Origin of the sequence: Nocardioides sp. YIM B13467, from assembly GCF_042788075.1 — a bacterium.
In the GTDB taxonomy this organism is placed as follows: domain Bacteria; phylum Actinomycetota; class Actinomycetes; order Propionibacteriales; family Nocardioidaceae; genus Nocardioides.
Genome location: NZ_JBHZPJ010000046.1, coordinates 1,639,991 through 1,697,269 on the forward strand (window position 1 = coordinate 1,639,991; position 57,279 = coordinate 1,697,269).

The following is a 57,279-nucleotide window of genomic DNA, read 5'->3' on the forward strand; positions in this document are numbered from 1 at the left end:
AGGTGTCGGTGCGGTAGTAGTCCTCCATCTCCGCAAGCGTACGCGGGTCGTTCTCGACCTGCTTGGCGATGACCGCACGCTTGGGGAGGTGGTCGGGGTCCCACGTCTCCGGGTCCCACAGGCCCGAGCGCAGGAACGCCTTCGCGCAGTGGAAGAAGATGTCGTCGATGTCGACGACCAGGGCGAGGATCGGCCGCTTCCCCTTCACGACCATCTCGTCGAAGAACGGTGCGTCCGAGACCAGCCGGGCACGGCCGTTGATCCGCAGCGTGTCGCCGCGGCCAGGGATCAGGAAGTTGAGCCCCACGTGCGGGTTGGCGAGTACGTTGCGGTAGCCGTCGACGCGCTTGTTGCCCGGCCGCTCCGCGATCGCGATCGTCCTGTCGTCGATGACGTGCACCAGCGACCCGGCCGGGTCTCCCTTGGGCGAGGCATCGCAGTTGCCGGCGGCGTCCGAGGTCGCGAGCACGCAGAACGGCGTCGCGGCGAGCCACTGCCTGTCGATGTCGAGGAGCGCCGGGCGCCCCTTGGTCGCCGCCCGCTCGTGCGGGACGCCGACCAGGTCGACGAGCTCCTCGATTGTGCTGATCTCAGTCCAGGTAGGGGTCACGGCCTCAGGGTACGAGGCGGGTGCGCGGGCGGCCGAATCATTTCGCCCGTCGCTCAGACCGTCGGTACCTCGCCCCGGCGGGCCCGCAGCCACTCGATCGGGTCGCCCCGGTCGACCTCGACACCGGCCATCCGGAGCATCATCCGGGCCAGCAGACGCCGATGGGCTGCGTACGTCAGGACGTGGGCGACCACCGACCCGATCTGGAAGCTCTCCGGCGGCTCGCAGAGAGCGTCGATGAGCCGGTCCTCCCAGGCCCCGCGCCGCTCGATGTCGCGTACGACCGCCAACCACCGTGCCGCCACGGCCTCGTGCCGCTCGACGAGAGCGACGACCGAGACCGTGCGGCTCCGGACCGGCATCGCGAGGCCCTCGATCGAGGCCACCCAGCACTCCTTGGCCCACACCGTCGCCTCGAGGACCTGCGCGAGCGACTCCTCCGGACCGTCCCACTCCAGCACCTCGTGGCCGGCCAGCCGCACCTGGGTGAGCACCTCCGCGGGCAGGCCTTTGGCGAGGTCGAGCAAGGCTCTGGTGTCGTCGAGGTCGTGCATGACGAGCTGCTCGGTCAACGGAGAGAGCACCCGCTCCTGGGAGTCGACCCACAGCGACTCCGGCGGATGGAAGTGGATCCCGTTCGGCGCCGGCAGCCAGTGGCTGACCGCGGCGGTGCTCGGCGGGTGCCCGAAGGCCTTCGCATAGGCCCGCGAGAACCCCTCCACCGACTCGTAGCCGGCGGCCCAGGCGGCATCGGTCACCGTGCCACCGTGCTGCAGCTGCCACGCGGCCCGCTCCAGCATCACCCGCCGCCGCATCGCCACCGGCGGCTCGCCCGCGCCCCGGGAGAGCAGCCGATTGAAGTGATAGGGCGAGGTGTAGGCGTCGCCGGCCATCTGCGCCAGCGTGCGCGGCTCTCCGGCGTCGGCCCCGTCGAGCACCGCATCCAACAGTTCCCTCAGCCGGTCCCGCTCGTTCATGCCGTCGCCTCCGTTGGACAAAGGCAAGGATACGGACGCGACGGCCTGAAGCCGATTGTCGCTCGCTGACGCTCGCTCATGCTCACGGTGCCACCGCCCGCACGGCCGCGACGGCCTTCTCCAGACGGGACGGATCGTCGTACGAGACCCACACGACCCGCGGATCCTTGCGGAACCAGGCGTCCTGCCGGCGTGCGAACTGCCTGGTCTTGATGGCCGTTCTCTCCATGGCCTCCTCCAGCGTCGTCTCCCCCGCGAGATAGGCAGCGGCCTCCTTGTAGCCGATGGCCTTCGACGCGGTCCGCGACCGCCCCAGACCCGCCTCCAGGAGCCGCGCGACCTCGTCGACGAAGCCGGACTCGAACATCTCCGAGACCCGCTGCCGGATGCGTACGTCCAGTGCTTCTCGGGAGATGTCGACGCCGATCTGGATGGAGGCCGGGTCGTGGTAGACCTGCTCGGGCAGTCGTGCGCTGAACGGCTCGCCGGTCAGCTCGATGACCTCGAGAGCGCGTACGACACGGCGACCGTTGTCGATCTCGATCCGCTCGGCCGCGACCGGGTCCAGAGCTCGCAGACGGTCGTGAAGTGCCTTCTCACCTGCGGTTTCGAGCTCCTTCTCCAGACGCTCGCGCACCTCGTTCGAGGTCCCGGGGAACTCGAACCGGTCCAGGATCGCTCGCGTGTAGAGGGCGCTGCCGCCGACCAGGACGGGTGTCTTCCCAGCCTTGCGAAGCGTCGCGATCTCCTCGCGCGCCAGCGCCTGGAAATCGGCGACGGAGGCAGGTTCGGCGATGTCGAGGAGGTCGAGCAGATGGTGCGGGATCCCGCGTCGCTCCGCGACCGGCAGCTTCGCCGTCCCGATGTCCATACCGCGGTAGACCTGCATCGCGTCGGTGTTGATGATCTCGCCGCCGAGGGTCTCGGCGAGGTCGAGGGAGAGCGACGTCTTCCCTGCCGCGGTGGCTCCGACGACGGCCACGATCGGGGTGGCAGACAGGGGAAAAGATCCCAAGTCGCGTAGTCCATGTGCACCATCCGGGTCGCGTGTCCCCCTGTTGCTGTCGTACTCCATGCAGTTAGTCTGGCCGCAAGTTGGCTCATACGGGGAGTCACCATCCAGAGGGGGAAGCATGAGCTTCTTGGACAAGGCAAAGGATCTCATCGGGCAGGGCGTCGACAAGGTCGGAGCCGACAAGGTCGGCGAGGGCCTGGACAAGGCCGGCGAGTTCGCCGACGAGAAGACCGGTGGCAAGTTCAGCGACCAGATCGACCAGGGCGTCGAGACTGCGAAGAACGAGGCAGAGAAGCTGGACGGCGGCAACTGAGCCCTCCATACGCCTCGAGGCGGGGAGCGACCCAGACCGGGTTGCTCCCCGCCTCGCGTTTACGTCGCAGTGAGGACTCGGATCAGGCGCGGTACGCGACCCATCCGTCGATCATGCGCTGCACCTGACCCGGCGTGAACTCGTCCATGCACGCGTCCTCGGTGTAGTCCATGAAGTTGTGGATCGGGTCGAGGCCCGGCGCCGTGCAGGTGTCGGAGCCCTCCGGGCAGCCGAAGGCCGGCGCGGCCTCGGCCGGGGTGTCGGCGACCTGGTCGCCCTTGCCGCGACAGCCGCCCTGGAAGGTGTGGTAGAGGTGCAGCCAGTGGCCGACCTCGTGGGTGGCCGTGTCGCCCTCGTCGTACGGCGCCGCCGAGCCACCCGGCAGCGATTCGCCGAGGATGACCACACCGTCCTGCGACCCGATGTTCTTGGTCGGGAAGGTCGCCCAGCCGAGCAGGCCGTCGTCGATCTCGCCGATGTAGACGTTGAGCGCGTTGTCGCCGCCCTGGCGCAGGGCCGCCTTCATGTCCCGCTCCCCGGTCGAGCCGGAGATGATCGGGTACCAGGCCGGGTTGATCGTGGTCTCCTGGCCGGCCACCTCGAAGGAGAACGGCGTGCCGGCGTACGCCGCGTTGAGCACGTCGATCTGGGCGTCGATGTTCGCCTGCGGAACGACGCCGGTGGTGGCGTCCTCCTGGATGACATGGATGTAGGTCGGGATGGTCGTCGCGGCGAGGTTGGCGGTGCCGCTCTTCTTCCCCTGCGCGGCCAGCGCGCTGGAGAGCGCCTGCTCCTTGGCCTCGGCCTGCTTCGCGGTCAGATGGTTCGTGTCGCGGACCTGCTTGGCCCCTTCGGCGACGCGGGCGGCGCCGACCTCGTGCGGGTCGAAGCAGGCATCTCCTCCTGCGGACGCCTGCATAGCGCCCGCGGGGGCCGCGGCCGCCAGGCCTGATGCCACGAGAACACCGAGTGCGCCCATCGCCGCTGCTCTGTTGACCAGCTTGGGAATCGACATGGGGGTATCCCTTCCTGAGACAAGTTGCCTCAGGCTAGAGCAGGAATACCCTCAGGGGGAACGGTGTTACGGAGAATTTGCTGTTCGCGTAACGGCAAACCGAACGATCAGCCGCTGGCCGGCGCGGCCGGCTCAGCCACACGCCGGCGCAGCCGGCAGCGGAGCGGGCACTCCGACCGACGGCATGCCGAGCCCGACCGAAGCGGCCTCGGGCTCGGGTCGGCCCTGGCGCGCCTCCCAGGCGTCACCGGAACGGGTGCGGCGTACCTCGAGCACGGGGTTGTCGGCGACCAGGTGGTGCGGAGCCGCGTAAGTGACCTCGACCTTCACCATGTCGCCGGGACGTACGCCCTCGGCCCCGGCCGCATTGAAGTGGACCAGACGGTTGTCGGGAGCGCGACCGGAGAGCCGGTGGGTCTCGGCATCCTTGCGACCCTCGCCCTCGGCGACCATCAGCTCGAGCGTACGTCCGACGTTCTTCTTGTTCTCCTCGTAGGCGATCTCGTTGACGAGGTCGACGAGCCGGCCGTAGCGGTCCTTGACGACCTCCGGAGAGATCTGGTCGGGGAGATCGGCGGCGGGGGTGCCGGGACGCTTGGAGTACTGGAACGTGAAGGCGGAGGCGAAGCGCGACTCGCGGACCACGTCGAGGGTGGCCTGGAAGTCCTCCTCGGTCTCGCCCGGGAAGCCGACGATGATGTCGGTGGTGATCGCCGCGTGCGGGATCGCCGCCCGGACGCGCTCGATGATGCCGAGGAACTTGGTCGACCGGTAGGAGCGGCGCATCGCCTTGAGGACGCGGTCGGAGCCGGACTGCAGCGGCATGTGCAGCGACGGCATCACGTTGGGCGTCTCGGCCATCGCCTCGATCACGTCGTCGGTGAACTCGGCCGGGTGCGGGCTGGTGAACCGGACCCGCTCCAGCCCCTCGATCTCGCCGCAGGCGCGCAACAGCTTCGAGAAGGCCTGCCGGTCGCCGAACTCCACGCCGTAGGCGTTGACGTTCTGACCCAGCAGGGTCACCTCGGTGACACCCTCGGCGACCAGCGCTTCGATCTCGGCGAGGATCTCGCCAGGTCGCCGGTCCTTCTCCTTGCCGCGCAGGCTCGGGACGATGCAGAAGGTGCAGGTGTTGTTGCAGCCCACGCTCACCGACACCCAGGCGGCATAGGCCGACTCGCGCTTGGTCGGCAGCGTGGACGGGAAGACCTCGAGGGATTCCAGGATCTCGACCTGGGCCTCCTCCTGCACCCGGGCCCGCTCGAGCAGCACCGGGAGCGAGCCGATGTTGTGCGTCCCGAACACCACGTCGACGTACGGCGCCTTCTTCGTGATCGTCGCGCGGTCCTTCTGCGCGAGGCAGCCGCCGACGGCGATCTGGAGGTCCGGGTTGGCCTCCTTGATCGGGGCCAGGTGGGAGAGGTTGCCGTAGAGCTTGTTGTCGGCGTTCTCCCGGACCGCGCAGGTGTTGAAGACGACCACGTCGGCCTGCGTGCCCTCGGTCGCCTTCAGATAGCCAGCATCCTCCAGCAGCCCGGAGAGGCGCTCGGAGTCGTGGACGTTCATCTGGCACCCGTAGGTGCGGACTTCGTAGGTGCGCACCGCCGAAGCGGAGCCAGAGGCGATCGACGTAGTCATGGCGCCTTCAAGCGTACGACCGCAGGGGCCGCGTCGAGGAATCCAGCGCGGATGACCGGCGCAGCGGGCGTACCAGATCTTGTTGGTTATCTGGTTGTAACCGATCCCGGGGGCCAAGTCATAGATGTGCAATGCAGGATGTGGTTAGGTCTGCGGCATGACCGTGCTTGACACCGAACCCGCCAGCGCACCTTCGGGAGACGCCTTGGTGGTTCTTGACCATGTCGACAAGCACTACGGCGACCTGCACGTGCTCCGGGACATCAACTTGGAGATCAAGCGTGGTGAGGTCGTCGTGGTGATCGGGCCGTCGGGCTCGGGGAAGTCGACTCTCTGCCGCGCGATCAACCGCTTGGAGACGATCGACTCCGGCACGATCAAGCTCGACGGCAAGGAACTGCCCGCGGAGGGCAAGGGCCTGGCCAAGCTGCGCGCCGAGGTCGGGATGGTCTTCCAGAGCTTCAACCTCTTCGCGCACAAGACGATCCTGCAGAACGTCACGCTCGGCCCGATGAAGGTGCGCAAGCTGAAGAAGGCCGAGGCTGAGGCCGAGGCCACGAAGCTGCTCGACCGCGTCGGCGTGGGCGTCCAGGCGAGCAAGTACCCTGCTCAGCTCTCCGGTGGTCAGCAGCAGCGCGTCGCCATCGCCCGGGCGCTGGCGATGAAGCCCCAGGTGATGCTCTTCGACGAGCCCACCTCCGCGCTCGACCCGGAGATGGTCAAGGAGGTGCTCGACGTCATGGTCAGCCTCGCCAAGGAGGGCATGACCATGATCGTGGTCACCCACGAGATGGGCTTCGCCCGCGTCGCCGCCGACCGCGTCGTCTTCATGGCCGATGGCCAGATCGTCGAGTCGAACACCCCGAGCGAGTTCTTCGACAACCCGCAGTCCGAGCGCGCCAAGGACTTCCTCGGCAAGATCCTCAAGCACTGAACGTACGTCTCGGGTGAGCCCTGAGCTCGCGAACCCTGCAACGCACCAACCCTTAATTCCAGAAGGTGGAAACGATGAAGTTCACGAAGATCGCCGCGACCCTGGGCGCTCTCGCGCTCACGGGCTCGCTCGCTGCCTGTGGTGGTAGCGACGACACCGGCTCCGACGCCGGCGGCGACAAGATCAAGATCGGCATCAAGTTCGACCAGCCGGGCCTCGGTTTCAAGGAGGCCGACGGTGACTACTCCGGCTTCGACGTCGACATGGCGGAGTACATCGCCGAGGGCCTCGGCTACGACGAGGACCAGATCGAGTGGGTCGAGGCCGTCTCCGCCAACCGCGAGACCTTCCTCAAGGACGGCACCGTCGACATGATCCTGGCGACGTACTCGATCACCGATGAGCGCAAGGCCGAGGTCGACTTCGCCGGTCCTTACTACATCGCCGGCCAGGACCTTCTGGTCGCTGCCGACAACACCGACATCACCGGCCCCGACACGCTCGACGGCAAGAAGCTGTGCTCGGTGACCGGCTCGACCTCGGCCCAGAAGGTCAAGGACGAGTACGCCAAGGGCGTTCAGCTGCAGGAGTTCGACACCTACAGCAAGTGCGTCACCGCGATCGATGGCGGCCAGCTCGACGCGATGACCACCGACGACATCATCCTGGCGGGCTACGCCCAGCAGGACCCGGGCAAGTTCAAGATCGTCGGCGCGCCGTTCTCCGAGGAGAACTACGGCGTCGGTCTGCCCAAGGGCAGCGAGGACCGCGACAAGATCAACGACCTGATCGAGCAGGCCTTCGAGGACGGCGCTTGGGAAGAGGCGTTCAACGACAACCTCGGTGAGTCCGGCTACGAGCTGCCGGAGCCGCCGGCCGTCGACCGCTACTGAGCGACTTTGACGTCATGCCGAGTCGGCGCAACCCGTCCNACGGCCTGGGTGCCGGAGAAGGCGAGGCGGGAGACGGTGCCGTCCACGGGGGCGGTGATGGCGGCCTCCATCTTCATGGCCTCGATGGTGGCGACGGTGTCGCCGGCCTTGACCGACTCGCCGGCCGCGACCGAGATGGTGACGACGCCCTGGAACGGCGCTGCGACCTGGCCGGGGACGGCGGGGTCGGCCTTCTCGGCGGCGGCGACCTCGGCGGCGACGGAGCGGTCACGCACCCCGATCGGGCGCAGGTGGCCGTTGATCGTCCCCATGACGGTGCGGATGCCGCGCTCGTCGGGCTCGGAGACCGCGGTGAGTCCGAAGATGACCGTCTTGCCCTCGGAGAGCTCGACCGTGTGCTCCTCGCCCTCGCGCAGGCCGTAGAGGTAGTCGAGGGTCGAGATCACCGATACGTCGCCCCACTTCGAGCGGGCCTCGGTGAAGTCCTTCGTCGGGCCGGGGAAGAGCAGCCGGTTGAGCGTCTCGCGCCGGTCACCGGGCTGCTGGCCGGCGAGCACCGCGGCGTCGTCGGCCGTCAGGGCCGGTGCCGGCGGGTGCCACCCACGACTCGCGATCGCCTTGCTGCGGAACGGCTCGGGCCAGCCGCCCGGCGGGTCCCCGAGCTCCCCGTTGAGGAAGCCGATGACCGAGGCCGGGATGTCGTACGCGGCCGGGTCGGCCTCGAAGGCCGCCGGGTCGGCACCGGCGGCGACCAACGACAGAGCCAGGTCGCCGATGACCTTGGACGATGGTGTGACCTTGGGGACGCGGCCGAGAATCTGGTTGGCCGCGGCGTACATGTCCTCGATCTGCTCGAACTTCTCGCCCAGCCCGAGCGCGATGGCCTGCTGGCGCAGGTTGGAGAGCTGGCCGCCCGGGATCTCGTGGCGGTAGACCCGGCCGGTGGGCGCGGGCAGTCCGGACTCGAAGGGCGCGTAGACGCGGCGTACGGCCTCCCAGTAGGGCTCGAGCGAGTTGACCGCCGCCAACGACAGGCCAGTGGCACGCGAGGTGTGGTCGGTCGCCGCCACCAACGAGGAGAGCGGCGGCTGGGAGGTGGTCCCGGCCATCGACGCGGTCGCGGCGTCGACGGCGTCGACGCCGGCCTCGATCGCGGCCGTCAGCGTGGCCAGCTGGCCACCGGCGGTGTCATGGGTGTGCAGGTGGACCGGCAGGTCGAACCGCTCCCGGAGCGCCGTGACCAGGGTGCGCGCGGCGGGCGCCCGCAGCAGCCCGGCCATGTCCTTGATCGCCAGCACGTGCGCCCCGGCCGAGACGATCTCCTCGGCCAGCCGCAGGTAGTAGTCGAGCGTGTAGAGCTTCTCGTCGGGCGAGGAGAGGTCGCCTGTGTAGCAGAGCGCGACCTCGGCGACGGACGTCCCGGTCGCCCGCACCGCGTCGATCGCCGGCCGCATCTGGGACACGTCGTTGAGCGCGTCGAAGATCCGGAACACGTCGATCCCGGTCTCGGCGGCCTCCGAGACGAACGCGTCGGTGACCTCGGTCGGGTAAGGCGTGTAGCCCACGGTGTTGCGACCGCGCAGCAGCATCTGCAGGTTGATGTTCGGGATCGCCTCGCGCAGCTTCGCCAGCCGCTCCCACGGGTCCTCGGAGAGGAAGCGGAGAGCCACGTCGTAAGTCGCCCCACCCCATGCCTCCAGCGACCACAGCTGCGGCGTCAGCCGGGCGACATGGCCGGCGACGCCGAGCAGGTCGGTGGTGCGGACCCGGGTCGCCAGCAGCGACTGGTGGGCGTCGCGGAAGGTGGTGTCGGTGACCGCGACCGGCTCCTGGGTGCGCAGCGCGGCGGCGAAGCCCTCCGGTCCGAGCTCGCGAAGAAGGTCGCGCGAGCCTGCCGGCGGAGCGACCGAAAGGTCGAGCTTCGGTAGCTTCTCGGCGGGGTGGAGCGAGACCGGCGCGGCGCCGTACGGCTGGTTGACGGTCACGTCGGCCAGGTAGGTGAGCAGCTTGGTGCCGCGGTCACCGGAGGCCCGCGCGGTCAGCAGCTGCGGGTGGGTCTCGATGAACGAGGTCGTGATCGAGCCCGAGATGAAGTCAGGGTCGTCGAGCAGCGCCTGCAGGAACGGGATGTTCGTCGCCACCCCGCGGATACGGAACTCCGCCACGGCCCGCCGGGCCCTGGTGACGGCGTCCTCGAAGGTGCGCCCACGACAGGTGAGCTTGGCGAGCATCGAGTCGAAGTGGGGCGAGACCTCGGCCCCGGCGTACGTCGTGCCGCCGTCGACGCGGATCCCGGCACCGCCGGGGGAGCGGTAGGTGGTGATCATGCCCGTGTCTGGGCGGAAGTTGTTGGCCGGGTCCTCGGTGGTGATCCGGCACTGCATCGCCGCGCCGCGGAGCTGCACGGAGTCCTGGGTCAGCCCCAGGTCGGCCAGCGTCTCACCGGAGGCGATCCGCATCTGCGAGCGGACCAGGTCGACGTCGGTGACCTCCTCGGTCACGGTGTGCTCGACCTGGATGCGCGGGTTCATCTCGATGAAGACGTAGTTGCCCGCGGGGTCGAGCAGGAACTCGACGGTGCCGGCGCAGGAGTAGCCGATCTCCTTGGCGAACCGCACCGCGTCCGCGCAGATGCGTTCGCGCAGCTCAGGGTCGAGATTGGGGGCTGGAGCGATCTCCACGACCTTCTGGTGGCGGCGCTGCACCGAGCAGTCACGCTCGAAGAGGTGGATGACGTTGCCCTCGCCGTCGGCGAGGATCTGCACCTCGATGTGACGCGGCTCGACCACGGCCTGCTCGATGAAGACGGTCGGGTCGCCGAAGGCCGCCTCGCCCTCGCGCATGCAGGTCTCGACCGCCTCGCGCAGTTTGTCGGGGGAATCGACCCGCCGCATCCCGCGACCACCGCCACCCGCGACCGCCTTCACGAACAGCGGGTAGGGCAGGACGGAGGCAGCGGAGACGAGCGCGTCGACATCGGTGGACGGCTCGACCGACTGCAGGGTCGGTACGCCGGCAGCCTTCGCCGCCGCGATGGCGGTGGCCTTGTTGCCGGTGAGCGTGAGAACCTCCGCCGACGGCCCGATGAACGTGATCCCCGCCCGAGCGCAGGCCTCGGCCAGCGCCGGGTTCTCGGAGAGGAACCCGTAGCCGGGGTAGATCGCGTCCGCGCCGCTCTGCTTGGCGACCTCGACGATCGCGTCTGGATCGAGATAGGCCCGGATCGGGTGACCGAGCTCTCCGATCTGGTAGGCCTCATCGGCCTTCAGCCGGTGCTCTGAGCCCCGGTCCTCATAGGGGAAGACGGCGACCGTCTTGGCCCCGAGCTCGAAGCCCGCACGGAAAGCTCGGATCGCGATCTCGCCGCGGTTGGCAACCAACACCTTCTTGAACATGGCAGCCACGCTACCCATCCGAAGCGTGTCGTCCAGGTTATGGGACGATTTCGCCCAGTCAGTGGACGTTGAGAAGTCTCGAACTGTGCGGATTCGTTGGGACCGCTGAACGGGTCGCGGGACATACCCTCGGCGGCATGAAGATCAAGACTCGACAGCGCCGTTCAGCCCTGGTCGCCATCGCGGGCACGGCCCTGCTGGCTGGATCGCTCACCGCGCTCGGAGCGGCGAGCTCGCCGGCGGCCGCGGCCGGCACCGTGAACTGCTCCGGCTCGATCAACGGCAAGGCGGGCGGCTACATCCGCAAGCGCGGCATCAAGAACAGCACGGTGACCAGCAACTACCGCAGCGCCGGCACGGTCACCTGGTCGCCGCGGGCCTGGATCGAGATCGGCGGAGCCGGCGACGAGACCACCTGGAAGACCGGCTACATCGTGCCCGGCACCGACGGCACCGGCCGCACCGTGAACCTCGGCGGGACCAACGGTCAGTCCGTGCTGACCGAGACCAAGTCCACGCAGCTCTACCGCACCAACGGCACCGCGGTGACCGGCTGGAGCCCCAAGAAGGTCGTGAACGGTCCGACGACGGCGGTCTACAGCGTCACGAGCACAGGCGTCGTGCAGCAGACCGCGATCTCCTACTCCAGCGCGGGCGCTCGCCTCGGTACTGTCACGAACCTCCCGGTCACCCTGCCGAGCACCACGACCGTCGCAGGCGTGTGGACGAGCCACAACGGGGTGATGTACAACCTGCTCTACTCGATCAACCCGAGCACCAACAAGCTCGAGCAGATCGTCGTACGTCCCGACCGCCCGGCGGAGGCGAAGAAGTACGTCGTCCGCAGCCTCGGCACCGGCTGGCGCTACATGTCGGTGCACAACTGCTACGACGCCGACGGCGCGGTCGCGGCCAAGGACGTCGTGCTGATCAACCCGACGACCGGCAACGCGGTGCGCATCCGCCAGAGCAGCGGGATCGGGCACAGCACGACCTTCTCCGCCTCGACCCGGGTCGGCACCGACGGTTCGTGGAAGTGGAGCGGGATCAGCAGCTAGGGGTCACCCTGGCCAGAGGTCGAGCAGGTCCCCCGGGCGCAGCCCGAGGGCGTGCTCGATGTCGCCGGGCGAGGTCTCGCGCAGATACTCCGAGACCAGCTGGGCCAGCTCCATCCAGTAGCCGCGCAAGGTCGACTCGGACAGATACATCGANTGCTCCAGTGGTTGCCAGCGTGGAATGTAGTGCTCGAGAAATACCTGCCCGAGCAGCGCTCCACGCGACCGCACACCCGTCTTCTCGAAGATCGCCTTGAGGTGGTCCTGGACCGTGTACGCCGACAGGTGCAGCCGCGCGGCGATCTCCTTGGTGGCGAGACCGGCGATGCACATGCGGGTCACGTCCACCTCGCGCGGAGTCAGTCCGTAGGCGAGAGCAACGAGCGGCGCGACCTCCGAGGGCGAGGCCTGCTGGATGACCACCACCGTCCGACCCTCGCCGCCGCTGAGCCGACTGCCGTAGAGCAGGAGCCAGGTGCCGTCGGCGGCTCGCAGGCGGGCGCGTGCTGCCGTCTCCAAGGGGTCACCATCCGTCGCGTTGCGGGCTCGGGCGGCTACGGCCTGAAGGACCTTGGAGTCCCCGGGCGTGTCCGGTGGCGGGTTCTCGGGCATGAGCCCGATCCACTGCACGGCCGTGGGTGTCAGTGACTCGACCTTGCCGTCGGCGTCGAAGGTCACCACCCCAGGGCCAACCGAGTCCGCCATCGCCCCGGCCGCGATCGTGCTCACCAGCGCCCGACGTGCGCCGGCGGCGATGACGGCGGAGAGGCGGGCGAGCAGGGCGACATCCTCGTCGGCGAACCAGGCACGGCCATCATCGCGGAGCAGCCCGACGGCGGCCCAGTAGCCGTCGTGATCGACCATGCTTCCCCGGAGCTCGTCTCCGATGCCGAACTCATGGTGTGAGCGATGGCGCGCGCTGCGCGTCAACCTGCCGTGGGTGGCTTGGCTCGTGGAACCGGCCAGTCGGCCGGAGCGTGCGAGGAAGCTCCACTTGTTCACGTCCTCGACGACGTACTCGAACTCTGCGAGCCACGACCCGCTGCAGCTCACCTCGCGATTGACGCTGCTGGTCAGCAAGACCGTGCCCGGATCGACCGTGTGCCAGCAGGACCGGTCGAAGTCGATGGCTCGACTGAGCTTCTGGTCGGCCGCGGCCACGTAGTCGGTCCAGTCCAGACCGTCACGGGCCAGGCCGCGTAGCTGGTCGGCGAGCCGGTCGGCGTCCATGGTTCCACGATAGGCCCGCAGTGCCAGGTGAACAGCCCAGAAATCTGGGAGTTACCTCCGCGTCCAGGAGGCTGATGGTGGAGGCATGGACGACATCACTCCCGAACCGATCACTGGCCTGACATGCACCCCCGACAGGTCGTGATCATCGGCGCTGGGACCTCGGGCCTCTCGGCCGCGGTCGCGCTCGCCGACCGCGGCATCCGGCCGCTGGTGGTCGACATGGCCGACCAGGTCGGCTCCTCGTGGCGCAGTCGCTACGACCGACTCTGCCTGAACACCGGACGGCAGTTCTCGCACCTGCCGAAGCGCCCGTACCCCAAGGGAACACCGACGTACCCAACCCGCGACCAGGTGATCGCCCATCTCGAGCAGCACGCCACGGACGGCGGCATCGAGCTGCGGTTGGGCTGCTCGACCGAGCGGATCGAGCGGAGCAGGGACGGCTGGCGGGTCATCACCTCCGACGGTGCCTTCGAAGCTCCACAGGTCGTCATGGCGACGGGCTACGACCACGAACCCTTCGTGCCCGAATGGCCCGGTCGCGAGTCGTGGACCGGTGACCTGGTGCACTCCTCGAACTACGCCAACCCCACTGCCTTCGCCGGGCGCAAGGTCCTCGTCGTCGGATCCGGCAGCTCTGGCCTCGAGCTCGCCTTCGACCTGGCCACCGGCGGCGCAGGCAAGGTCTGGCTTTCGGTACGAACACCGCCGAACATCATGCTGCGCGAAGGCCCGCTTGGCCTGCCCGGTGACGTGATCGCCATCCCTCTCCACAACTCGCCGATCCGGATCGCGGATGCCATCGCCCGCTTCGGACGCCGAATCGTCATCGGCGACCTGAGCGAGTTCGGACTCCCCGTACCCGAAGAGGGGATCTTCGCCCGGAGTGAGCGGCTCGGGGTCGCTCCGGCGATCGTCGACCGCGAGGTCATCACCGCCATCCGTGACTGTGCCTTCGAGGTCGTCGGCGCAGTCGATTCGCTGACCAATGACACCGTGCACCTGGTCGACGGCAGCATCATCCGTCCTGACGTCCTCGTCTGCGCGACCGGCTTCAGGCGCGGGCTGGCGAAGCTGGTCGGCCACCTCGGCGTGCTCGACGATCAGGGCCGCCCCACAAGCACCGGCAAGGTGCCCGCCGCACCCGGGCTGCGCTTCATCGGCTTCGTCCCACGTGCCGCACAGATCGGGTACGCCGCCAAGCAAGCCAGACACGCCGCCAAGGCAATCGCCAAGGAACTTCGGGCTCGCTGATCGGCACTGCTCTTCGCGATCAGCTACCACCGGGCCGGCCCCGCTCCTACACACTTGTGGCGAGGAGTTTGTCGCACACGTGCATTGCCGGGGCCTGCGGCGACGGGCTAGCCGCCGGTAGCGGCGTAAACATTGAGCGAACGGCCTGATCAGGACGTGGTCCGAGTGCTGGTTTGAACGATCCAGAGGGGTAGTCTGGGCTCCCGTGAGAAGAGCGAAGATCGTCTGCACCCTGGGACCCGCCGTCGGGACGGAGCGTCGCATCCGCGAGCTCGTCTACGCAGGCATGGACGTCGCCCGGATGAACATGAGCCACGGGTCCCACGACGACCACTCCAGCAACTACGCGCTGGTGCGGGAGGCGGCCGCAGCGAGTGGGCACAGCGTCGGCATCTTCGCCGACCTGCAGGGGCCCAAGATCCGGCTGGAGCGGTTCAAGGAAGGCTCCGCGACGTTGCGCCGCGGCCAGGCCTGGACGATCACCACGCGCGACGTGCAGGGTGACGACGAGATCTGCGGGACGACGTACAAGGGCCTTCCCGGTGACGTGAAGGTCGGCGACCCGATCCTGATCGACGACGGCAAGCTGCGCCTGCGGGTCACCGCGGTCGACGACACCGAGGTCCACACCGAGGTGCTGGTCGGCGGGCCGGTCTCCAACAACAAGGGCATCAACCTGCCCGGCGTCGCCGTCTCCGTGCCGGCCCTGTCCGAGAAGGACGAGGAGGACCTCCGGTTCGCGCTCAAGCTCGGCGTCGACATGATCGCGCTCAGCTTCGTGCGCAACGCGAGGGACTACGAGGACGTCCGCAAGATCATGGACGAGGAGGGGCGCGTCGTCCCGGTCATCGCCAAGATCGAGAAGCCGCAGGCGATCGACAACCTCGACGAGGTCATCGCCGCGTTCGACATGTTCATGGTGGCCCGTGGCGACCTCGGCGTGGAGTGCCCGCTCGAGGAGGTCCCGTTCCTGCAGAAGCGGATCATCGAGCTGGCCCGCCTCAACGCCAAGCCGGTCATCGTCGCCACCCAGATGCTCGACTCGATGATCTCCAACCCGGCGCCCACCCGCGCCGAGGCCAACGACGTCGCCAACGCCGTCCTCGACGGTGCCGACGCGGTGATGCTCTCCGCCGAGACGAGCGTGGGGGACTATCCGATCCACACCGTCGAGACGATGGCCCGCATCATCGCCGCCACCGAGCGCCACGCCCTCTCCTCGGAAGGCAGCCGCGCCGCCGAGCTCAGCCCCATCGACTGGGACCCGCACACCCGCTCCGGCGTCATCGCCAAGGCTGCCGCCGAGGTCGCCGACCGGGTCGGCGCGAAATACCTGGTCGCCTTCACCACCTCCGGTGACTCCGCCCGCCGCCTCTCCCGGCTGCGCGGCGCGATCCCGTTGCTCGCCTTCACCCCCTCCGATGCCGTACGCAGCCAGCTCGCGCTCAGCTGGGGCACCGAGACCTTCCGCACCGACGAGGTCGAGCACACCGACGAGATGGTCCGCCAGGTCGACGAGAACCTGCTCAAGCTCGGCCGGGTCGAGGAGGGCGAGCTCGTAGTGATCATCGCCGGCTCGCCTCCCGGCATCCCCGGCTCCACCAACGCCCTGCGCATCCACCGCATCGGCGACGCGATCAACGAGGTCGCGCCGGCTTACGAGCGCAAGGGTTAGGTCTTCGGGCCGATCAACGCGTCGAGCGCCGCGACCGCCTCGCGGCGCGAGACGCTGATGGTCTTCCACGAGGACTGTCGCCACGGGATGTCGACCAGATCGAGGGTCGCGGTGCACAGGTTGCGGATGTCGTCGGAGTGGTTGGTGAACTGCCAGCGGCCGTACTCATAGCGCTTCTTCTCTCCCGCGACGACTCGGGTCGCCCAGTTGTTCACCCGGCATCCGTCTGAGTGGAACAGCCCGCGTAGGAACGGCCCGGGGTGAGCGGTCACGATCTCCTGCTGCCATGGCTCCAGCGCGATCTCGCGATCGTGCTTGCGGCCGGGGCCGTGCTGGGGGAAGAGGCAGGGCCAGTGCTGCCAGTTCAGCTGTACGTCCATGCAGCCGGACTTCTTGACCATGAAGACTCTGCCGCCTGGTCTGACGCGACCGAGCAGGTCGACCACGTCGTCGATGATCTGCGGATGGGCCACGTCGCAGGTGATACGCAGGAAGTAGTAACGGGCAGCCTTCGCGATGTGGCCGTCGCCGAGGTAGAAGCCGAGAAGGGCTGCGTACGCTTCCTGGTCGATCGGCAAATCGTCGCATCGGGGGCAGGCACCGGGCCTGTTGCGTGGCTCGTGGTCCCGCCACTCGCGAATGGTGGACCGCGCCACCCCAGTTGAGCGCGCGACTGTCGACAGCGAGGCGCCTTGCTGAAGGAGAGCGAGTGCCTCAGTGCGGACGCGGCCTGCGTACATGCCCGTAGTCTGCACTCGACCACCGACAACTTGGTGGAACGGAGGAACGAGTTTGGTGCCCCGAGTCGGATTCGAACCGACACTATACGGTGTTTGAGACCGCCCTCTCTGCCGTTGGAGTACCGGGGCTCCGGGGCCCGCGTACGGGCCTGGCATGGGGCAAACTTACCGGACCGAGTCTGAGATCACGTAGCCGGTGCGGGCGCGTGATGGCCTAGTCTGTGCTCGTGACGCAGAGCAACCCCAGCAGCACCCCGGAGAGCCAGGCGCGGCGTACGGTCGTCATCGCGGAGGACGAGGTCCTGATCAGGATGGACCTCAAGGAGATGCTCACCGAGGAGGGTTACGACGTCATCGGTGAGGCGGGCGACGGCAAGGCCGCGATCGAGCTCGCCACCGAGCACAGACCCGACCTGGTGATCCTCGACGTCAAGATGCCGGTGCTCGACGGGATCGCGGCGGCGGAGGCGATCGCGCGCGACCGGATCGCGCCGGTCGTCATGCTGACCGCGTTCTCCCAGCGTGACCTGGTCGAGCGGGCCCGCGACGCGGGTGCGATGGCCTACCTGGTCAAGCCGTTCAACATCACCGACCTGGTGCCCGCGATCGAGCTGGCGGTGAGCCGTTTCCAGGAGCTCGCCCAGCTCGAGCGGGAGGTCGCCGGTCTGACCGACCGGCTGGAGACTCGCAAGGCGGTCGACCGGGCCAAGGGCATCCTGCAGGAGGGCCTGACGCTGAGTGAGCCCGACGCGTTCCGGTGGATCCAGAAGACCGCGATGGACCTGCGGCTGTCGATGCGTCAGGTCGCCGAGGGCGTCATCGAGCACGGCGTGAGCGGACCACGTACCTGAATCCGTGTAAACGGCACGTCACAGATCGGTTGCGGTCTCAGATGAGGGTCAACCTGTGGCTTGTTCGTGGGTGATCTCGGCCTAGACTGCCCGCGCGGATCCGGCCGACCAGCGTATTCAGCTGGTGTCAGGGTCCGTCTTTAGGACACACAGGCAGGAGTACCCACGTGCGCAAGCGGCTCTACAGAGTCCTCGTCGCGCTCATCGGTGCGCTGATGGTGCTGTTGGTTGGGAGCCCGGGTGCCGCACAGGCAACCGAGACCCCACCGCCGGACGCCACCGCGATCCAGGTGACGCTTCAGGACGAGGCCAACAAGGATGCCCAAGGCAATCCGAAACCGATCCCGGGAGTGACCCTCGAGGTCAGCAAGGACGGCGAGAAGGCCGGCGAGGGCGTCACCGACGACAAGGGTGTGGCGATCATCGTCGTCGAGGAGCTCGGGAAGTACACCGTGACCCTCGACGAGAAGACGCTCCCGGAAGGCACGGTCCTCGACGAGAACACCAAGGGCGAGGCCACCGTCCAGGTACGTTTCCAGGGGCCCAACAACCGGGCGATCTTCCCGATCGGGGTCACCGCCGGTGAGGAGTCGAACTTCGGCAAGGACCTCGCCCAGAACCTGCGCGCGGGCATCGTGTTCGCCCTGGTCCTGTGCCTGGCCGCCCTCGGGTTCTCGCTGATCTTCGGCACGACCGGCCTGTCCAACTTCGCCCACGGTGAGATGCTCACCTTCGGTGCGCTGATGGCCTGGACCTTCGACCAGGTCTTCAAGACCGGCGCTCTGGCCTCGGTCTCGGTGCTCATCGGCGGCATCATCGCGGTCCTCCTCGGTGGCCTGGGTGGCTTCGCGCAGGAGAAGATCCTGTGGGGCCCGCTGCGCCGGCGCGGCACCGGCCTGATCGCGATGATGATCGTCTCGATCGGTCTGGCGATCTTCCTGCGCTACCTGTTCCAGTACTTCTACGGCTCCTCGACCCGGTCGCTGTCGCAGTACAACGGCCAGCAGCGCGAGCAGCACTGGTACTACCTCGGCCTCTCGCTCGCCGACCGCGAGGTGGTCATCGTGCTCGTCGCGATCATCACGATCACCGCGGTCTGCCTGTGGCTGGCCAAGAGCCGGATGGGCAAGGCGATGCGCGCGGTCTCGGACAACCCGGCACTGGCCGCGTCCTCCGGCCTGCGGGTCGACGGCGTCATCACCAACGCGTGGGTGATCGGTGGAGCGCTGACCGCGCTGTCCGGTGTGCTCTACGCGATGCAGCTGCAGGTGAACAGCTTCATGGGCATGCGGATCCTGCTGGTCATCCTCGCCGCGGTCACCCTCGGTGGTCTCGGCACGATCTGGGGCGCTCTCGTCGGCTCGCTGGTGATCGGGCTCGTCTACGAGCTCGGGCCGCTGTTCGGCGTACCCGCCTCGATCAAGGAGATCGGCCCGCTGCTGATCATGATCGTGATCCTGCTGGTGCGGCCCCAGGGCATCCTGGGTCGTAAAGAGCGGCTCGGGTAGGAGAGACAATGGATATTCTCGACATTCTCCGGGCAGCGTTGCAGCAGGCACTCGGCCCGCAGGCAATCGTCTTCGCCCTGGCCGCCATCGGCCTCAACATCCACTTCGGCTACACCGGGCTGCTCAACTTCGGCCAGGCCGGGTTCGTCGCGGTGGGCGCCTATGGTCTGGCCGTCTCCGTGGTCACCTACGGGGCGCCGTTCTGGCTCGGTATCGTCATGGCGATCGTGGCCCCGCTGCTGCTCGCCGTGGTCCTGGGTGTGCCGACGCTGCGTCTGCGCGCCGACTATCTGGCGATCGTCACCATCGCCGCGGCCGAGGTGCTGCGGTTCGTCTTCGGCTCGGTGGAGATGAAGGACACCTTCGGTGGCTCGAACGGGCTCAACGGCTACGCCAGGCCGTTCCAGGAGGCCAACCCCTACAGCAGCGGCCTCGACCTGGGGTTCATCTCCTTCGGGCGCAACGACCTGTGGTCGCTGACCGTCGGCTGGATCCTGGTCGCGCTGTGCTGCCTGCTGGTGTGGGCGCTGATGCGCAGCCCGTGGGGCCGTGTGCTCCGCTCGATCCGAGAGGACGAGGACGCGGTCCGCTCGCTGGGCAAGAACGTGTTCGCGTACAAGATGCAGGCCCTCGCCCTCGGTGGTGTCATCGGTGGTCTGGGCGGCATGTTCCTGGCGCTAAAGCAGGCCTCGGTCGTGCCGAGCGACTACTCCACGCTGCTGACCTTCTACGCCTTCGCCGCGCTGCTCCTCGGCGGAGCGGGCCGAGTGATGGGCCCGGTCATCGGCTCCGTCCTGTTCTGGTTCCTGATCGCGGGGCTAGGCTCGTTCTTCAGCCAGTCGGCAGGTAAGGGCGGATGGATCCCGACGGTGATCATGACCGACACCCAGGCCAGTGTGATCCGCTACATCATGCTGGGGCTGGCCATCATGCTGCTGATGATCTTCCGTCCCCAGGGGATCATTGGCGACCGTAGGGAGATCGCGATCGATGGACGCTGACATGACTGACCAGACGAGCACCGAGACGAACGACGTGGCGAGCAAGACCGGGCCCGCGGGCCTGGTCGGGGCGAGCACGGAGCCGGGCAGCAAGAAGTCCGACCCGATCATCGTCGCCGACAACATCACGCGTACGTTCGGAGGACTCACCGCCGTCGACGTCGACCACGTCGAGATCCAGCGTGGTGCGATCACCGCGCTGATCGGCCCCAATGGAGCCGGGAAGACGACGTTCTTCAACCTGCTGACCGGCTTCGACCAGCCCAACACCGGCTCATGGAGCCTGGAGGGGAAGTCGCTCAAGGGCGTCGCCCCCTACAAGGTCGCCCGCCTCGGGATGGTGCGCACCTTCCAGCTCACCAAGGTGCTGGCCAAGCTCACCGTGATCGAGAACATGCGCCTGGGCGCCACCGGACAGAAGGGTGAGCGGTTCTGGGCCGCGCCGTTCAAGTTCCTGTGGGGCAAGCAGGAGGACGAGGTCACCGCGAAGGCAGACGACCTGCTGGCCCGGTTCCTGCTGGACAAGAAGCGCGAGGACTTCGCCGGGTCGCTCTCCGGCGGTCAGCGCAAGCTGCTCGAGATGGCCCGCGCGCTCATGGTCGACCCAGAGGTCGTCATGCTCGACGAGCCGATGGCGGGCGTGAACCCGGCCCTGAAGCAGTCGCTGCTCGGCCACGTGAAGTCGCTGCGCGACGAGGGCCGCACGGTCCTCTTCGTGGAGCACGACATGGACATGGTTCGCGACATCTCCGACTGGGTCATCGTGATGGCCCAGGGCAAGATCGTCGCTGAGGGCACTCCTGAGTCGGTCATGGCCGACCAGCGTGTCATCGACGCCTATCTCGGGGCCCACCACGACACCGACCTGAGCGAGCTCGACGAAGAGGTCCTCGAGGCCGAGGTCGAGGCAGAGCTCGAGGGCGACATCGCCCAAGAGGAGGACTCGAAGTGACTTCCACCGAAGCGGAGGAGTTCCGCGAGAAGCATCTGAGCGAGGCCGAGGGTGCGGTGCTCCGCGCCGACGGGCTCATCGCCGGCTACCTTCCCGGGGTCAACATCCTCAACGACACCGACCTCTACTGCCAGCCCGGCGAGCTGGTCGGCATCATCGGCCCCAACGGCGCCGGCAAGTCGACCCTGCTCAAGGCGCTGTTCGGCCTGGTGAAGATCCACGAGGGCACGGTCAAGCTGAACGGCGAGGACATCACCGGCAAGCGTGCTGACGAGCTGGTCTCGCGGGGTATCGGGTTCGTCCCGCAGAACAACAACGTCTTCCCGAGCCTGACCATCGAGGAGAACCTCGAGATGGGCTGCTACCAGGCCCCGAAGAAGTTCGCGGAGCGGTTCGAGTTCGTCACCGGGATCTTCCCTGCCCTCGGTGAGCGCCGCAAGCAGCGCGCCGGTGGCCTCTCCGGCGGTGAGCGTCAGATGGTCGCGATGGGCCGGGCGCTGATGATGGAGCCGTCGGTCCTGCTGCTCGACGAGCCCTCCGCGGGGCTCTCGCCGGTCATGCAGGACGAGGTCTTCGTGCAGACCCGCAAGATCAACCAGGCGGGCGTCTCGGTCGTGATGGTCGAGCAGAACGCCCGTCGCTGCCTGCAGATCTGCGACCGCGGCTACGTGCTCGACCAGGGCCGCAACGCCTACACGGGCGCTGGGCGCGAGCTCGCCGACGACCCCAAGGTGATCGAGCTCTACCTCGGCACCCTGGGTGCCAAGGAGGACTGACGAGCGTACGTCCTGAAACGGCCGGGCCCCGGAGCAGCATGCTGCTCCGGGGCCCGGCCGTTTNCCGCCGCCGATCCGGCTCAGCCCGACGCGCTGCGCGAGGCGGCGGCGAGAAGGCTTGCGATGCTGGCCGCGACCGAGGTGCGCGGCAAGCGGATCGCGCTCGCGGCCGACCCGTCGACCTGGTGGGGGCTGCGGGCCCCGACGTACGCCTCGGCCGCGGTGCGTCCCGAGGACCGTCCGATCACACTGAGCGCGTCGGCGCTGGAGGCGATCCTGACCTGCCCCGCGCAGTGGTTCCTGGCCCGCGAAGCGGGCGGTGCCGTCACCGACTCCTCGAGCCAAGGGTTCGGCAAGGTTGTGCACGCGATCGCCGAGCAGCTCGCCCGCGGCGACCTCGACGCCGCCACCGTCGAAGACCTGATGCCCTTCGTGGACGAGGTCTGGGGCCGCCTCGAGTTCCGTACGCCTTGGTCGGCTGCCCGCGAGCGCGAAGCGGTCCAGGACGTGCTGGCCCGGTTCCTGACCTGGCACCGGCGCCCCGGCGCGCGGACCGTGATCGGCTTCGAGGAGCAGCTGACCGCGAAGGTCTCGCTGCCCAGCGGGGAGACGGTGCGCCTGAACGGGTATGCCGACCGCCTGGAGCTCGACGAGAGCGGCCGGATCGTCGTCGTCGACCTGAAGACCGGGAAGTATCCGCCCACCGCGCAAGAGGTCAAGGAGCACGGCCAGCTCGGCCTCTACCAGCTGGCCGTCGAGCACGGTGCCGCGTCCGAGCTCGCGCCTGGGGCGACCTCCGGGGGAGCGGAGCTGATCCAGCTGCGCCATCCCGCGGGTTCGGGGAGCGAGCTGCCGAAGGTGCAGGTGCAGGCACCCGAGCCGCCAGAGATCATCACCCAGCTGGAGAAGGCGGTGGCGACGGTTCGGGCTGAAGAGTTCGTGGCCAGGCCCGGCAAGCAGTGCGACCGGTGCCAGTTCGTCGCGCTCTGCCCGGCGCAGACCTCGGGATCGGTGCTGTCATGAACGCAGAGACGAGCACGGCGATGAAGGTCGAGACTCCCGAAGAGCTCGCCAAGCTGATGGGCCACGACTGGCTCTACAGCGAGGAGCAGTTCCGCGCGATCACGGCTCCGCTGGAGCCGGCCGTGGTGATCGCCGGAGCCGGATCCGGCAAGACCGCGGTGATGGCCGCTCGAGTCGTCTGGCTGGTCGCCACCGGCCGTGTACTCCCCGGCGAGGTGCTCGGTCTGACCTTCACCACGAAGGCGACCGCCGAGCTGGCTACCAGGATCCGGGAGTCGCTGCAGAAGGCGGGGCTGTGGCCCGAGCGGCGCGAGGGAGTAACCGCCCGAAGGGCGGAGGGTCCGCCGCGGCCCGGCGAGGAGGATGACGAGCCCACCGAGCCGACGGTTGCGACCTACCACTCCTACGCTTCCGGCCTGCTCTCCGAGCACGGGCTGCGGATCGGCCACGAGCCCGACACTCGGCTGATCGCCGACGCGACCCGCTACCAGCTCGCGGCTCGAGCCGTGGCCCGGCACACCCACCCGGTGGAGAAGCTCACCGACTACCCGAAGCTGGCCGTCCAGCAGCTGCTCGCGCTCGACTCCGAGCTCTCCGAGCACCTCGTCGACCCCGCCACGCTGCGGGCCTACGACCGCAACGAGCGGTCGCTGTTCGCGCTGGAGGTGGCCGATCTCAACGCCCAGCTGGCCGACGGGAAACGGGTCAAGACCAAGCTGACCAAGGTCGAGAAGGCGATCGACGCGATCGACAAGCGCTACGAGCTGCTCGACCTGGTCGACGGCTACCGGCGGCTCAAGGACAGGCTCGGGCTGATGGACTTCTCCGACCAGATCGCGCTGGCCGCCCGGCTGGCCGTGGAGACGCCTGAGGTCGGTGAGATCGAGCGCGGGAAGTTCAAGGTCGTGCTGCTCGACGAATACCAGGACACCTCGGTCGCCCAGGCCCAGATGCTCGCCCGCCTCTTCGGGGACGGACATCCCGTCACCGCGGTCGGTGACCCCAACCAGGCGATCTACGGCTGGCGCGGCGCCTCGGTGAGCAACATCCTCGAGTTCGGCCGCGACTTCCCGACGAAGGACGGACGCCGCCCCGCCTACTCCCTGACCGTCAACCGCCGCTCCGACGCGCGCATCCTCGACACCGCCAACCATCTGGCCGCCCAGCTCTACGAGGGCCGCGAGAAGGAGCGCCTCGTCGCCGCCGAGGGCGCGCGCGACGGTGAGGTGCAGGTGCATGTCCACGAGACGTACGACGATGAGCTGCTCTGGCTCGCCGACAAGGTGATCGAGGCCCATGAGGCGGTCGGTGAGTGGAAGGAGATCGGCGTCCTGACCAGGGACAACTCGCAGGCGGCCGCGGTCTTCGACGCGCTTACCGCTCGCGAGATCCCGGTCGAGATCGTCGGCCTGAAGGGGCTGCTCCGGCTGCCCGAGGTGGCCGAGGTCGTGGCCACCATGGAGCTGCTCCACGACGTCACCGCCAACGCCGCGCTGCTCACCCTGCTCGCCGGTCCGCGGTGGGCCATCGGGCCGCGCGACCTGGCCATCCTGGGTCGGCGCTCCCGCGACCTGGCCGGCGTCATCGGCGGCGCGGAGGAGTTCGCCGACATCGAGCGGCAGCTGGAGGCGGCGGTCGAAGGCACGGACCCCACCGAGATCCCCTCGCTCAACGACGCCCTGGAGGATCCCGGCGACCCCTCCGACTACGACTACTCGCCGCAGGCCAGGGAGCGGTTCAAGCTCCTCGCCGAGGAGCTCCGCGGGCTGCGCCGGGCGGTCAACGAGCCACTCCTCGACCTGGTCCGGCGGATCATCGACGTCACCGGCATCGACGTCGAGCTGGCCGCCTCCGTGTCACCGGCAGCCTCGGCCAGGCGAGACAACCTCGACCTCTTCGTCCAGGCGGTCGCCGATTTCGAGGGTCTCGACGGCCAGGTCACCCTCGCGGCGTTGCTGGCCTACCTGGAGGCGGAGGACGAATACGGCCAGGGTCTCGACGTCGCCACGCCCTCGGAGGCCGACTCGGTCAAGCTGCTCACCGTCCACCGAGCCAAGGGGCTGGAGTGGGACGTCGTCTTCCTGGTCGGGGTCACCCACAAGAAGTTCCCCACCGGCCAGACGCGCTCGTCGTGGCTGACCGTCCCCTCGGTCATGCCCGCCGCGCTCCGCGGCGACCGCGACGACCTGCCACAGCTCCACGGCCACGACGCCGACTCGATCGACGAGCTCCTCGCCGAGCGCAAGGAGCACGAGCGCGTCGAGGAGCTCCGGCTGGCGTACGTCGCGTGGACCCGCGCCCGCCACATCCAGTTCGTCTCGTGCTGGCGCTGGTCACCCTCGCTGAAGGAGGGGCGCGGGCCGTCGGTCTACGTGGAGAAGACCCGCGAGGCGCTGCTCCAGTGGGGAGCCAAGCCCGACCGGTGGGCGGACGTCGTCGTGAAGGGCGAGGAGGAGAGTCCCTACGCCGCGCAGGAGGTCGACCTGCCCTGGCCGATCAACCACCACACCCCCGAGGTGGAGCGCCGGCTGGAGGCGGCGAGGCTGGTCCGGGAGGTCGGCCCGGGGCCCGACGATCTCGATGACCTCACCCTGCTCGAGACGGTGAACCAGTGGGACGAGGAGATCGAGCGGCTGCTCACCGAGGCGGAGCGCGAGCGCGCTCCAGAGGTGGTCGTGCCGCTGCCCTCGTCGCTGTCGGCCACCGCCATGTCGAAGCTGCGCGACGACCCGCTCGGCTTCGCCGCGGACCTGGTTCGCCCGATGCCCCGCAAGCCGTCCTCCCAGGCCCGCTTCGGCACCCGGTTCCACGCCTGGGTCGAAGCCCGCTTCGGCCAGCAGGACCTCTTCGACCCCGACGACCTGCCCGGTCGCGCCGACCATGGCATCGAGGACGAATCCGGTCTCGAGGAGGTCATCGCCGCCTTCGAACAGGGCCCGTTCGCCGACCGCCCGCCGTACCGGGTCGAGGCAGCCTTTGCGATCGTCCTGGCAGGTCAGGTGGTGCGTGGCCGGATCGACGCGGTCTACCAGGAGCGCGACGGGAGCTTCCTGATCGTGGACTGGAAGACCAACCAGGCCCAGAACGCCGACCCGCTCCAGCTGGCTCTCTATCGGCTTGGTTGGGCTGAGCTGATGGGGGTGCCGTTGTCGCGGGTTCGGGCTGCGTTCTACTACGTACGGTCTGGCCGGCTTGTCGAGCCTTCTGCTCTTCCTGGGCGGGAGGAGTTGGAGCAGATTGTGGGCGGGCATCGGTAGCGCCTTTTTCGGCGCGCGTTGGGTGCCGTTATTTGTGGCTGGGGTTTGCCGCCGACCCTTTCGGGGAGGGTGTTCTCGCCGTCGTCCGGAGTAAAGGACGGCCTTCGGCCGCCGGCTTCGCCGGTCGCCTGCGGCGATCCTTGACACCGGCCGTCGCCGAGAATTTTGGCTGGCTATCGGGTCGGCGGCAGGGGTTTGGCGCGGAGGTTTGGGTTGGGCGCGGGCTTGGGGATTCTGGTTGGTGTTTCGTCCCGGTCAGTTGGGCTGGGCGGGGGGCGAACGAATTTTCGTTCGTCCGGGATCCGTCCCGGGACTCGCGCGGTGAGGGGCCTTACGGCGAGGCGAACGAAAATTCGTTCGTCTCAAGATGCCGCCTCGGCCGGGGTGGGGTTGGTGGGGGAAGGAAACTTTTCTTTCACCCGGAGACCCCATGTTTGGCGTAGGCGTGGAGCGGTCACCTTCCCTGGGGCAGTGTGCCGTGGCCACACTCGGGCCGCCGCCCCGATAGCCAGCAGATCTTTTCTCGACATGGTCCGGTGTCAAGGACCGCGAAGCGGCCGGCGTAGCCGGCGGCCGCAGGCCGTCCTTGACTCCGGGGCAGGTCGAGAAGACCCTCGAAGAACGGGTCGGCGGCCCAAGACCAGCCATAGAAATCGGTCCTATCCAAGCGCCAGACCGAGAACCAAACCTGAACCGACGCGGCGAGCCGAAGCTACTTCACCGTCCGCGCAACCTCCGGCAACTCACCCGACTCCCGCAACGAGTCGAGCAGATCGCCAGGAAGGATCCAGACGGTGGCATACGGGAACGGCCGCTCGCGCAGCATCACAGCTCCGGTGACGTACGCCGGCTCGCCGTCCGGGCAGGAGAAGACGATGTCGTCGCCCCACTCCCACTCGCGCTCGACGATGGTGGGCAGCATCCACCACATCAGCCAGTTGCGCTCGGAGTTCATGGCCGAGGGGCGGCGGGGGCAGTTGTCGTCGTAGGCGACGACCGCGTCGGGGTGCTCGGCGAGGATCGAGCGCAGGTCGTCGACGACCGGGGTGGCGTGGTCGAAGCGGTCGTGGAACTCGTCGGAGGCCACGTCGGCAATGGCTGATCCGGCGGTGCCCACGACCAGGACGAGCGCGGTGACGACGACCGAGCGGACTCGGTCGGCCCTCTGTGAGCTCAGCCGAGGGCTGAGCCGGGAGAGGGTGGCGAGGAGCGTCCAGATCGCCAGCGGCACCAGGGCGCACAGGGTCGCGATCAGCCAGAAGCGGTTGTCGTTGGTGAACGACGGGATCGGCCCCGGCTGTGGGAACTCTCCGTCCGGAAGCGCCCACCACCACGGGATCGCGCCGGGGATGTGCGCCGGGGTGGTGTAGGCCCAGGTGGGGGCGTCGGGGGCGACGACGAGGATGGTCACCAGCGAGATCCCCGCGACGATCACCCAGGTCCAGACGAGGACTGCGCGGGAGCGTACGGCCTGGATCGCGGCGCACACCCCGGCCAGCACGAGGACCGCGAAGACCGGGTCGATGTAGCGGCCGTAGATCCAGTAGTCGAAGCGCCGCCACTCCATGGTGAACAGCGAGTACTCATTGCCCCAGTTCAAGCAGCTGAGGACGTACATCGACCCGGCCGCGATCAGCACGAACCCGGCCGGCCCCACCTGGCGCGAGCGGAGCTCCTTCCAGAACAGGGCGGTCACCACGACGAGGCCGACGACCACGAGGCCGAAGCTGCCGATCATCTGCGTCCAGGCCTCGCCGGCGAAGGTGTCGACCCAGTACCGCGGGTTGGCCTGGGTGACCTTCTCGAAGAAGCCCTGCGCCTGGATGAACTTCCACGGCACCAGCTGCGCGTGGAACCAGAGCGCGGCCTTGTTGGCGATCACGGCGAGCACGCCGGTGGCGACCAGTCCGACGAGGGCGATACGGGCGACCTGCCACCTGCGCACCAGAAAACTGTGCACGATGAAGCAGACCAACCACAGCGCGACCGCCGCGACGAAGACCTGCATCCGGGCATGGGAGAAGAGCGCGAGCCCGGTGAGCAGGCTGAGCAGGAGTACGCCGCGGTAGGTCGGTTTCTCCCAGAGTTGGAACGCGACCAGGGTCGCCAGGACGACGAGCAGCGTGACCAGCCGCTCGGAGAGGATGTAGTCGGCTTGGATCGCGCGCGGCGGCAGGGCCATCACGATGGCGCCGGCGACCACACCCTGCGCCGGTGTGACCCCGCTGAGCCGCACCGCGACCCGAGCCAGCGGCCAGATCGTGAGCATGCTGATCACCAGACCGACGACGATCGCCAGCTGGTAGAACGTGAAGACGTTGGAGGTGACCAGCCACAACGGCGCCAGCAGCACGCCCCACCCGGGGTAGTAGCCGGGGGTGTTCAGCTGCGGCGAGTCGAGCCCGAGGACGGTCCGTCCATGGATGACGGTGCCGATCTCGTCGTACATGAACGAGAGGTTGGAACCCCAGGCGATGTAGACATTGATCGCCAGTGCGACCACGACGGAGACGACAGCGGCGATACGCCAGAACCGATCCACGCCGCGGAACTTATACCCACCTCATAGGCTCTGACGGGTGGACTCCCCGAAGCTGCCCATCCATCTGCGAATCATTCAGGATCCCCACGACCGCTCCGGCCACCTGCGCGCCGACGACGGCTGGGTCGACAAGGCCTGGTCTGACGAGACCACGAGGGTCCTCGTGGTCGCAGGCAACAGGGTCGAGCCGTCAGGCAGGACCGGGGCGAGGTGGCGTACGCCAGCGGAATCGCCGGAGGGGATCCGGCTGCTCCTCGGCGACACCGCCGAAGGTGCCCGGTTCGCGGTGCTCACCGGTCGCGAGGAGGCCGGCGAGACGTGGCGTGACCTGCGCGGGCTCTTCCCCGCCCTGCTCGCCGACACGACCGAGGCGAGCTTCCTGATGCACGCGATCGGACTGGCCGAGTGGCACCGGGCGACCCGGTTCTGCTCCCGGTGCGGCCGCGCCCTCGAACCGCGCGCGGCCGGTCATGAGCTGGCCTGCGCGGAGGGACACGTGACCTTCCCGCGTACCGACCCGGCGGTGATCATGCTGGTGACCTCGGGGGAGCCCGGGAGCGACGAGGAGCGTTGCCTGCTCGGCAACCACACCCGCTGGCCGGCGCCCAACTTCTCCACCCTCGCCGGCTTCGTCGAACCGGGGGAGTCGCTCGAGGACGCGGTCCGTCGCGAGGTCGCCGAGGAGGTCGGCGTACGTGTCGGGCAGGTCGACTACTTCGGCAACCAGCCCTGGCCGCTGCCGGCCAGCCTGATGCTCGGCTTCTTCGCGCGTGCGGTATCGACCGAGATCACGGTCGACGAGGACGAGATCCGCAAGGCGCGCTGGTTCACCCGCGCGGAGCTCGCGGCGGTCGCGGAGAGCGGTGAGATCAAGCTGCCCAGCGGCATCTCGATCAGTCGCTCGCTGGTCGAGGAGTGGTACGGCGGGGAGCTGCCCGGCTCGTGGTGACCGGCGTCAGACCAGCTCGGCGAGCTTGGCCTTGACCTGAGCGATCGACGGGTTGGTCATCGCGGTGCCGTCGGAGTAGACGAGGGTCGGGACGGTCTGGTTGCCGCCGTTGACCTGCTCGACGATCTGCGCGGCCTCGGGGACCTGCTCGATGTCGACCTCGTCGAAGGTGATGTCTTCACGGCCGAGCTGCCCCTTGAGTCGCTGGCAGTATCCACACCAGGGTGTGGTGTACATCGTGAAGCTGCTCATCGGGGGCTCTCCTCATCAGAACTGTCGGTGCGAGCCAATAGTCTTGGCCTGCAAGGCACAACGTTCCCACCCCGAGGAGTTCTTCCCGCCCATGACCCCCGAGTCCCTCCTCGCCGCCCTCGACCCTGAGCAACGCCGGGTGGCGGAGGCACTGCGGGGTCCGGTCCGGGTTCTGGCGGGTGCGGGGACCGGCAAGACCCGGGCGATCACCCACCGGATCGCCTACGGCGTCGCCACCGGCGTCTACGCGCCGCCGGAGGTCCTCGCGGTCACCTTCACCACCCGGGCGGCGGGGGAGATGCGGCAGCGGCTGAGGGCGATGGGCGCCGGCGCGGTCCAAGCGCGCACCTTCCACTCCGCGGCCCTGCGGCAGCTGCGGTTCTTCTGGCCGAAGGTCTATGGCACCGAGCTGCCCAACCTGACCGAGTCGAAGATCCCGCTCATCCGCGCGGCCGCGCAGCGCCAGCGGATCAACGTCGACCAGGCCCAGGCGCGCGACCTGGCCTCGGAGATCGAGTGGTCGAAGGTCTCCAACGTCCACCCCGACGACTACCCGAAGTCGGCCGAGGCTCGGGGCCGGGAGGTCGGCGGGCTGACGCCGGCGATGGTGGGACACATCTATGCGGCCTACGAGGACGTCAAGCGCACCCAGGCGCGCATGGACATGGAGGACGTGCTGCTCCTGACCGCCGGCCTCCTGGAGCACGACGAGCGCGTCGCGGCGCAGGTCAGGCGGCAGTACAAGTGGTTCACCGTCGATGAGTTCCAGGACGTCTCGCCGCTGCAGTCGGCGCTGCTCGACCTGTGGCTGGGCGGGCGCAGCGAGCTCTGCGTCGTGGGCGACCCGGCGCAGACGATCTACACCTTCGCCGGAGCCGACGCCGCCTACCTGCGTGACTTCCCGAAGAAGCACCCCGGCGCCACCTCGGTCGAGCTGGTCCGCAACTACCGCTCCTCGCCGCAGGTCGTGAAGGCCGCCAACAAGATCCTGGAAGGTACGCCGAGCGCCGGTGTCCAGCTGCAGGCGCAGCGCGAATCCGGGCCGGCCGTCGAGCACGTCGAGCAGCCCGACGAGGTCGCCGAGGCCGAGGGCGTCGCCGCCGAGATCCTGCGTCTGCACCAGTCCGGCAAGCCCTACAACGAGATGGCGATCCTGTTCCGGATCAACGCCCAGTCGGAGGCCTACGAGGACGCGCTCACCGCGCGCCGGATCCCGTACGTCCTGCGCGGCGCTGCCAGGTTCTTCGACCGGCCCGAGGTCCGTGAGGCGGTGACCCGGATCCGCGGTGCGGCGCGAGGCGGCCAGGGTGCCGTGATCGGTGACGAGCTGCTGGAGTCGGTCCACGGGATCCTGGCCGGGATGGGCTGGACCTCCGAGCCGCCCGAGGGGCGGGGACAGACCCGCGACCGCTGGGAGTCGTGGCAGGCGCTGATCGACCAGGCGCGCACCTTCTCCGCGGCCGGCGGTGACCTGGCCGGACTCGTCGCCGAGCTCGACCGCCGTGCGGCCGAGCAGCACGCACCGGTCCCGTCGGGAGTGACCCTGGCGACCTTCCACGCCGCCAAGGGGCTGGAGTGGGACTCGGTGTTCCTGGTCGGCCTCCAGGACGGCACGATGCCGTTCATCCTCCGTGGCGAGGAGCCGACCCCGGCCGAGATCGAGGAGGAGCGGCGACTGCTCTACGTCGGCCTCACCCGGGCGCGGGTGGACCTGACCCTGTCCTGGGCGCTGGCGCGCCAGCCGGGTCAGGCCGCGCGGCGCAGGCCGTCGCGGTTCCTCGACCCGCTGCGGCCGACTCGGTCCGCGGTGCCGACGCGGCGCCCCGGCTCCGGGAAGGCCCGGATGTGCAACGCCTGCGGCGGGCCGCTCGGCTCTGCGGCCGAGAAGCGGATGGGCCGTCACGAGGGCTGCGACGCGCCTTACGACGAGGAGCTCTACGGCCGATTGAAGCAGTGGCGCAAGGAGACCGCCGAGGCGATCCGCAAGCCGGCGTTCGTGGTCTTCACCGACGCGACCCTGGAGCAGATCGCCGAGCAGAAGCCGGGAACCCTCCAGGATCTGCAGCGCATCGCCGGCATCGGCCGCAGCAAGGTGGAGACGTACGGCTCGGAAGTCCTTGATGTGATCGCCGCGGACGCCTGAAAACCCTTCAAAGAAATTCCTCGAAATCAACCGGTTTAATCGTTTGCGGCCGACCTGCCCGGCCGGTTACTGTTCCTTCATCAAGTAAAACCGCGCGCCGATGAGGCGCGCCCGACAGCCCCGAAGGAGGTGGCCCCAGTGAAGATCAACCAGATCAAGACGCCGATCAATGGCATCGCCATGTCCGCGTGCGGCCACCCCGAGCTGTCCAGCCCGACCTGGGCCACCCCGGCTGCCGGTGCCTTTATGGGCGCCGGTTACGGCACGCGCGTCGAGGGACTCGTGTCCCCGCAGGCGGATGCCATCAAGGTCAAGTCCCACGGGATTCGAGCCTGGAGCTGTCCGACTACGTAGAACCACGTAGTCACAGCAGCCTCCAGGCCGCGGAACCCGAAACCCGGGATCCGCGGCCTTTCTGTTTCTCAAAACCCGCGATCAGTCACAAAGGAGGTGTACATATGACCAGCATTCTCGAGCCCGAGGTCACTCTCGGCGTTCTCCACGACCGCGCCAACCGCTACGACGAGGACCAGCTGCCCTGCCGGGTCAACAACCCGGAGCTGTGGTTCGCCGAGTCTCCTGCCGACGTCGAGTTCGCCAAGGCACTCTGCGCGACCTGCCCCGTGCAGCCGCTCTGCCTCGCCAGCGCCCTCGACCGGCGTGAGCCCTGGGGCGTCTGGGGCGGCCAGCTGCTCCTGCAGGGGAAGGTGATCCCCCGCAAGCGGCCCCGTGGCCGGCCCCGCAAGGACGCCGCCTGATCAACCCGAACATCATCGACACCTAGCCGTTTCAACGACGAAGGGCGACAGCTATGAACACGATTGCGATGACCATGGGCGCCGGAGCCCGCTGACCAGCAGGAGAACAAACAGACATGAACACCAACCGAGTACGGAGCACTCAGATGAACTTGCTTTACGAAGACCTGGCGCGCGCGCAAATGTCCGCGCGCCTGGGAGAGGCGCGTGAACTGCGGCGAGGCCATGCCCTCGTCAAGGCCGCTCGCCTGGGCCGCAAGGCCGAGCGAGCCGCCGTCCAGGCGAAGCTGGCTCTTGCCCGCGCGCTGTAAGTCCCCGATGGGACCCCAGACCTCACCCCTCTGATCGCGGGTGTGGAAGATGACCGGCCAGTCCGAGAAACCCTCGGACTGGCCGGTCCTATGTTTGCCCCGATCCGATCAGAGATCGGTGGCGATGATCCTCTCGATGTTCCGCTCCGCGAGGGCGGTGATCGTGACGAACGGGTTGACGCTCGTGTTGCCCGGAATGAGCGAACCGTCGATGACGTAGAGACCGTCGTAACCGTGCAGCCGGCCGTAGTTGTCGGTCGCCTTGTTCAGGACGGCGCCGCCCAGTGGGTGGTAGGTCAGGTGGTCGCCCCAGATCTTGTTGGTGCCGAAGAGATCCGTTCGGTAGATCGTCCCTTCCGTCCTGTTGATCTTGTCGAAGATGGTCTTCGCCATCGTGATGGAGTCCTGCTTCCACGCGGTCTGCCACGACAGGTCGACCTTGCCGGTGGCCGAGTTGTAGCTGAACGCCGCCCTGCGCTGGGTCTTGGTGATCGCGAGATAGAAGGACGCGAACGTCTCGAGACCGGCAGGCAGTGGCGCGACCTCGGCGAAGGCGCCGCCGGCGTCCCAGTTGTCGATGCCTGAGCACGGGATCGTCGACTGCACGTCACCGGTCGGGTCCCATATGTGGTTGGCCCGCCCGACCATCACGTTGCCGTTGTCGCCCCATCCCTGGCCGACGTCGCCGTTCAGCGCGGGCAGCGCGCCGGTTGCCTTCAGCTTCACCAGCAGCTTGCTCGTGCCGACGCTGCCGGCTGCGAAGAACACCTTGCCCGCGTTGACCGTCTTCGTCGCCACCACGTCGCCGGCGGTGTTGATCTGTTCCAGGACGACGTCGTATCCACCTGCTGCCGCGGGCCGGACCGAGGTGGCCCGGTGCAGAGAGGAGATGGTGACCTTCCCGGTGGCGGCCGCCTGAGCGAGGTACGTCTTCGGCAGCGTCTTCTTGCCGTAGTTGTTCCCGTAGATGACCTCCTGGGCCAGCGCCGACTTCGGGACGCTGCCGTTGTCCTCGGCCATCATGTAGTTCCAGTCGTACACGTCCGAGACGAACGTCCACGCGAAGCCCGAGCGCTGAGCGTGCTTCCGGCCGACGCGTGAGTATTGGTAGTAGGAGGTGCGTTCGAACCAGTCGGGGTCGACCGATCCGACGCCGAGGGCGGCGTTGGCGCGCGGGTAGTAGGTGGAATACATCTCCGCGGCATCCACCGAGGGCAGGATGGCTCCGAAGTTCTCGCGCTTCGGGGTGACGGCCATGCCTCCGTTGACGAGCGAGCCGCCACCGACGCCGCGTCCCTGGTAGACGGAGATCCCGGCGAAGTCCTCGGCGTCCAGGATGCCGGCATGCTTGGTGATGTCCTTGTCGATGGGGAACCCGAGGAAGTTGCTGAGCGGCTGCTTGGTTCGGGTGCGCATCCAGAAGGCGCGGTGATCTGGGCTGGTGATCTTCGGATGGATCTTGCCGTCGGACCCGGGGGCCACTGTGGCCCAGTCCTGGCCCATCTCGACCATGTGGACGTTGATGCCGGCCTGAGCCAGCCTCAGGGCCGCGACCGAGCCGCCGTAGCCGGTGCCGATGACCAGCACCGGGACCTGCGCGCCGTTGCCGATCGACGACGCCGCAGCTGATGCCCATGTCGGGCTGGCTCCGAATGCTCCTCCCAGCATCCCGACACCAGCCAGTGAGCCCGCGCCGAGCACGAACCCTCGGCGTGACAGGCCCCGCGACCTGTCCTCTCGTGGTGTGTTGCTCAAGATGACCTCCCTTTTCATCACTGATTGCTAGAACATGTTCTAGTATGCCGGTGGGGGTGTCACAGGTTCGCAACATTCACGCAATCCGGCAAGGCAAACCAACAGGGCAACCGGCAAGGGAGATCGCATGGTCAGCGCATGCGTTTGGGGCACGGGAAACATCGGTCGACTCGCCATCCGCGCGGTCGACGCACATCCACGACTCGAGCTGACGAGCGTGCTCGTCCACGACCCCGCGAAGGTCGGCCGGGACGCGGGCGACCTCGCAGAGCTCGGCCGTGACCTCGGCGTCGCCGCCACCGACGACATCGATTCGGTGCTCGCGACACGTCCGCAGGCGGTGGTGTACGCCGCATCGGGCGACATCCGTCCGGACGAGGCTCTCGCCGACATCGTGCGCGCGCTCGGAACCGGGGCCGTGGTGGTCACGCCCGCCCTCTACGCGCTCTACGACCAGCGCAACGCTCCGCCGGAGATGCGCGAGCCGGTGCTGGCCGCGATCGCCGAGGGCGGCGGGTCCCTCTTCGTCTCCGGTGTCGACCCGGGCTGGGCCAACGACGTGCTGCCGCTGCTGGTCAGCGGCCTGGGCAGCACCGTGGACGTCGTCCGGTGCCAGGAGATCTTCGACTACTCCACCTACGACCAGCCCGACTCCGTCCGCTATCTCGTCGGGATGGGTCAGCCGATGGACTACGACGCCCCGATGCTCGCGGAGACCGTCCCGACGATGGTGTGGGGCGGTCAGGTCCGGCTGTTGGCCCGGGGCCTCGAGGTCGAGCTCGACGAGATCCGGGAGACCGTCGAGCGGCTGCCGCTGGACGAGACCGTGACCACCGCGTCGATGGGCGAGTTCGAGAAGGGCACCCAGGGCGCGGTGCGCTTCGAGGTCCAGGGGATCGTCGCCGGCGAGCCGCTCATCGTCGTCGAGCACGTCACCCGTATCCATCCCTCCTGTGCCCCGCACTGGCCGACGCCACCCGACGGCGACGGCGCCCACCGGGTGATCATCGAGGGGGATCCGCGCATCGAGGTGACGGTCGAGGCGACCGACAAGGCCGGCAACCGGGCGGCGGGCGGCAACGCCACCGCGGTCGGACGGCTCGTCGGCGCGATCGAGTGGCTCGTCGACTCGGCCCCCGGCCTCTACGACGCGCTCGACGTACCGCTACGTCCGGCGACCGGCAAGCTCGGCGCGGCCAAGGCCGCCCAGGAAGGTGTGACCGCATGATCGTCGACGTCCCCGACGGGCGGGATCCGATCGAGTACGTCTGGGGCGAGATGGTCCCCGGCATCGGTCCGGCGGCCGCCGGCCTCTCGCTCGCGGTCTACGAGCACACCACGCTCGGGCTCCGCGAGTTCGAGGCCGCCCGGTTGCGGATCGCGCAGATCAACGGCTGCGTCTTCTGCCTCGACTGGCGGACCGAACGAGACGGGGAGAAGGTCGAGGAGTCGTTCGCCGAGGCGGTCGAGCAGTGGCGTACGACCGACGCCTTCGACGACCGCACCCGGCTCGCCGCCGAGTTCGCCGAGCGCTACGCGATCGACCACCACGGCATCGACCAGGACTTCTGGGACCGGATGTCGGCCCACTACACCGATGCCGAGATCGTCGAGCTGAGCATGTGCCTCGGATCGTGGCTGGCGTTCGGCCGTCTCAACCACGTTCTGGGCCTCGACACCGCCTGTGTCCTGCCTTCCCGGAGGTAACACGGCGCTGACATTCAGGTGATGCAGAATTTCGGTGTTGCACCCTCTGAACCGCAGGATTTCGACCTATCGTTGAGCCATGAAGACCTGCGATTTCTGCGGATGCTACGAGGCCGACCCCAACCGCCTCCTCGCGTGGACCACCGCGGTTGAGCGTGGGCGTTCGAAGTCGTTCTGCGAGGCCTGCTCGCGACGTCACGTGCGCTCCATGGAAGCCAAGCTCGACTCCGACTGGTGGGCCTGAGCACCACGCTCACATCCTCTGCGGCGCCTCGATCCCGAGGAGCCTGAGTCCCTCTGACAGCACTCGCCGGGTCGCCTCGCAGAATGCGAGCCGGGTCTGCCTGACCTCACCCTCCGCCTTGAGCACCGGACAGTTCTCGTAGAACGCCGTCAGGGCGGTCGCCAGGCCATAGAGGTACGCGGTCAGGTGATGCGGCTCCAAGGTGTCGGCGACCTTGGCGACCACCGGGGCGAAGCCGGTCAGCTCCAGTGCCAGCCGCTGCTCTGCCGGGTGGGACAGGGTGCCGATGGCGTACGTCTGCTGCGGAGCCTGCGCGAGGATGCTGCACACCCGGGCATGGGCGTACTGCAGATACGGGCCGGTCTCGCCGGTGGTCGCCGACATCCGGGCGAGGTCGAAGACGTAGTCGCGGGCGAGGTTGTTGGAGAGGTCGGCGTACTTGACCGCGGCGTTGGCCACGGCGCGTACGACTTCGGGGCCGGCGTAGCTGGCCGCGGCGGCCTCCTCGGCGGCGTCCAGCAGCGCGGTCAGCGAGACCGTCTCGCCCGAGCGGGTCTTGAACGGCCGGCCGTCGGGGCCGAGCACGGTGCCGAAGCCGATGTGCTGGACCTCCACCGAGTCGGGCAGCCAGCCGGCGGCGCGGGCGACGGCGAAGACCATCTCGAAGTGCTGGCTCTGCCGGTGGTCGACGATGTAGACGACCCGCCCCACGGCCAGGTCGTCGACCCGGTGCCGGATCGTGGCGAGGTCGGTGGCGGCGTACCCGAACCCACCGTCGGCCTTCCGCACGATCAGCGGCAGCGGGGCGCCGTCGCGGCCGGTGAAGCCGTCGGGGTAGACGACCTGGGCGCCGGCCGATTCGGTCAGCAGACCCGATGCCCGAAGGTCGTCGACGACGCCCGGAAGCTGCGGGTTGTAGCGGCTCTCGCCGTCGAAGTCGTCATCGGTCAGGAGTACGCCGAGCCGGCTGTAGGTGGCCTCGAACTCGGCCATCGAGGCGTCGACGAGCGCCTGCCAGAGCGCGAGGGTGGTCGGCTCGCCGGACTGGAGCGCGACCACCCGCTGCCTGGCGGCGCCGGCGAAACCCGGATCGTCGTCGAAGCGCGCCTTGGCCCGCTGGTAGAGCGCGAGCAGCTCGGTCATGCCCAGGTCGGCGACTGTCGTCGGGTCGGTGAGACCCTCGCCGAGCAACTCCTCGACCAGCATGCCGAACTGAGTGCCCCAGTCGCCGAGGTGGTTCTGCCGTACGACCTCGTGGCCGGCGTAGTCCAGCACCCTGGCCAGGGAGTCGCCGATGACCGTGGAGCGCAGGTGGCCGACGTGCATCGGCTTGGCGACGTTGGGGGAGGAGTAGTCGACGACGACCCGCTTCGGGCTCTCCGGGGCGGGTACGCCCAGGTGGGGGTCGGTCAGCAGGTCGCCGGCGACCGCGCCGAGGACGTCGGCGGACCAGGTGAGGTTGAGGAACCCGGCGCCGGNCGGTCGTTCTCCATGACCTTGACCCACGCCTTGACGAAGTCGTTGACGAACTTCTCCTTGGCGTCGTCGGCACCGTAGACCTCCGCCAGGGCGCGGAGCTCGGAGTTGGCACCGAAGACCAGGTCGACGCGGGAACCGGTCCAGCCGTTGGAGCTGGTGTAGGTCGCCTCGTCGGCGGACGGGGTCCACTGCTGGTCGTAGTCGAGCAGGTTGACGAAGAAGTCGTTCGTCAGCGCGCCCGGGGTCTTGGTGAAGACACCGAGGTCGGAGCCGTCCCAGTTGTTGCCGAGCACGCGGAGGCCGCCGACCAGGACCGTGGCCTCGGGGGCCGAGAGGCCGAGGAGGCTCGCCCGGTCGATGAACAGGAACTCGGTGGGGAGGTTCAGGAACCCGGAGTCGTAGTTGCGGAAGCCGTCGGCGACCGGCTCGAGCCAGGCGAAGTTCTCCGCATCGGTCTGCTCCTGGGTCGCGTCGACGCGGCCGGCGGAGAACGGGACCGTGACGTCCTGGCCCGCGGCCCTGGCGGCCAGCTCGATGCCCACGCCACCGGCGAGGACGAGCACGTCGGCGAAGGAGACACCGGTCGCGGCCGCGATCTCTTCGTACTTCGCGATGACCGGCTTGAGCTCCTCGGGCTGGTTGACCTTCCACGAGACCTGCGGCTCGAGACGGATGCGACCGCCGTTGGCACCACCGCGGTGGTCGGACGTACGGTGCGTGGCCGCCGCCTTCCACGCGGTGGAGACCAGCTGCTGCACGCTCAGACCGGACGCGGCGATCGCGGCCTTGGCGGCGGAGATCGCGGCCTCGTCGGTCGCACCACCCTCGGCGGGGAGCGGGTCCTGCCAGAGCAGGTCCTCGGCCGGGACCTCGGAGCCGACGTAGCGGCTCTTCGGACCCATGTCGCGGTGGGTCAGCTTGAACCAGGCACGGGCGTACGCGTCAGAGAAGGCCTCCTGGTCGTCCCTGAACCGGCGGGAGATCTCGTCGAACTCCGGGTCCACGCGCAGCGCCAGGTCGGAGGTGAGCATGCGCGGCTCGCGCTTGCCCTCACCGTGCGCCTCGGGGACCATGTCGGAGCCCGCGCCGTTCTTCGGACGCCACTGCTTGGCACCAGCCGGCGACTCGAACAGCTCCCACTCGTAGGCGTAGAGGATGTGGAAGAACTCGTTGTCCCAGCGGGTCGGGTGGTAGGTCCAGGTGACCTCGAGGCCCGAGGTGAGTGCGTCCGCGCCGACACCGGTGCCGTGGCCGTTCTTCCAGCCGATGCCCTGGTTCTCCAGCGGCGCGGCCTCCGGGTCGGGGCCGACCAGATCGTCGGGGTGGGCACCGTGGGTCTTGCCGAAGGTGTGGCCACCGGCGATGAGGGCGACGGTCTCCTCGGAGTTCATCCCCATGCGGCGGAAGGTCTCCTTGATGTCCACCGCGGACTTCATCGGGTCGGGCTCACCGTTGGGGCCCTCCGGGTTGACGTAGATCAGACCCATCTGGACAGCGGCCAGCGGCGCCTGCAGGTCGCGGTCGCCGGTGTAGCGCTCGTCGTCGAGCCAGACCTTCTCCGGACCCCAGTAGATGTCATCGTCGGACTCCCAGACGTCCGCGCGACCACCCGAGAAGCCGAAGGTCTTGAAGCCGCCCTCCTCCATCGCCACGTTGCCCGCCAGGACCATCAGATCGGCCCAGGAGAGGTTCTTGCCGTACTTCTTCTTGACCGGCCACAGCAGACGACGGGCCTTGTCGAGGGAGACGTTGTCGGGCCAGGAGTTGAGCGGCGCGAAACGCTGCTGGCCACGACCGGCGCCACCGCGACCGTCGTGACTGCGGTAGGTGCCTGCGGCGTGCCACGCCATCCGGACGAAGAGCCCGGCGTAGCTACCGAAGTCAGCCGGCCACCAGTCCTTGGAATCGGTCATGACCGCGGCGATGTCCGCCTTGACGGCAGGCAGGTCCAGGGACTCGAAAGCCTTCGCATAGTCGAAGTCCTCGCCCATCGGGTCGCTCACAGGGGCGTCCTTGGCGAGAATCTTCAGGTTGAGCTTGTTCGGCCACCACTCCTGGTTGGCACTGCCGGCGGTGGGGTGAACGCGGCCTGCGTTCATCACCGGGCACTTGCTCACGGCCTCTTCAGACATGAGATTCCTATCCGTTTCTGATCGGACTGGCTGCTGCCAGACGCTGTGATTCACATGTGTTGCGCCGGCCGACGACAAGCGCAGCCGGCGCGGGCTCTACCCGTGGGACAGGCTGCAGTCCGCGCAGGTGCCCCAGTAGATGACCTCGGCCTCATCGACCGTGAAGCCGTTGTCATCAGATGCCGTCAGGCAGGGCGCATGGCCGACAGCGCAGTCGACGTCGGCGATCGCCCCACAGGAGCGGCAGACCACGTGGTGGTGGTTGTCCCCGACCCGGGTCTCATAACGAGCCACCGAGCCGGACGGCTGGATGCGGCGTACGATCCCGGCCGCCGAGAGGGCGGCGAGGGAGTCGTAGACGGCTTGATGGGAGACGTCCGGAAGCCGCTCGCGCACCGCTCCGAGAATCGTCTCGGTGTCGGCGTGCGCATTCTCGGTGACGGCCCCCAGAACGGCCACTCGCGGGCGAGTGACGCGCAGGGAGGCACCTCTCAGCAGCTGTTCGTAGTCAGCGTTCCCCACACCCCTGACACTACGCCAATTCTTGAATGAGTCAAGAAACGACAGGGAAATTTCTGACTCTAATCAACCCAGTTTCACGGACTCCGGAGACTCCGGAGCCGGACGGGTCGCGAAGCGGCCGGCCATCAGCGGGATCAGCACGGAGATCGCCAGCGGGATGAGGAACATCGAGCGCTCCCCGAAGACCTCGGCGACCACGGCGATCAGGGAGGCGGCGGCGAGGTAGCCGGCGTAGTTGGCGAGGTTGACCCGAGCGATCGCGTCCTCGGCGTTGTCCGGGGAGATGTGCGCGGCGGCGACGAACGACTGCGGCGGGACCATCGCCAGGCTGCCGCCGAGGACGGCGAAGCCGACGGCCGCCACGCTCCAGTGCGGGGCGACGACGATCAGCACCAGCGCGCCGACACCGACGATGCCGCCGGTCCGGATCACCCGCTCGGGACCGAAGTGGGCGACGAGGCGGTCGCCGGGGAGACGTACGGCTAGGAGCACCAGCTGGTAGGCGGCGTAGATCGCCGGCGCGACCGCCGCCGCGGCGCCGAGTCCGTCGACGACATAGATCCCGCCCCAGGCGGAGGCCGCGGAGTCGATGAACCACATCGCGAACGTCGGCACCGCGACCAGGAGGAGGGGCAGCCACGGCAGCGGGGGCTTCGGGTGCTGCGTACCGCTTGTCCGCTTCTCCGCCGCGTCGACCGCCTCTGGCGGCAGCAGGAGCCGGAACGTGGCGAGGTTGGCGGCCAGGCCGATGACGGCGATCGGGATCATGTCCAGACCCAGAGGTACGCCGAGGGCGATCGTCACGGTCGCGTAGACGGCACCGAGGACGGCCGCCGCGCTCCACATCGCGTGGAACCCGTTCATCAGCGGGCGTCCGTACGCGTCCTGGGTGGCCGTGCCCTGCATGTTCATCGAGGCGTCGACGCCGCCGAGGAAGAAGCCGTAGACGCCGTTGAGCACCAGCAGCGTCACCATCGTCGGGGCGAAGGCCGGCGCGACCGCCGCCAGCGAGGCCCCGCCGAGCATCAGCGAGAGGGTCGCAGCGCTGCCGATCCTGGTGGCGAGGTGACCCGCGACAACACTGCCGACCGCCCCGACCGCGGTGGTGATGCCAAGCACCACGAACACGTCACCGGCGCTGAGGTCGAGCTTCGTCGCGATCGACTCGAGCCTGGTGATCAGCGAGGCGAAGGTCAGTCCCTGCACCGCGAAGGCGACGAAGACCGCCATCCGGGCCAGCTGGAGTCGCGTCATGGACGCGAAGTCTGCACCCTCACGTCCCGCAGGTCGAGGGGTCAGTTGCCCTTCAGCAGCCCGTCGAGGATCTTCTCGCCGTCCTTGCCGTCACCCTTGCTCAGGCTGTCGAACTCCTCGCGGAGCTGCTCCATCTCGCGCTTGGCGCTCTCGCCCTTCTCGACGAGGTCGCGGATCTGCTGGATCTGGTCCTCCCACTCCTGCGACTGACCCTCGTCGATGACGTTCCAGCCCTCGAGGTTCTCGCGCCAGCGGTCGAGCCTGTCGAGGCGGTTGAGGGTCTTGTTGTCCGACTTGTCGACGGGCTCATCGGCGGAGTTGTCGGCGTTGTCGTTGGAGTCGTTGTTGTCGGCGCCGTTGTCCGTGTTGTCGGAGTTGTCGGAGCTCTGGGACGGCTGAGCCTCGGCGGGCGCGGGCTCGTAGGCGGCCAGCCAGGAGGCGGCGAAGACGCACGCGATCACGATCGCGACGGCGCCGAGGAGACGACCGGTCGGGAACCTCCGCAGCGACCCCGGGCGCGGCCCGCGGACCGGAGGCGGGTTGCCAGGACTGGGCAGGACGCCGGTGCGGGAGTTGGCCAGCGCCATCGGCTCGTCGAGCGGGCGCGGCGCCATCGCCTGGGTCGGACGCGGCGCCTGCCCGGCGGAGAGCCGGTCGGTGGCATCGGGGTCGGCTCCGCTGAGGACATAGCCGAGCTCGTGACCGACCTGGTCCATCGAGGGCCGGGCGGCGGGGTTCTTGTCGAGCATCCGGGTGACCAGCCGCGCCAGCGGCGGGGGCACCGCCCGGAAGTCGGTGATGCGCGGCACCGGCTCGCTGAGGTGCATGTGCAGGATCTTGACCGGGTGCGGCGCGGAGTAGGGCACCTTGCCGGTGAGCATCTCGAAGAGCACGCAGCCGAGCGAGTATACGTCGGCAGGCGGCCCGACCGGGTCGCCGGAGGCCTGCTCGGGCGAGAGGTAGGACGGGCTGCCGATCACGTGGCCCGTCTGGGTCAGCCCGGCGTCGACCCCCGTCATGGCGTACGCGATGCCGAAGTCGAGCACGGTCAGCCGGCCGTCACCGTCGAACATGAGGTTGGCCGGTTTGATGTCGCGGTGCACGACACCGGCCCGGTGGGCGGCGCCGAGCGCGCCGGCGACCTGGCGGGTGTATTCGACCGCCATGTCGACCGGCATCGCGCCACGCTGCTGCAGCGGCTCGGCCAGGGTCGGTCCGGGCAGCAGCTCCATCACCAGGAAGACGTCGTTGTCGTCGCTGCCCGCGTCGAAGATCTTGACCACGTCGTCGTGGACGACCCGGGCGGTCGAGAGCGACTCACGGCGGAACCGCTCGGCCATCGTGGGGTCGTCCACATCACGCAGCAGCTTCACCGCGACATCGCGGTCGAGGACGGTGTCACGCGCCCGCCAGACCTCGCCCATGCCGCCGGCTCCGAGCAGAGTGAGGAGCCGATAGCGGCCGGCGATCGGGGGAAGCTCGTCCATGACGGAAATTATGCCGGGGTCACCCAGGAGCCGAAGAGCGGGATGCCCTCCCAGGCTCCTCCGCGGGCAACCGCCACCACCGCGTGCGGCCGGTCGAACCTCAGGTCGATCTGCCGCACCTTCGTCTCGCGCGGCGCCGCGGCGGCGGCGCGGACCATCATCCCGGTCACCGCGGCCGCCTTGAAACCCTCCCGGTCGTAGGACGCGACCGCCTTCTGGATGCAGACGGCCTCCGTCTCCTCCGCGATCGCGGCCATCACTCCGCGGGCGATCTCGGCGACTCCCGGCGCGGCCGACAGGTCGTGAAGGTCCTCCGCGCTCCACTCCGGCAGGTGGCTGCGCCAGCGGTCGGACGGAGCGCTGCCGAATGCGGTGACCTCGCGGACGGTCCAGGCGTGCCCGTCCTCCTGGCCGGCATCGAAGGTGCGGTCGTGGACCTCGCCCGCGTCGATCCTCCGGACGACCTCGTCGGCTGCCCGCCACACGTCGTCAGCGGCCACGCCCTCCTCGGCGATCACGGAGTAGACCGAGATGCCGTCCTCGCTCGACGGGCTGGCGACCGCGACCGGGCCGGCAGCGTCGGTCTCCACCACCGCCTGGAACCCGTCCCCGAGCAGCAGCAGCAACCCGTCCTCGCCCTCCTCCAGCTGCTCGCTCCAGCGTGGCGTCACCACCAGCGCCGAGGCGAGCACGAGCAGCGTCTGGGCGTCGATCTCGAGCGGGAACTCCTTGATCAGCCCGCGGGTGTGCTCATCGGCCCACGCGTCGAGGCCGGCCTGGTCCGGGAGCGGGTCGAGCACGATCGGCAGGCCCTTCGTGAGCTCGACACCCGACCGCAGCCAGCCGGCGACCGCCGCCCCGATCGTGGGGTGCGGCGCCTCCAGCAGCGTCAGCGCTGCGGCCCGCGCGTCGGCCTTGTTCAGGCCCAGGATCTCGTCGGTCTCGGTCTCCGCCGCCGGCGCCAGCGAGGCGAGGAGCAGCCACAGACCGGCGTACGAGATCACCGGGGACTCGGCGGACCCGAGAGCGGAGCGGGTGATGGCGGCGTACGTTCGGACCGCCTCGGCGGCGGCGAGGGACAGGGGCGTCTGCGTTCCCGACTTCTCCATGCAGAAGACATTACGGCGAGAGACACCACATGTGAGCCAAGTCACGATACAGTTATGTATCGAGCGAGGAGGCATCATGGCCAAGAAGTCGCGTACGGCAGGGCTGGACCCGGAGACCGAGTTCCAGGAGATCTCGAGACGTCTGGGGCTCTACGAGTTCCCCTGGGACACGACTCAGGCGCTCAGCTTCGCGCTGTTCCGGACCTATGCGGTGCCGTCGATCGGCCGGCTGCTGGCCGACACTCACCAGTTCACCGAGGACACCCAGAAACGCTACGACGACACCGCGCTGCTGCTGGAGGACGCGGCGATCGAGGACCTGGACAGCCCTCGCGGCCGGGCCGCGGTGCGGCGGATCAACCAGATGCACAAGATGTACGACATCTCCAACGACGACATGCGCTACGTCCTCTCGACCTTCGTGGTGATCCCCCGGCGCTGGAACCAGGAGTTCGGCTGGCGGCAGTCGACCCCCGACGAGCAGCTCGCCGCCCTGCGCTACTACCAGGCGCTCGGGAAGCGGATGGGGATCAAGGACATCCCGGCGACCTATGCGGAGTTCGAGCAGCTCCTCGACTCCTACGAGGCCGAGCACTTCGGGTACGACGAGGGCGGCCGTGCCGTCGCCGACTCGACCCTCGAGCTGCTGACGACCTTCTATCCGCGCCCGCTGGCGCCGCTCATCCGGATCTTCTCGCTGTCGCTGATGGAGCCGCACCTGCTCGAGGCGTTCGGCTACCCCGAGCCCGGGCGGCTCGCCCGGACCCTGTCGCGTGGGGCGCTGAAGGCGCGGGCACGCTTCGTCGCGCTGCTGCCGGCACGGCGGAAGCCCGCGTACGTCCGGGACATGCCCCGCATCAAGAGCTACCCGCACGGGTTCAACACCGAGGACCTCGGCACCTTCGCGCCGGGCTGTCCGGTGCACCGGCCCGTCTCTGAACCTGTCACCGGCACCAAGCCGTAGCCCACCCCTCCCCCGCACTTCACGCGGCCTTCACCGGGCGCCGCTTCGCTGATGTCGATAACCCCCATATCGACAGGAGCACGTCCATGCCTGCCCCCAGCAACACTCCTGACCTCCGACCTGATCTCCGTGGCGCCCTGCGAGGCCTCGACCGCCGCCGCTTTCTGACCGTCTCGGCCGCCGCGACCGCGTTGGCCTTCACCACCGGGCTGCCCCGTACGGGCGCCTTCGCCGCTCCGGCCGGCTCCCCTGCCGACATCACCTCGGACCCGTTCACCCTCGCCGTCGCGTCCGGCGACCCGCTGCCCGACTCGGTGCTGCTGTGGACCCGGCTCGCACCGCTCCCGCTCGAGCCCACCGGCGGGATGCCGCCGTCGCGCTTCGACGTCGGCTGGGAGGTGGCGCGCGACGCCGCCTTCAGACGCGTCGTACGCCGCGGCACCGCTGCCGCGCACACGGAGTTCAACCACTCCGTGCATGGCGAGGTCCGCGGCCTGGACGCGGCGACCGAGTACTTCTACCGCTTCCGGGTCGGCCAGTGGATCAGCCCGGTCGGCCGGACCCGGACCGCCCCGGCCGTGGGGGCCGCGGTGTCGTCACTGACCTTCGCCCTCGCCTCCTGCCAGCGCTACGACCAGGGCTACTACACGGCGTACAAGCATCTCGCCGGCGAGGACGTGGACGCGGTCTTCCACCTGGGCGACTATCTCTACGAGTACGCCGTGAACGCCTCCGCCGGGGCGCGCGGCTACGCCGAGCCGCTGCCGGCCCACCTCAACCATGAGACCGTCACGCTGGACGACTACCGGGCGCGCTACGGGCTCTACAAGTCCGACCCGGACCAGATCGCCGCCCACCTGGCGCACCCGTTCATCGTCACCTGGGACGACCACGAGACCGAGAACAACTACGCCGCCGACACTCCGGAGAACTCGGTGCCGCCGGAGGAGTTCCTGGTGCGCCGTGCCGCCGCCTACCGCGCCTACTGGGAGAACCAGCCGCTGCGGCTCCCGCAGCAGCCGTCCGGTTCCGACCTGAGGCTCTACCGGCGTCTACAGTGGGGCCGCCTGGCGCAGTTCGACATCCTCGACACCCGGCAGTACCGGACCAACCAGGCCAACGGCGACGGCTGGAAGGTCCCGTCGGCTGAGTCCGAGGCCGAGTCGATGACGCTCCCCGGGAACGAGCAGGAGCAGTGGCTGATCAACGGCTGGCGCCGCTCCTCGGCTCTCTGGAACATCGTCCCGCAGCAGGTCACCTTCTCCCGCCGCGACAACCCGTCCGGCGACGGCACCCGGTCGATGGACTCCTGGGACGGCTACCCCGCCTCCCGGCGCCGGATCCTCGAGGGCTGGAAGGCGTCCGAGCAGTCGAACCTGATGGTGCTGACCGGCGACGTACACGTCCACTACGGGCTGAACATCCACGACGACTTCGACGACCCGTCCTCGCGGATCATGGGCACCGAGATCGTCACCAGCTCCATCACCTCCGGTGGCAACGGCGCAGAGCACCCGGCCAACTGGGCCGCCTACCTGGAGCGCAACCCGCACATGAAGTTCTACAACGGCCTCCGTGGCTACACGACCGTCTCCCTGAATGCTGCCGGCGCGGAGATCACGTACAAGAACGTCGCTCAGGTCAGCACTCCCGGAGCGCCGCTGACCGTCGGCGGTCGCTTCTTCACCGAAGCCGGCCGGCCGGGTCTGATCGAGGCATAGGGGGTCAGTCCGGCGCCCGGGTTGCGACAACAGGCTGCGGGCGGCCGGCGGGCCCCCTACGCTCAGAGGCGTGACCCGTCCGCGGTACTCCCCCGCTGTCGGGATCGTGGTCGCCGTGCAGGCCGCCGTACTGCTGGCGATGAGCCCGTTCTACGGGCCGCATCGAGACGAGCTCTACTTCGTCTCCGCAGGTCAGCGGTTGGCTTGGGGATATCCCGACCAGCCGGCCCTGACACCGTTCCTGGCGCGGGTCGCGACCGAGATCGCACCGTACAACCTCGTCGTGCTGCGGTTGTGGAGTCTGCTGGCGATGGTCGGACTGGTCCTGCTGGCGGCGGAGTTCGCCCGGCTGCTCGGCGGCGGACGTACGGCGCAGGTGCTGACCGCGGGACTCGTGGCCGTCGGAGTGGTCACGATGACGTTCGGGCACTGGCACTCGACCGCCACGTTCGACGCGCTGGCCTGGACCGCGATCCTGGTGCTGGTGGCCCGGGCGCTGGTCGCCCAGGGCGGGCGGGAGCGGGCGCTGTTCTGGCTGGCGGCCGGGATCGTCGCCGGGATCGGGCTGGAGAACAAGCACTCGGTGGTCTTCCTCCTCGGTGCGATCCTGCTCGGCATCGCGCTCGTTCCGGCGACCCGGCGCAACCTGACCACGCCGTGGCCATGGTTGGCCGGTCTCACCGCGCTGGTCCTGTGGACTCCCAACCTCCTCTGGCAGTTCGAGCACGACTGGCCGGTGCTCGACCTCTCCGAGGACATCCGGGAGGAGTACGGCGGGCTGCCCGGACGGATCGGGTACGTCACCCAGGCGCTGATCCTGCTGAGCCCGGTGATCACACCGATCTGGATCATCGGTCTGGTCGCGCTCTTCCGGCGACGCGAGTGGGCGCTCTTCCGCCCGGTCGCCGCCGCGTTCTTGCTGGTCGCGGGCTTCTTTCTGATCGCGGGCGGCAAGGGCTACTACCTGGCCGGCCTGTTCCCGCCTCTGGTCGCGGCAGGCTCCGTGGTGGTCGCCGAGCATCTGCGACCGCGCACCGTCGGGCTTCTCGGCGCCGGCCTGGCCCTACTGACCATCCCCGCCTGGCCGATCAACCTCCCGGTGCTCCCGGCGAAGACCTACGCCACCTCCTTCTACACCGCCGCCGGCGAAGACCAGCTGGAGACGATCGGCTGGCCCCAGTACGCCGCCCAGGTGCGGGCGGTCGTCGACGACCTGGCGCCGGCCGAGCAGCGTACGGCCGTGGTCTTCACCGTCAACTACGGAGAGGCGGGCGCTCTGGAGTGGTACGGCGTCGGCGTTCCGGTCCACAGCGGGCACAACGGCTGGCGGTTCTGGGAACAACCGCCGAAGGGCGCGACACCGATCGTCGTGGTCGGGTTCGAGGACCCCGACCGCTTCTTCGACGGCTGCCGGCAGGTCGCCTCGCTCCACAACCGCGAAGATGCCGACAACGAGGAGAACGGCGCCCCGATCCACGTCTGCGACACCCCGACGCAGCCGTGGTCACAGCTGTGGCACTACAGCGCCTGATCTGCGTCGGTCACTACCAGCGAGACCAACCAAGACGTCCCGTCGTATCCGACAACGGCGAGATCTCGAGGTCCCCGGTCAGATAGGCCAGGGTCGTGTCGTTGGACAGCACCACCCGGCGACCTTCGTCCGTACGCCGCTGCAGCGACCTCAACGTCGTGAGCACCTGCTCGGGGCGGTCGAGGAGCGGGTAGCCGACCCGGACGACGCCCTTGCGCCAGCGTTTCGGAATCACCTGGATCCGATGACGCCGCGTCACCGTCCATGACGGCGCATCGCCCCGCGCCGTGATCTCGAGGAAGCGGTTCCTCACCGTGATCCCGTTCGGGCTCATGACCTGCTCGAACAGGTCGACGCGGAGGTCCGCCCACGCCGCCGAGACCGTCTCGGGGCCGAGCTCCACCGTCAGCGCCTCGGGCGTGATCAGCACTGCTCGTCGCAGTCTCAGCGTCGTCGCATGCTCGGCCACGACGACGGCGAAGAAGACCGCGAGGACCATGAACGGCAGCCCGATGAACGGATTGCCGGCCCGAAAGCCGATCCCCGCCGCCAGGCACAGCATCGCCACGAAGCACACCAACATCAGCTCTCCGCAGATGCCCGGCGCTCGCCTCAGCCGGATCACGATCCCGTCACCGGCGACCACACCCAGCCGCCTGATCCTGCGCGAGGCGCTCCCGGCTGGACGTACGCCCTTGGTGATCAGCCCATGCGCACCCGTCAGGAACAGCAGGATCCCGAAGCCGGTCCCCAGCAGATAGGGCCCGTACGCACCACCGTCCGCCACCACCGACCCGACGCCGATGGCCAGCCCGATCAGGGCGTTGAACACCCCCGTCACCGTCCAACCAACCCGGCGCACCGTCGCCATCCACGGCGAGCCCAGATCCTCATTCCCGACCACGCCGTAGACCTTAAGGGCCGTACGCCGCCGCGGCCCGAACGCAGTTGGCTCATTCCGGGCGAACGAATTTTCGTTCGCCGCGTGCATGTCGTCCCTCCGGCTCGGGGCATACCGGGAGGATCCTCTTCACCCTGACGTCATCTGGCGCGACGTGTACGCCCTGATCGATGCTTCAGCCTCTTCGGCGGTGATGTCTCCGATGAGGACTCGCAGGGTGAGGCCGTCGGAGAGGGCGAGCAGCTCGATGGCGCGTGCTCGTGCCTCGACCTCCTCGAGACCGTCGGCCTCCTGGATGTGGCGGGTGCACTCCTCGACACCGACCCTCGTCGCCTCGGCCAGGATCTGGCGTACGGCGGGGTGGGTCATGGCCTTGGCCACATAGGCGTACCAGACGGTGACCCCGATGCGGCCAGCGTCGGTGGCGGGGATCTGCTGGAGCAGAATGTGGAGGAGGCGGTGCTGCGGCGGACGGCCGGCGGTCGCCTCGTACTCGGTGACGGCTCGTTTGACGAGCAGGTCGATGCCGGCAACCACCAGTGCGTCCTTGGTGCCGAAGTAGTGCTGTACGCGACCCATCGAGACCCCGGCCCGGGCGGCGACGGTGCGCAGGCTGACGCCCTCGATCCCCTGCTCGGCGACGATCTGCCAGAGCCCGGCGACGATCTCGAACCGGCGTTGTTCATGGTCGACGGCTCTTGGCATGACGCCCAGGTTAGCAATACAGTCGCATCGCAATAGGTTTCAATGCGATCGCATCGTTATCGGGAACGTGAGGGCTGGCATGAACGGGGACATCCAGGATGAGCACACCGAACCACGCAGGAAGCGCCGGCGCTGGCCGGTGGTGTGCCTCACTGTCATCGCGGTCGTCTCGACCGGGTGCCTGGTGATGGTGCTCGGCACGAGCGGGCCCGGCGTCGGCCACTTCCGCACGCCGGCGGGACGCCAGGCCTACACCGAGGCGTACGACGCGGCCTTCGCCGCGCTGCCGAAGCCGACCGAGACTCGCGACGTGGAGACCACCTTCGGCACGGTCCGTGCGTACGCCTGGGTCAACCCGGACCCGGTCGACGACGTCCCGGTCGTGCTGGTGCCGGGACGGGCCAGCGGCGTACCCATGTGGGGCGAGAACCTGCGCGACTTCGTCGAGCACCGCACCGTCTACGCCTTCGACGCGATCGGCGACAGCGGGCTCTCCGAGCAGACCTTGCCGCTGCGCGGGATGGACGACAACGCTCGCTGGGTCGAGGAGGCGCTGGCTGGTCTCGGACTCGACCGGATCCACCTGGTCGGTCACTCCCAGGGCGGCGGGCTCGCCGCGGCCGTCGCGGTTCGCCACCCGGATCGGCTGGCCAGCCTGACCCTGCTCGAGCCGATCATGACCTTCGGCATGCTGCCTGCCTGGGCGATCGGCTGGTCGGCGGTGGCCGCCCTCCCGTTCCTGCCCGACTCCTGGCGCGACCATGCGCTGAACCGGATCGGAGGCGTCGAGGACGACGAGGTCGACCCGGATGACCCGATGGCCCGGATGATCGCCGCCGGTACGGCGCACTTCGACTCCGGCAGCCTGCCGACACCATCGCGGCTGAGCGACGAGCAGATCAGGTCACTGCGGATGCCCGTGTACGTCGCGATCGCGAGCGACAAGTCCCTGGCCGGCGGCGAGGACGCCGCCGAGCGGGCTGAGCAGCTCCCCCGCGCGACCGTCAAGGTCTGGCCGAAGACCACCCACTCCCTGCCCATGCAGGTCGCTACCGAGCTCGACGCCGAGCTCGAGAGGTTCTGGGCGGACGTACGGTGACGGCGCCGTCAGTGCGATTCGACAGGAGCGGTCTCGCGCGGCGAGGGCAGCTTCGATATCGCGATGCTCAGCAGCACGACCGGCACGATCATGACCAGTGTGACCACCAGCCAGAACCAGCCGCTGCTGAACAGCCCGTCCTCGTCGGCCTGGAACGCCATCACCGTGACTCCGATGCCCAGGAAGACACCGACGCCGAGCCCGACCGTCACCAGCGTCAGCGCCCAGACCTGGCGCTGAAGACCGCGAAGGATGCAGAAGATCCCGAACACGGTGACCGCGACGCCCATGCCGGCGACGACCAGCCCCGACTGCTCACCGCTGCTCAGCCGGGTTCCCTCGTCCTCGAACACCATGCCGATGATCCACAGACAGATGATCAGCGAGCCGACCGCGTACAGCAGTGCCAGCACCGACCCGATCACCAACGTCAGCGGCCGCGCCTCCCGAGACTGAACGGACACCTCAGGCCCAGAGCCCGATGTACTCGATGAACATCCTGAATCCGCCATTGAACTCGGCGGTGTTCGTGACCGCGTTGATGAGCCGTACGACCCAGAAGACCACCAGCGTGTAGCCGACCCCGAGCGCGATCCCTGCGGCCGCGGCGCTCGTGCCCGCTGCCTTCGCTCGGCTCAGTCCGAGATGCCCGAGCACCACCGCGGCGGCGATCGGGATGATCGAGGCGATGATGAGCAGCCCGAGGATCAGCCAGATGATCGGGCGATCCTCCATGCTGTAGAGGGCGTTGTAGTAGTCCTGAGCAACATCCGGGATCCCGACGATCACCCGCACCAGGGCGCCGATCACCAGCATCCCCGCGCCGAGCCCCAGCCCGGTGAGCCCGAGCCATCCGCCGCTTCGTGTACCGCCAGCAGGTGCGGGCGTGTTCGTCGTAGCCCAAGCCGGTCCCGCCGCTGCCGTCTCGTTCGGTTGTGACATCGCGCCCTTTTCCGTCATGTTGGATCACGCCCGTCCCGCCGGTGCTGGACGGCCTCGTATGGCCCGAGACGCTATCCCAAAGGCCCGGCACCGACGGGCAGATCCGCGCGGCCGAGCGCGTCGAGATGCGGGAGCTGCTCGATACAAGATTTCTCGGCGATTTGTGTTTGAAACCTGGAATTTGGGGTAGGAGAGAGTTACCAATCGCTCCGTACGTCTTGGGGGACCCTCTCGTGAACGTCGAAATCGTGGCGCCGCAGGTGAAGACCGCGGCCAACTCCATCGGGACCGCGGCCGATGCCGTCGCCGGCCTCGATCTCGAAGGCCCGATGGGCAAGGTCGCCTCCGCACTGCCGGGAAGCACGTCAGCGGGCGCCGCCAACGGCCTCAAGACCGAGTGGAAGAGCGACAAGGACAAGTGGGTCAAGGACGCCCGCGATCACAAGACGACCACCGTCGCCGACGCCGACGCGATCGTGGAGGCCGACACCATCACGGCGCAGCAGGCGCGCTACCGCGAAGCAATGATCGGAAGAGACTGATGGCCGTCACCTACGAGCAGCTGCAGAGCTGGAAGCCCGAAGAGCTCGACACCGCCGCGGACCAGCTCAACACCGCCCGCAAGAGCTTCCAGGACCAACAGGACGAGATGGACGCCGGCAAGGTCCCCGACACCTGGGTCGGCGAGGCGGCCACCCGTGCTGAGAACCGTCATCGCCGGCTGATCGCCGACCTCAACGACATGGCGGCTCCGCTGTCCCAGGTCATCAACGCCCTCGACGAGGCCGCCGCCTCCATCAAGAAGGCCAAGGACAACGCCAAGCACGCTTATGACGACGCGACCGGCCGCGGCTGGAAGGTCAGCTTCTCCGGCGGCGTACAGGTCACCGATCCGAGCCCGGACGAGAAAGACCCGGACAAGGACAAGGGCACCATGCAGCAGCTCGCCCAGAGCATCCAGGATGCGCTGACCGATGCCGCGTCCGCTGACGCCGACCTGACGGCTGTCCTCAATCACGCGACCAAGGGCGACTACGACGGTGGCGATGGCACGATCGAGCAGGCCAGCCTCCCGCCCGAGCTGCGCAACCTGCCCGAGGACGAGCTCATCAACAAGATGCTCAGCGATCCGGGCAAGTACGACGGCTATATCGACGCCCTCCCGCCGGATGCTCAGACACGGCTCGGCAAGGAGATCAGCGACCGCCTCGACAGCACGCTCAACGACGACGACTACAAGCTCAGCAAGGAAGAGGCCGACCGTCTCAACTCCATGCTGAGCGCCTACACCGACGACTCGACCGTCGCCGCCGGGCTCTACAAAGACCTCGGGGCGGACGGCACCGTCGCCAGCATGGCGCGGATCGAGGAATACCTGCGGATGCAGTCGCCGGATTCCGGCTCCCTCAACACACTCGCATCCAACCTCCGAAGTGGTCTCGCATCGGCCTCGAACGACCCCGGTTTCCCGGCCGAGAAGTTCGGCCACGACATCGTGAAGTACGCCGGCCCCTCAGGGGTCTACCTCTCCGACGACGAGCAGGATGCCCTCCGGGATCGCTACCCGAACTGGGGCGGCACAGGCGGGGCGTCGGTTCTGGCCTACCTGATGAAAGACCACGACCTCAACGGCGACCTCGTGCTCGGGGCTGCCGAGGAACTCGACCGCTTCGAACGGGCTGATGGTCCGCTCGACGCCAAGACTTGGTATCACCACACCGGCCATGGCCCGTTGGGCGCCGGCGAGAACGGCTACGGCGCCGACCCGATGGGCGCGATCATGGGGAACCTCGGCGCTCACCCGGAGCAGGGTTACGAGTTCTTCACCGAGGATGAGGAGCGTCAGAAGTTCTACTTCAACGACAGGACCTGGCAGGCAGACGGCTACGCGGGCATCTCGCAGGCCGCTGCCGGCATCAGCACCGATCCTGACCTAGTCAAGCAGCACCCTGAAGGCACGGCGATGATCGCCTCCCGGTTCGTGGACTACGTCGCGAACAGCGAGGGGTTCAACGCTGAGGACGCAAAGCCTGCATCACCATACGTCTCCGAGATCCTCAAGAACTACATGCACTCGGTCGACGACGCGCTGCACGCGCGAGGAGAAGATGGGGAAGCCGGTGTCTACACGTCGACCCCTGTCGCCCTCGGCGACATCGCCAACAGCCCGAGGTTCTTCGCGAACGACATCGAGTCCTTGCTCAAGGTCGGAGCGAGCAGCCAGGAAGGGCTCGTCAATCTCGCCGAAGGCGTGGGCACCTACCAGCAGTCCCAGATCAACAACGCTGCGTACCAGCTTCAGCAGAACCCGGACGACTACCGCGAAGGCAACGTGCTCAGCGATGTCATGAAGCACTCCGCCTACCTGAACGGCGCGGTAGAGCACGCGATCGGGAGCGTCGAGATCGAGGGCGCTGCGAACACCGACAAGCAGATACAGACGTTCACCAGCCTCGTCGGCGATGTCGCTGGGATGGTTCCGCTGCCCGGGACGGGGGCCGTTGGGACGGTGGTCGAGTTCGGTGTCGGACAGGCGATCGACCTTGCCACTGACAAGGCCGACGGGCACTTCGCCAACTTCGAAGAGGCCGCTACCGAGCACGCCAACGATCGGGCGGCGGCGTCCCTGAACGAGTCGAAGGTGAACGCCCTGGATGCACTGGTGAAGAGCGGCGTCGTCGAACTCACCCCGGAACACCGCGAACGCTTCTTTCCCGAGGGACAGCCTGTCGACCTCTCGAAGCTCAGCGACGAGGAGCTCGGCGACCTCGCGAACCTCGCCTCCAACAGGTACCTCAACGAGTATGGGATGGGAAGCATTGATTACGAGAACGCATACGGCGCGGCCTTCCGTGAGTTCTATGAGTAATCGTCGAGCTTCAGAATCTGATCGTGGAAGGCTCCACCGGCTGATCTGCGCTCTCACTGTCATGGCATTCGGCGCTGTTGCGCTGACCTCGTGCGGCGAAGAGTCGCCGACCACACTGATCGAGCCGGACGACTTCGAGTCGGCCAAAGGTGAAGCGCACGACGCCGGCGGTGGAATCGTCGGGATGCCGCCGTGCCGCGCCCTTCGCGAGTTCAACCAGGACCTCAACCTCGCAGCGTCCGGGAAGGTGACCGGAACCACCGTCGGGATCGAAGATGGCGGCTCCGTCTTCGCCGTAGTGTTCTCGCCGACCGCGACACCTCCGTCAGCGACCGAAGTCGTCGCCGACGTCCCCGGAAACGTCGAGGAGTGCATCAAGGAAATCGCCGGCGATCCGTCCCGCAAGGTTGAAGAACTCAGCGACCTGCCTTTGGATGCCGCCGGCTTCCGCGGCACGGAGAACAACTCCACCAGTGAGTACGCGTACGCAGTCACAAGTGACGATCGGCTGCTAGTCGCAGGAACGGAATACACCACAGGAGACAGCTCGCCGGTCTCCATCGAGCGCCTGCTCGAGCTCGCGGCCGACCGCGCTCCCGACGTCTCAGCGGACTAAATGAGTCCCCGCATCCTCAGGAGGAGTAGGTTCCGCCTGGCTGCCGCGCTGTGTGCAACACCGTTCCTGATGTCCGCCTGCGGCGGCGACAGGACGCTACTGGACACCGACGCGCTTCCTCAGGTCGAGGAGACCACTGATGGAGATATGGGGGCGCCTGGGACTGGCTGGTGTGATGCGCTTGCGTATCTGGAGACAGCGAAGTTGTCGAACGCCGCAGACGGGACCACCGGCGACCAGTACGCGCTCGAGAACGGGGATGTCGTCGGCGCCACGGTGTTCGTTCCCGGCGGCGGGAACTACCCCGATGCCGGGTCGATGCTCACAGCCATCGAGGAGGCTGTCGACGAGTGCTCGGCAGGTGCCGAGAAGGGCGATTACGGCGAGGCGACCTCAGAGCCGGTCAGCGGGCTCCCCGACGGGGCAGTGGGATTCGAGTTCACGAGCACGTCGTCAAACCCTGTCGAAGTGGGCAGCATGGCCTTCGCGGAGACGGAAGACGGACGTCTCGTCGGAGTCGGAGTGACACACAGCGGGAGTGGCGAGGCATCCGTCGAGGTGGCGGACCTGCTTGCCACGGCGCTCGATCGAGTTGCCGAGGTGGACAGCAAGAACTGAGTCCATCGGGGACATGAGCCAGCGGCGCTGGTGCGACGGCCACGACCGTCGTACCAGCGCCGCTGGCATTTCTGCTTGCGATTAGGACTTGACCCAGCGCCACTACTCAGCGCTACTATGTACCGGTAGTCAGCAACACTGAGTAGTGGAAGGAGGTGCCCGATGGGCAAGCAGATGACCGAGATGCTCAAAGGGACGCTGGAGGGGATCGTGTTGGCGTTCCTGACCGGCAACCCGGCGTACGGATACGAGATCACGACCTGGCTGCGGAGCCAGGGGTTCACCGAGATCGCCGAGGGCACGGTCTACGCGCTGCTGGTCCGGATCGAGAAGAACGGACTGGTGGACGTCGAGAAGCGGCCGTCCGAGAAGGGGCCGCCGCGCAAGGTCTACTCGCTCAACACAGATGGCGAGAAGTACCTCGAAGAGTTCTGGACCACCTGGGGGTTCCTGGCCGAACGGCTCGAGAACCTTCGTACGGAAGGGAAGTAAGGCATGTCTATCCGATCGATGTTCGAGGCCGTCGTCGGCGAGCTCGAGCTGAAGAAGCGCTG

52 protein-coding genes and 1 tRNA gene (2 of these 53 only partly in view) are annotated in these 57,279 nt (G+C 68.3%); 31 read left to right on the plus strand and 22 right to left on the minus strand.

From position 1 onward, the window contains the following. From ACFX43_RS15015 to miaA, 3 genes are all read right to left on the minus strand, one after another. On the minus strand, positions 1-610 hold the 5' portion of the coding sequence (locus ACFX43_RS15015; protein ID WP_378826492.1) for a pyridoxamine 5'-phosphate oxidase family protein. Its footprint begins 20 nt before the window's first position; 610 of the gene's 630 nt are visible here — the first part of the coding sequence; the start codon lies at positions 608-610; its stop codon lies beyond the left edge, outside the window. A gap of 53 nt (positions 611-663) precedes the next feature. Further along, positions 664-1,587: a helix-turn-helix transcriptional regulator gene (locus ACFX43_RS15020; RefSeq protein ID WP_378826511.1), complete on the minus strand. Its 924-nt coding sequence runs from the start codon at positions 1,585-1,587 to the stop codon at positions 664-666. An 82-nt stretch (positions 1,588-1,669) separates the two neighbouring features. Next, positions 1,670-2,602: a tRNA (adenosine(37)-N6)-dimethylallyltransferase MiaA gene (gene miaA / locus ACFX43_RS15025; protein ID WP_378826530.1), complete on the minus strand. Its 933-nt coding sequence runs from the start codon at positions 2,600-2,602 to the stop codon at positions 1,670-1,672. Positions 2,603-2,720: 118 nt separating this feature from the next. On the opposite strand from miaA, the gene ACFX43_RS15030 reads away from it, so the two are divergent. Further along, complete coding sequence (locus tag ACFX43_RS15030; RefSeq protein ID WP_091051581.1) at positions 2,721-2,915, plus strand: antitoxin; 195 nt, start codon at positions 2,721-2,723, stop codon at positions 2,913-2,915. An 82-nt stretch (positions 2,916-2,997) separates the two neighbouring features. Here the strand turns inward: ACFX43_RS15030 and ACFX43_RS15035 are convergent, their stop codons facing one another. Beyond that, positions 2,998-3,930, minus strand: coding sequence for a zinc metalloprotease (locus ACFX43_RS15035; RefSeq protein WP_378826551.1), 933 nt, complete (start codon positions 3,928-3,930; stop codon positions 2,998-3,000). A 132-nt stretch (positions 3,931-4,062) separates the two neighbouring features. Further along, positions 4,063-5,568 (minus strand): tRNA (N6-isopentenyl adenosine(37)-C2)-methylthiotransferase MiaB, encoded by a 1,506-nt coding sequence (gene miaB / locus ACFX43_RS15040; RefSeq protein WP_378826574.1) that lies wholly within the window; start codon positions 5,566-5,568, stop codon positions 4,063-4,065. Between the two features lie 157 nt (positions 5,569-5,725). Between miaB and ACFX43_RS15045 the strand changes: the two genes are divergently transcribed. Further along, positions 5,726-6,502 (plus strand): amino acid ABC transporter ATP-binding protein, encoded by a 777-nt coding sequence (locus ACFX43_RS15045; RefSeq protein ID WP_378826586.1) that lies wholly within the window; start codon positions 5,726-5,728, stop codon positions 6,500-6,502. 74 nt (positions 6,503-6,576) lie between these two features. Further along, on the plus strand, positions 6,577-7,395 hold the full coding sequence (locus ACFX43_RS15050; RefSeq protein WP_378826596.1) for a glutamate ABC transporter substrate-binding protein: 819 nt from the start codon (positions 6,577-6,579) through the stop codon (positions 7,393-7,395). Here ACFX43_RS15050 and ACFX43_RS15055 read toward each other — a convergent pair. Then, the gene (locus ACFX43_RS15055) at positions 7,389-10,790 is read right to left on the minus strand and encodes a pyruvate carboxylase (RefSeq protein WP_378826614.1); all 3,402 of its coding nucleotides are present in this window, start codon (positions 10,788-10,790) and stop codon (positions 7,389-7,391) included. The two genes, ACFX43_RS15050 and ACFX43_RS15055, sit on opposite strands and share 7 nt — an antisense overlap. A gap of 137 nt (positions 10,791-10,927) precedes the next feature. Between ACFX43_RS15055 and ACFX43_RS15060 the strand changes: the two genes are divergently transcribed. After that, complete coding sequence (locus ACFX43_RS15060; RefSeq protein ID WP_378826625.1) at positions 10,928-11,848, plus strand: hypothetical protein; 921 nt, start codon at positions 10,928-10,930, stop codon at positions 11,846-11,848. Between the two features lie 3 nt (positions 11,849-11,851). Here the strand turns inward: ACFX43_RS15060 and ACFX43_RS15065 are convergent, their stop codons facing one another. Continuing rightward, positions 11,852-13,075 (minus strand): helix-turn-helix transcriptional regulator, encoded by a 1,224-nt coding sequence (locus tag ACFX43_RS15065; RefSeq protein WP_378826646.1) that lies wholly within the window; start codon positions 13,073-13,075, stop codon positions 11,852-11,854. A 123-nt stretch (positions 13,076-13,198) separates the two neighbouring features. Here ACFX43_RS15065 and ACFX43_RS15070 point away from each other — a divergent pair, with 123 nt between their 5' ends. Together ACFX43_RS15070 and pyk are read left to right on the plus strand one after the other, a co-directional pair. Further along, positions 13,199-14,332 (plus strand): flavin-containing monooxygenase, encoded by a 1,134-nt coding sequence (locus ACFX43_RS15070; RefSeq protein ID WP_378826657.1) that lies wholly within the window; start codon positions 13,199-13,201, stop codon positions 14,330-14,332. 205 nt (positions 14,333-14,537) lie between these two features. Continuing rightward, on the plus strand, positions 14,538-16,007 hold the full coding sequence (gene pyk / locus ACFX43_RS15075; RefSeq protein WP_378826666.1) for a pyruvate kinase: 1,470 nt from the start codon (positions 14,538-14,540) through the stop codon (positions 16,005-16,007). Here pyk and ACFX43_RS15080 read toward each other — a convergent pair. Together ACFX43_RS15080 and ACFX43_RS15085 are read right to left on the minus strand one after the other, a co-directional pair. Further along, complete coding sequence (locus ACFX43_RS15080) at positions 16,004-16,585, minus strand: transcriptional regulator (RefSeq protein ID WP_378826676.1); 582 nt, start codon at positions 16,583-16,585, stop codon at positions 16,004-16,006. The genes pyk and ACFX43_RS15080 overlap by 4 nt on opposite strands. Before the next feature lie 215 nt (positions 16,586-16,800). Continuing rightward, positions 16,801-16,876 (minus strand) — tRNA-Leu (locus ACFX43_RS15085). A gap of 92 nt (positions 16,877-16,968) precedes the next feature. Between ACFX43_RS15085 and ACFX43_RS15090 the strand changes: the two genes are divergently transcribed. From ACFX43_RS15090 to ACFX43_RS15120, 7 genes are all read left to right on the plus strand, one after another. After that, on the plus strand, positions 16,969-17,598 hold the full coding sequence (locus tag ACFX43_RS15090) for an ANTAR domain-containing response regulator (RefSeq protein WP_378826689.1): 630 nt from the start codon (positions 16,969-16,971) through the stop codon (positions 17,596-17,598). Positions 17,599-17,765: 167 nt separating this feature from the next. After that, entirely contained in the window at positions 17,766-19,106 is a 1,341-nt protein-coding gene (locus ACFX43_RS15095; RefSeq protein ID WP_378826695.1) for a hypothetical protein, read from the plus strand. A gap of 8 nt (positions 19,107-19,114) precedes the next feature. Then, a complete protein-coding gene (locus tag ACFX43_RS15100) occupies positions 19,115-20,107 on the plus strand; it encodes a branched-chain amino acid ABC transporter permease (protein WP_160024276.1) in 993 nt (330 codons plus the stop codon). Between the two features lies 1 nt (position 20,108). Further along, on the plus strand, positions 20,109-21,059 hold the full coding sequence (locus ACFX43_RS15105) for an ABC transporter ATP-binding protein (protein ID WP_378826707.1): 951 nt from the start codon (positions 20,109-20,111) through the stop codon (positions 21,057-21,059). Beyond that, positions 21,056-21,835, plus strand: coding sequence for an ABC transporter ATP-binding protein (locus ACFX43_RS15110; protein WP_160024274.1), 780 nt, complete (start codon positions 21,056-21,058; stop codon positions 21,833-21,835). Before ACFX43_RS15105 ends, ACFX43_RS15110 begins: the two co-directional genes overlap by 4 nt. Positions 21,836-21,958: 123 nt before the next feature. Continuing rightward, the gene (locus ACFX43_RS15115; RefSeq protein ID WP_378826724.1) at positions 21,959-22,858 is read left to right on the plus strand and encodes a RecB family exonuclease; all 900 of its coding nucleotides are present in this window, start codon (positions 21,959-21,961) and stop codon (positions 22,856-22,858) included. Then, complete coding sequence (locus ACFX43_RS15120; RefSeq protein ID WP_378826733.1) at positions 22,855-26,115, plus strand: UvrD-helicase domain-containing protein; 3,261 nt, start codon at positions 22,855-22,857, stop codon at positions 26,113-26,115. The genes ACFX43_RS15115 and ACFX43_RS15120 overlap by 4 nt, the downstream gene beginning before the upstream one ends. Positions 26,116-26,827: 712 nt before the next feature. On the opposite strand, the gene ACFX43_RS15125 is transcribed toward ACFX43_RS15120, so the two are convergent. Continuing rightward, positions 26,828-28,657 (minus strand): hypothetical protein, encoded by a 1,830-nt coding sequence (locus ACFX43_RS15125; protein ID WP_378826746.1) that lies wholly within the window; start codon positions 28,655-28,657, stop codon positions 26,828-26,830. A 37-nt stretch (positions 28,658-28,694) separates the two neighbouring features. Between ACFX43_RS15125 and nudC the strand changes: the two genes are divergently transcribed. Then, a complete protein-coding gene (nudC, locus tag ACFX43_RS15130; protein WP_378826766.1) occupies positions 28,695-29,606 on the plus strand; it encodes an NAD(+) diphosphatase in 912 nt (303 codons plus the stop codon). 6 nt (positions 29,607-29,612) lie between these two features. Here the strand turns inward: nudC and ACFX43_RS15135 are convergent, their stop codons facing one another. Beyond that, positions 29,613-29,858, minus strand: coding sequence for a mycoredoxin (locus ACFX43_RS15135; RefSeq protein ID WP_045551315.1), 246 nt, complete (start codon positions 29,856-29,858; stop codon positions 29,613-29,615). Between the two features lie 91 nt (positions 29,859-29,949). Between ACFX43_RS15135 and ACFX43_RS15140 the strand changes: the two genes are divergently transcribed. From ACFX43_RS15140 to ACFX43_RS15155, 4 genes are all read left to right on the plus strand, one after another. After that, positions 29,950-32,001 carry an ATP-dependent DNA helicase UvrD2 gene (locus ACFX43_RS15140; protein ID WP_378826782.1) on the plus strand — a complete coding sequence of 684 codons (2,052 nt, stop codon included), beginning with the start codon at positions 29,950-29,952 and terminating at the stop codon, positions 31,999-32,001. Between the two features lie 138 nt (positions 32,002-32,139). Next, a complete protein-coding gene (locus ACFX43_RS15145; RefSeq protein ID WP_160027406.1) occupies positions 32,140-32,355 on the plus strand; it encodes a hypothetical protein in 216 nt (71 codons plus the stop codon). A 104-nt stretch (positions 32,356-32,459) separates the two neighbouring features. After that, on the plus strand, positions 32,460-32,759 hold the full coding sequence (locus tag ACFX43_RS15150) for a WhiB family transcriptional regulator (protein WP_141802912.1): 300 nt from the start codon (positions 32,460-32,462) through the stop codon (positions 32,757-32,759). 146 nt (positions 32,760-32,905) lie between these two features. Further along, on the plus strand, positions 32,906-33,070 hold the full coding sequence (locus tag ACFX43_RS15155) for a hypothetical protein (RefSeq protein WP_229788002.1): 165 nt from the start codon (positions 32,906-32,908) through the stop codon (positions 33,068-33,070). Between the two features lie 108 nt (positions 33,071-33,178). Here ACFX43_RS15155 and ACFX43_RS15160 read toward each other — a convergent pair whose 3' ends face one another. Then, on the minus strand, positions 33,179-34,825 hold the full coding sequence (locus ACFX43_RS15160) for a GMC oxidoreductase (protein ID WP_378826800.1): 1,647 nt from the start codon (positions 34,823-34,825) through the stop codon (positions 33,179-33,181). Positions 34,826-34,952: 127 nt separating this feature from the next. Here ACFX43_RS15160 and ACFX43_RS15165 point away from each other — a divergent pair, with 127 nt between their 5' ends. From ACFX43_RS15165 to ACFX43_RS15175, 3 genes are all read left to right on the plus strand, one after another. Then, a complete protein-coding gene (locus ACFX43_RS15165) occupies positions 34,953-36,053 on the plus strand; it encodes a dihydrodipicolinate reductase (RefSeq protein ID WP_378826805.1) in 1,101 nt (366 codons plus the stop codon). Continuing rightward, positions 36,050-36,532, plus strand: coding sequence for a carboxymuconolactone decarboxylase family protein (locus ACFX43_RS15170; protein ID WP_350717394.1), 483 nt, complete (start codon positions 36,050-36,052; stop codon positions 36,530-36,532). The genes ACFX43_RS15165 and ACFX43_RS15170 overlap by 4 nt, the downstream gene beginning before the upstream one ends. A gap of 79 nt (positions 36,533-36,611) precedes the next feature. After that, positions 36,612-36,776, plus strand: a complete 165-nt coding sequence (locus tag ACFX43_RS15175; protein WP_168381087.1) for a hypothetical protein — start codon at positions 36,612-36,614, stop codon at positions 36,774-36,776. Positions 36,777-36,785: 9 nt separating this feature from the next. Here the strand turns inward: ACFX43_RS15175 and argS are convergent, their stop codons facing one another. The 6 genes from argS to ACFX43_RS15205 all read right to left on the minus strand — a co-directional run bounded on the left by argS (position 36,786) and on the right by ACFX43_RS15205 (position 44,759). Next, on the minus strand, positions 36,786-38,282 hold the full coding sequence (argS, locus tag ACFX43_RS15180) for an arginine--tRNA ligase (RefSeq protein WP_378826833.1): 1,497 nt from the start codon (positions 38,280-38,282) through the stop codon (positions 36,786-36,788). Further along, complete coding sequence (gene katG, locus ACFX43_RS15185) at positions 38,186-40,387, minus strand: catalase/peroxidase HPI (RefSeq protein WP_378826857.1); 2,202 nt, start codon at positions 40,385-40,387, stop codon at positions 38,186-38,188. Before katG ends, argS begins: the two co-directional genes overlap by 97 nt. A gap of 96 nt (positions 40,388-40,483) precedes the next feature. Continuing rightward, a complete protein-coding gene (locus ACFX43_RS15190; RefSeq protein WP_378826866.1) occupies positions 40,484-40,909 on the minus strand; it encodes a Fur family transcriptional regulator in 426 nt (141 codons plus the stop codon). 63 nt (positions 40,910-40,972) lie between these two features. Continuing rightward, positions 40,973-42,163, minus strand: a complete 1,191-nt coding sequence (locus ACFX43_RS15195; protein ID WP_378826881.1) for an MFS transporter — start codon at positions 42,161-42,163, stop codon at positions 40,973-40,975. Between the two features lie 41 nt (positions 42,164-42,204). Further along, positions 42,205-43,650 carry a protein kinase gene (locus tag ACFX43_RS15200; RefSeq protein ID WP_378826901.1) on the minus strand — a complete coding sequence of 482 codons (1,446 nt, stop codon included), beginning with the start codon at positions 43,648-43,650 and terminating at the stop codon, positions 42,205-42,207. 8 nt (positions 43,651-43,658) lie between these two features. After that, positions 43,659-44,759: a hypothetical protein gene (locus ACFX43_RS15205; RefSeq protein WP_378826912.1), complete on the minus strand. Its 1,101-nt coding sequence runs from the start codon at positions 44,757-44,759 to the stop codon at positions 43,659-43,661. Positions 44,760-44,835: 76 nt separating this feature from the next. Between ACFX43_RS15205 and ACFX43_RS15210 the strand changes: the two genes are divergently transcribed. From ACFX43_RS15210 to ACFX43_RS15220, 3 genes are all read left to right on the plus strand, one after another. Next, positions 44,836-45,723 carry an oxygenase MpaB family protein gene (locus ACFX43_RS15210; RefSeq protein WP_378826920.1) on the plus strand — a complete coding sequence of 296 codons (888 nt, stop codon included), beginning with the start codon at positions 44,836-44,838 and terminating at the stop codon, positions 45,721-45,723. A gap of 86 nt (positions 45,724-45,809) precedes the next feature. After that, positions 45,810-47,444, plus strand: coding sequence for an alkaline phosphatase D family protein (locus ACFX43_RS15215; protein ID WP_378826926.1), 1,635 nt, complete (start codon positions 45,810-45,812; stop codon positions 47,442-47,444). 70 nt (positions 47,445-47,514) lie between these two features. Next, on the plus strand, positions 47,515-48,975 hold the full coding sequence (locus tag ACFX43_RS15220) for an ArnT family glycosyltransferase (protein ID WP_378826945.1): 1,461 nt from the start codon (positions 47,515-47,517) through the stop codon (positions 48,973-48,975). 13 nt (positions 48,976-48,988) lie between these two features. Here the strand turns inward: ACFX43_RS15220 and ACFX43_RS15225 are convergent, their stop codons facing one another. Continuing rightward, positions 48,989-49,879, minus strand: a complete 891-nt coding sequence (locus tag ACFX43_RS15225) for a hypothetical protein (RefSeq protein WP_378826960.1) — start codon at positions 49,877-49,879, stop codon at positions 48,989-48,991. Between the two features lie 126 nt (positions 49,880-50,005). After that, complete coding sequence (locus ACFX43_RS15230) at positions 50,006-50,581, minus strand: TetR/AcrR family transcriptional regulator (RefSeq protein ID WP_378826982.1); 576 nt, start codon at positions 50,579-50,581, stop codon at positions 50,006-50,008. Positions 50,582-50,660: 79 nt separating this feature from the next. Between ACFX43_RS15230 and ACFX43_RS15235 the strand changes: the two genes are divergently transcribed. Continuing rightward, on the plus strand, positions 50,661-51,680 hold the full coding sequence (locus tag ACFX43_RS15235) for an alpha/beta fold hydrolase (protein WP_378826995.1): 1,020 nt from the start codon (positions 50,661-50,663) through the stop codon (positions 51,678-51,680). Positions 51,681-51,688: 8 nt separating this feature from the next. Here the strand turns inward: ACFX43_RS15235 and ACFX43_RS15240 are convergent, their stop codons facing one another. Continuing rightward, positions 51,689-52,144, minus strand: coding sequence for a hypothetical protein (locus tag ACFX43_RS15240; RefSeq protein ID WP_378827002.1), 456 nt, complete (start codon positions 52,142-52,144; stop codon positions 51,689-51,691). Between the two features lies 1 nt (position 52,145). Continuing rightward, positions 52,146-52,622, minus strand: a complete 477-nt coding sequence (locus tag ACFX43_RS15245; RefSeq protein ID WP_378827007.1) for a hypothetical protein — start codon at positions 52,620-52,622, stop codon at positions 52,146-52,148. A 233-nt stretch (positions 52,623-52,855) separates the two neighbouring features. Between ACFX43_RS15245 and ACFX43_RS15250 the strand changes: the two genes are divergently transcribed. From ACFX43_RS15250 to ACFX43_RS15275, 6 genes are all read left to right on the plus strand, one after another. Next, positions 52,856-53,164 (plus strand): hypothetical protein, encoded by a 309-nt coding sequence (locus tag ACFX43_RS15250; RefSeq protein WP_160028122.1) that lies wholly within the window; start codon positions 52,856-52,858, stop codon positions 53,162-53,164. Beyond that, complete coding sequence (locus ACFX43_RS15255) at positions 53,164-55,491, plus strand: WXG100 family type VII secretion target (protein WP_378827036.1); 2,328 nt, start codon at positions 53,164-53,166, stop codon at positions 55,489-55,491. Before ACFX43_RS15250 ends, ACFX43_RS15255 begins: the two co-directional genes overlap by 1 nt. A gap of 61 nt (positions 55,492-55,552) precedes the next feature. Further along, positions 55,553-56,107: a hypothetical protein gene (locus ACFX43_RS15260; RefSeq protein ID WP_378827040.1), complete on the plus strand. Its 555-nt coding sequence runs from the start codon at positions 55,553-55,555 to the stop codon at positions 56,105-56,107. Then, positions 56,108-56,725 carry a hypothetical protein gene (locus ACFX43_RS15265; protein ID WP_378827048.1) on the plus strand — a complete coding sequence of 206 codons (618 nt, stop codon included), beginning with the start codon at positions 56,108-56,110 and terminating at the stop codon, positions 56,723-56,725. It begins immediately after the preceding gene. 162 nt (positions 56,726-56,887) lie between these two features. After that, positions 56,888-57,217 carry a PadR family transcriptional regulator gene (locus ACFX43_RS15270; RefSeq protein ID WP_141805770.1) on the plus strand — a complete coding sequence of 110 codons (330 nt, stop codon included), beginning with the start codon at positions 56,888-56,890 and terminating at the stop codon, positions 57,215-57,217. A gap of 3 nt (positions 57,218-57,220) precedes the next feature. Next, a protein-coding gene (locus tag ACFX43_RS15275; protein ID WP_357353059.1) for a DUF1048 domain-containing protein crosses the window boundary here: on the plus strand, positions 57,221-57,279 show its beginning. It continues 313 nt past the right edge of the window; the window shows 59 of its 372 coding nt (coding positions 1-59); the start codon lies at positions 57,221-57,223; the stop codon falls past the right edge of the window.

Excerpts from the sequence above, each read along its gene's own strand:
- ACFX43_RS15120 (WP_378826733.1), top strand. The coding sequence starts at position 22,855 with ATGAACGCAGAGACGAGCACGGCGATGAAGGTCGAGACTCCCGAAGAG.
- ACFX43_RS15070 (WP_378826657.1), top strand. The coding sequence starts at position 13,199 with ATGCACCCCCGACAGGTCGTGATCATCGGCGCTGGGACCTCGGGCCTC.
- ACFX43_RS15060 (WP_378826625.1), top strand. The coding sequence starts at position 10,928 with ATGAAGATCAAGACTCGACAGCGCCGTTCAGCCCTGGTCGCCATCGCG.
- ACFX43_RS15265 (WP_378827048.1), top strand. The coding sequence starts at position 56,108 with ATGAGTCCCCGCATCCTCAGGAGGAGTAGGTTCCGCCTGGCTGCCGCG.
- ACFX43_RS15230 (WP_378826982.1), bottom strand. The coding sequence starts at position 50,581 with ATGCCAAGAGCCGTCGACCATGAACAACGCCGGTTCGAGATCGTCGCC.
- ACFX43_RS15245 (WP_378827007.1), bottom strand. The coding sequence starts at position 52,622 with ATGTCACAACCGAACGAGACGGCAGCGGCGGGACCGGCTTGGGCTACG.
- ACFX43_RS15215 (WP_378826926.1), top strand. The coding sequence starts at position 45,810 with ATGCCTGCCCCCAGCAACACTCCTGACCTCCGACCTGATCTCCGTGGC.
- ACFX43_RS15165 (WP_378826805.1), top strand. The coding sequence starts at position 34,953 with ATGGTCAGCGCATGCGTTTGGGGCACGGGAAACATCGGTCGACTCGCC.
- ACFX43_RS15045 (WP_378826586.1), top strand. The coding sequence starts at position 5,726 with ATGACCGTGCTTGACACCGAACCCGCCAGCGCACCTTCGGGAGACGCC.
- ACFX43_RS15235 (WP_378826995.1), top strand. The coding sequence starts at position 50,661 with ATGAACGGGGACATCCAGGATGAGCACACCGAACCACGCAGGAAGCGC.
- ACFX43_RS15150 (WP_141802912.1), top strand. The coding sequence starts at position 32,460 with ATGACCAGCATTCTCGAGCCCGAGGTCACTCTCGGCGTTCTCCACGAC.
- ACFX43_RS15210 (WP_378826920.1), top strand. The coding sequence starts at position 44,836 with ATGGCCAAGAAGTCGCGTACGGCAGGGCTGGACCCGGAGACCGAGTTC.
- ACFX43_RS15155 (WP_229788002.1), top strand. The coding sequence starts at position 32,906 with ATGAACTTGCTTTACGAAGACCTGGCGCGCGCGCAAATGTCCGCGCGC.
- ACFX43_RS15170 (WP_350717394.1), top strand. The coding sequence starts at position 36,050 with ATGATCGTCGACGTCCCCGACGGGCGGGATCCGATCGAGTACGTCTGG.
- ACFX43_RS15020 (WP_378826511.1), bottom strand. The coding sequence starts at position 1,587 with ATGAACGAGCGGGACCGGCTGAGGGAACTGTTGGATGCGGTGCTCGAC.
- ACFX43_RS15140 (WP_378826782.1), top strand. The coding sequence starts at position 29,950 with ATGACCCCCGAGTCCCTCCTCGCCGCCCTCGACCCTGAGCAACGCCGG.
- ACFX43_RS15195 (WP_378826881.1), bottom strand. The coding sequence starts at position 42,163 with ATGACGCGACTCCAGCTGGCCCGGATGGCGGTCTTCGTCGCCTTCGCG.
- ACFX43_RS15105 (WP_378826707.1), top strand. The coding sequence starts at position 20,109 with ATGACTGACCAGACGAGCACCGAGACGAACGACGTGGCGAGCAAGACC.
- ACFX43_RS15030 (WP_091051581.1), top strand. The coding sequence starts at position 2,721 with ATGAGCTTCTTGGACAAGGCAAAGGATCTCATCGGGCAGGGCGTCGAC.
- ACFX43_RS15035 (WP_378826551.1), bottom strand. The coding sequence starts at position 3,930 with ATGTCGATTCCCAAGCTGGTCAACAGAGCAGCGGCGATGGGCGCACTC.
- ACFX43_RS15255 (WP_378827036.1), top strand. The coding sequence starts at position 53,164 with ATGGCCGTCACCTACGAGCAGCTGCAGAGCTGGAAGCCCGAAGAGCTC.
- ACFX43_RS15260 (WP_378827040.1), top strand. The coding sequence starts at position 55,553 with ATGGCATTCGGCGCTGTTGCGCTGACCTCGTGCGGCGAAGAGTCGCCG.
- ACFX43_RS15205 (WP_378826912.1), bottom strand. The coding sequence starts at position 44,759 with ATGGAGAAGTCGGGAACGCAGACGCCCCTGTCCCTCGCCGCCGCCGAG.
- ACFX43_RS15100 (WP_160024276.1), top strand. The coding sequence starts at position 19,115 with ATGGATATTCTCGACATTCTCCGGGCAGCGTTGCAGCAGGCACTCGGC.
- ACFX43_RS15135 (WP_045551315.1), bottom strand. The coding sequence starts at position 29,858 with ATGAGCAGCTTCACGATGTACACCACACCCTGGTGTGGATACTGCCAG.
- ACFX43_RS15200 (WP_378826901.1), bottom strand. The coding sequence starts at position 43,650 with ATGGACGAGCTTCCCCCGATCGCCGGCCGCTATCGGCTCCTCACTCTG.
- ACFX43_RS15115 (WP_378826724.1), top strand. The coding sequence starts at position 21,959 with ATGCTGGCCGCGACCGAGGTGCGCGGCAAGCGGATCGCGCTCGCGGCC.
- ACFX43_RS15175 (WP_168381087.1), top strand. The coding sequence starts at position 36,612 with ATGAAGACCTGCGATTTCTGCGGATGCTACGAGGCCGACCCCAACCGC.
- ACFX43_RS15050 (WP_378826596.1), top strand. The coding sequence starts at position 6,577 with ATGAAGTTCACGAAGATCGCCGCGACCCTGGGCGCTCTCGCGCTCACG.
- ACFX43_RS15270 (WP_141805770.1), top strand. The coding sequence starts at position 56,888 with ATGGGCAAGCAGATGACCGAGATGCTCAAAGGGACGCTGGAGGGGATC.
- miaB (WP_378826574.1), bottom strand. The coding sequence starts at position 5,568 with ATGACTACGTCGATCGCCTCTGGCTCCGCTTCGGCGGTGCGCACCTAC.